Annotated in this window: 18 protein-coding genes; 3 read left to right on the forward strand and 15 right to left on the reverse strand. The window is 41.6% G+C overall.

The genetic code is table 11. From position 1 onward, the window contains the following. The first annotated feature begins 44 nt into the window (after positions 1-44). Positions 45-614 carry a PIN domain-containing protein gene (locus V7K44_RS22720; protein ID WP_334934587.1) on the forward strand — a complete coding sequence of 190 codons (570 nt, stop codon included), beginning with the start codon at positions 45-47 and terminating at the stop codon, positions 612-614. Between the two features lie 223 nt (positions 615-837). Here V7K44_RS22720 and V7K44_RS22725 read toward each other — a convergent pair whose 3' ends face one another. The 14 genes from V7K44_RS22725 to V7K44_RS22790 all read right to left on the reverse strand — a co-directional run bounded on the left by V7K44_RS22725 (position 838) and on the right by V7K44_RS22790 (position 40,344). Then, positions 838-2,025, reverse strand: coding sequence for an MFS transporter (locus V7K44_RS22725; RefSeq protein WP_334934589.1), 1,188 nt, complete (start codon positions 2,023-2,025; stop codon positions 838-840). A 28-nt stretch (positions 2,026-2,053) separates the two neighbouring features. Further along, positions 2,054-3,325, reverse strand: coding sequence for a carbamoylphosphate synthase large subunit (locus V7K44_RS22730; RefSeq protein ID WP_334934591.1), 1,272 nt, complete (start codon positions 3,323-3,325; stop codon positions 2,054-2,056). After that, positions 3,322-3,561: a hypothetical protein gene (locus V7K44_RS22735; protein WP_334934593.1), complete on the reverse strand. Its 240-nt coding sequence runs from the start codon at positions 3,559-3,561 to the stop codon at positions 3,322-3,324. The genes V7K44_RS22730 and V7K44_RS22735 overlap by 4 nt, the downstream gene beginning before the upstream one ends. A 282-nt stretch (positions 3,562-3,843) precedes the next feature. Beyond that, a complete protein-coding gene (locus tag V7K44_RS22740; protein WP_334934595.1) occupies positions 3,844-4,668 on the reverse strand; it encodes an NYN domain-containing protein in 825 nt (274 codons plus the stop codon). Between the two features lie 150 nt (positions 4,669-4,818). Next, complete coding sequence (locus V7K44_RS22745) at positions 4,819-5,352, reverse strand: DOMON-like domain-containing protein (protein ID WP_334934597.1); 534 nt, start codon at positions 5,350-5,352, stop codon at positions 4,819-4,821. Then, complete coding sequence (locus tag V7K44_RS22750) at positions 5,349-6,467, reverse strand: phosphotransferase enzyme family protein (protein ID WP_334934599.1); 1,119 nt, start codon at positions 6,465-6,467, stop codon at positions 5,349-5,351. The genes V7K44_RS22745 and V7K44_RS22750 overlap by 4 nt, the downstream gene beginning before the upstream one ends. Before the next feature lie 211 nt (positions 6,468-6,678). After that, positions 6,679-7,992, reverse strand: coding sequence for a Tudor-knot domain-containing protein (locus tag V7K44_RS22755; protein WP_334934602.1), 1,314 nt, complete (start codon positions 7,990-7,992; stop codon positions 6,679-6,681). A 465-nt stretch (positions 7,993-8,457) separates the two neighbouring features. After that, positions 8,458-8,610: a CHAT domain-containing protein gene (locus tag V7K44_RS22760; protein WP_334934604.1), complete on the reverse strand. Its 153-nt coding sequence runs from the start codon at positions 8,608-8,610 to the stop codon at positions 8,458-8,460. Further along, positions 8,561-8,764 (reverse strand): CHAT domain-containing protein, encoded by a 204-nt coding sequence (locus V7K44_RS22765; protein WP_334934631.1) that lies wholly within the window; start codon positions 8,762-8,764, stop codon positions 8,561-8,563. The genes V7K44_RS22760 and V7K44_RS22765 overlap by 50 nt, the downstream gene beginning before the upstream one ends. Positions 8,765-8,921: 157 nt before the next feature. Next, positions 8,922-10,556, reverse strand: coding sequence for a DUF4268 domain-containing protein (locus V7K44_RS22770; protein ID WP_334934606.1), 1,635 nt, complete (start codon positions 10,554-10,556; stop codon positions 8,922-8,924). Positions 10,557-11,027: 471 nt separating this feature from the next. Continuing rightward, entirely contained in the window at positions 11,028-13,037 is a 2,010-nt protein-coding gene (locus tag V7K44_RS22775; RefSeq protein WP_334934607.1) for an ABC transporter ATP-binding protein/permease, read from the reverse strand. An 84-nt stretch (positions 13,038-13,121) separates the two neighbouring features. After that, positions 13,122-27,245: a non-ribosomal peptide synthase/polyketide synthase gene (locus tag V7K44_RS22780; RefSeq protein ID WP_334934609.1), complete on the reverse strand. Its 14,124-nt coding sequence runs from the start codon at positions 27,243-27,245 to the stop codon at positions 13,122-13,124. After that, positions 27,242-38,680 carry an amino acid adenylation domain-containing protein gene (locus V7K44_RS22785; protein ID WP_334934611.1) on the reverse strand — a complete coding sequence of 3,813 codons (11,439 nt, stop codon included), beginning with the start codon at positions 38,678-38,680 and terminating at the stop codon, positions 27,242-27,244. The genes V7K44_RS22780 and V7K44_RS22785 overlap by 4 nt, the downstream gene beginning before the upstream one ends. 1,337 nt (positions 38,681-40,017) lie before the next feature. Next, on the reverse strand, positions 40,018-40,344 hold the full coding sequence (locus V7K44_RS22790) for a hypothetical protein (RefSeq protein ID WP_334934613.1): 327 nt from the start codon (positions 40,342-40,344) through the stop codon (positions 40,018-40,020). Positions 40,345-40,402: 58 nt separating this feature from the next. Here V7K44_RS22790 and V7K44_RS22795 point away from each other — a divergent pair, with 58 nt between their 5' ends. Continuing rightward, positions 40,403-40,780, forward strand: coding sequence for a hypothetical protein (locus tag V7K44_RS22795; protein ID WP_334934615.1), 378 nt, complete (start codon positions 40,403-40,405; stop codon positions 40,778-40,780). A 125-nt stretch (positions 40,781-40,905) separates the two neighbouring features. Here the strand turns inward: V7K44_RS22795 and V7K44_RS22800 are convergent, their stop codons facing one another. Next, positions 40,906-41,088 carry a hypothetical protein gene (locus tag V7K44_RS22800; RefSeq protein WP_334934617.1) on the reverse strand — a complete coding sequence of 61 codons (183 nt, stop codon included), beginning with the start codon at positions 41,086-41,088 and terminating at the stop codon, positions 40,906-40,908. Positions 41,089-41,128: 40 nt separating this feature from the next. Between V7K44_RS22800 and V7K44_RS22805 the strand changes: the two genes are divergently transcribed. After that, positions 41,129-41,353: a hypothetical protein gene (locus V7K44_RS22805; RefSeq protein ID WP_334934619.1), complete on the forward strand. Its 225-nt coding sequence runs from the start codon at positions 41,129-41,131 to the stop codon at positions 41,351-41,353. Positions 41,354-41,443: the final 90 nt, after the last annotated feature.

The raw sequence follows: 41,443 nt of genomic DNA on the forward strand, positions 1-41,443 counted from the left end.
ACCACTGTTAAGGGTAATAATTTCAAACTAATAGAGCAATTATAGTGTCTAATTTTACAGCTATTTATGATGCATGTGTCTTATATCCAGCACCATTGAGAGATTTTCTTATGCGACTTGCAGTCACCGACCTATTTAGGGCACGGTGGACGGACGCAATTCACTCAGAATGGATTAGAAACGTTTTAAAGAATCGTCCTGATCTCACGCTTGAGAAGCTTACCAGAACTAAAAATCTGATGAATAGCCATGTCCGAGATTGTCTCGTTACAGGTTATGAAACACTGATCGCAGGTTTACAACTTCCAGATCCAAATGATCGCCATGTCCTCGCCGCAGCAATTCGTTGTAATGCAAGTATTATAGTCACTTTTAACCTTAAAGATTTTCCTGATCAAGCTCTTTCACTATATGGTATAGAGTCCCAGCATCCAGATGATTTCATTCTGCATTTGATTGACCTTAACCCAACAGAAATTTGCAAAGTAGTAAAGAGGCACAGAAGTAGTCTTAAGAATCCCCCTCAAACATCTGAAGAGTACTTAGAATCGCTTTTAAGGCAGGGACTACCACAATCAGTTACTGCTCTACAAGATTTTTGCTATGACATTTAATAGAAATCTGCTGAGATTATGAGAAATAAAGTATTTTAAAATACTATTGTTATCTTACTCTTTCAAAAGAGCGTAATTAGCCCCAGACGGTCAAAATTCGTGTGAAGCACTGGCTAGTTCAACCTCTCGTCAAATGGCTATCGCCACATCCAGGTAGGAGCATCTATGAAAGAGCAATAAGTCTAGTATTTGAGCTTTTCTTCGTGCCATTCAGTGCGAAAACTTACTTGCCTGTTACCGAATGTTGCACCAGCCAGAAATGTAAGCCCATCATTAAGAGCGCCAATGGCAGCATCAACATTGGGATGATTTCTAAATTTGTCCAACTTGCAACCCAACCGGCTCCAGTGGGTATAATCGCAGCCCCCAAACTGGCGGCACTAGTGGCAATGCTAACAGCCGCAGGAACATGGGGGTCAGGCAATCGTTGAGGGATTAACCAAATGGTTGCAGGAAAGATGGCTGCCAACCCGAAGCCAATTAACGGCAAGCTAATCAATTGATCTGGCAGTTGCCACCAAGCAAGTAATCCAATCATTACAAGACTGAGCGACATACTGATTGTGCGGACTGCCCCAAGCCATTGCAAGAAATAACCTAAGATGAAACGTCCCAATGTTAATCCCACCCAGTAGGCACTAACGCTGTAACCAGCAATCAGCGTGGGAGTGTGACGAGCGACAGACTGCACAGTGTATGCCCAGTTGCCGATACAGGCTTCAGTGCCAACATAAACCAGCAAAAGTAGCCCAGTTAGTAGTACTATCGGAGTTTGCAGCGCTCTGCCCAGATTTTCTAAGGCAGTTGTCTTTGATGGCAATACCCGTACTGTCATTGGTGTGTAGTTGAAGATGATAACGCCCAGCACGCTCACAATTAATAGACTGACAATCCCGGCTAATACCCCATAAACTTGTCGCCAGTTCATCCCAACTGCTAATAAAGTAGTAGCGATCGCGGGGCCTGAGAGTGCGCCGATACCATAGAAAGCATGGAGCAAACCAATCAAACTGGCACTGCGAGAATCTTGCACAATGTAGGTGTTAATGCCTGCATCAATCAACCCAATGCCCAATCCCAACACCGATCCAGCTGCAACCATGAGAAACCAGGAGGGTGAGGTAGCATAGATTGTCAGTGCCATCGTCAGCGCACCCGCAGCAATCAACAGCATTCGCGCTAACCCCAGCCGACTACTCACCAGACTGCTGGTGAATGCTGCCAGAATGTAGCCGCTAATTTGACTGAGAAACAGCAGGGTGACGGTTGCTGGAGTCAGGTTATAGGTAGACAGAATCGAGGGTAGAAGAACTCCTAATCCTGCTTCAGCGATGCCAATGGCAATAAAGGCATAAAAGGCGATCGCCAAACCTATCCACAGAGGCGGTAAGGTGCGTTGATAGTCTGTCATTGGCTGGAATGTCCCTGGACTGCTAAGTTTAAGGGAGCCATTGTAATCCCTTCTTCTGTAATTTCTGCTCGATATGCTGCATTTCCTGGATAGTTTCTCCAGTCACGATCGCATAAATTTCGGTGTATATTTTTCCGTATTTGACCCTCTCTAAAGCCGACAGCACGATTAGGTCTTTGCGATCTAGTTCTGGTTTTAAGGTGACTAAAATTGAATCTAATGTTCCTTCCATGCGGTAGCTACTAGAATATTTAGCAACTTCCTTTCCCAGTCCCAGTAGGGTGTGACGCTGCAAGCACAACGGAGTCGATCCATTAACTCGGAAATTGGCATCGATTGCATAAAATTCTCCGTCCCGATCTTCCAGTACATCGAACCCAATGACGCCAAAATAACCCTGTTTGTAAGCATACTGACCAATGGCGGCAATCATCTCAAAGAACTTGCTCATGTCAGTGTTGCGGTAGTCAATCAGTCCTCCTAAATAGTTACCTTCTGGAGTGACGAGTTGGCTGGTAGTGCCGATGAGGGTTATCTCTCCGGTTTTGTTGACATAGAACTGTACGCAGTAATTTTGCACCTCATTTTTAACGAACTCCGAGACAATAATCCTATCGAGCAACTTAATATTGAGGTATTTCCTGATTTCCTCAAAGCAGTAGTTCAGATCGCTGAGGCTTTTGATGATATAAGTGCCTTCCCCTGAGAGTCCGTGGGACGTTTTAATTAAGTAGGGAAATTGTGGTAAATGAATGTCTTCTAGATTACAGGTGTGCAAATTGTAACTCTCGTATTTTGGACATTGCACACCCAGTTCGGCTAGGGTTACTTTGCTGAGTAAACGGTAATGAGTGTCTGAATCAATAGCGTGTTTTTTAGGTTTTAGACGATCAAAGGGAAATAGAGTGATGAGTTTGTCAAAGCGTTCGCTGTGGCTGAGATCGTCCAGATAAGTCAAGCGATCCATTATCAACCTATTGGAGTAGCTGAAGCCAAAATGCTCTTGCCAGTATGCAAGCAGCGACTTTGGCGGTGGATTAAGCGCAATTCCTGGAATGCGATCGCCTAATACAGCTAAAATTTTCCAAGGTTCCTTTTGGCAAATCTTGTCAAAGGAGGTTTTGGTGGCTTCACTACTGCCATCTTGAATAAAATATTTTTCCAGGTTGGGATAAGCAGCCCAACTGGCAGTTGCAGGGTAATTTAGGATAAACCCATAAGATGCATCTGTAATATCTTCAGCAAACAGATCGGAAAGAGAACTCCCTTGAAAGTATTGAAAGTTATATTGTGAGTTCATTTAGCCCTCCCAGAAACCGCATCCTCAAACAATTGGACAGATACATCTTCTGTCTGCACTCCTGCCAGCAGAACCCGATCTCGATCGGAGACAATTTCTTTAGTAATTGCAGCTAAGGCTTCAATAAATTTCGGCAAAATGAATCTATCTTTTGGTTGACTTTGTTTGTAAACACGTTCTAATTGTTTTGTTTTACTAGATTTTATACCTTGAAGATTGCCATATTCTTTTTGCATAGCATAAATAAAGCTAATATTTAACGATTTGCTTTTTAGTTATATATCTTACTCTCTTGAATTTTAATTAACTCTATCAAACGAAATAAGTAAATTAGTTTAGTTATTGTCCTAAAATAACATTAGTCCTAAATTATTGTTCATCTGATGAAGTAACAAGCATGAAGATGTATATGTGTAAATATCGCTGTGGTTAAGATATTTAACCACGAACTACGCAAGCTACTCCCAAAATGTCCAATTACAGACTAGCAAATGTTGCTCCCTCCTACTAAATATTGGTCATATTATGTCTTTTCGGATTACATCTGGGCTATAAATATGAGCTATATAAAAGTTTAACTGTTCTAAATTGTTGTGTTGGTATAAGTTATAATCACCATTTATCGTTTGTAAGACAGCAGCATATTTTTTTTCTTTTTCATAAAAAAATACTTCGTAATCTGCTTGTTTTATCTTATTAACTTGTGTCCAAGAATTATCAATAGGTGGAAAACTCGATTGGCTCAAAACAGGTAATTTAACCTGCTTTTGGAAATTATCAGTGAACCATCTCCAAACAGTATGAATTGTCAATACCTGTCTAGAATCAGCAGCATCAACTAGCTCATAATTGGTTTTAGCTTTTGGATACCACAATGATACATACATTCCATCTTGTACCAGAGCATCAATTAGAGGCTTAAAATCTAAATCACTTGTGAGCAAAGTTGCTTCATCCATATTTTTACGAAAAGAATGCGTGAGCATATCTACAGCAATCATAATGTCAACCTGCTTTTGCTCTTGTCCTCTTCGCTTATCTCGGTATCGAGCAGTACCCTCATATACATGAAATCTATCTAGTGATTTTAAGTGATTGAATAACTTAATTTTAGGCTTAATACGATTTTGGTAGTCTGCTTCATTTTCTCCTTGCTTTTGAGCAGGTAGACAATCATAATAGAACACCTTATGATAGTTCCATACTAACTGAAGGTAGTTTATTTCAAGTTGTTTTTTATCAAAAAGATTCTCTGAAAATAATTCTAGTAGTGAATCCAAACAACCGCCATCAATAAATAAATATTTAACATTCTGGGATACAGGGCTATTGTATAGAGGCATATTAGCGTCGAATATTTGCGGAATGAATTGAGATTTTTTGTCAAGATTAAAGGTAGGTATTTGCGTTTTTGCGTGAGATAAAATTCATCCCATCAATTAGCAACGCCAACATATTTAGGATAAATTTGATTTCCAGTTCAAGTCTAAGAATTAAATTATAAAACTGTCTCGCAGATGAAAGTCAGCTTCTTCACCTCTGTGAGTTAAAGCCCAGTAACTCACATTACCATCTATATTTTTGATAACAGTAGTAATGCCAATTTCAATAGCTTGTTCTGCCGAGACGATTTTATCCAAATCGACATCTAACGCAAGTGCTAAACTGTCGGCTTGATTATGAACACTAAACGGTAGCTTTTCAAAAGCTGTTTCCTCTTGCATCCCTTGACGATACCCTTCAAAGCGATAGACATTCCAGTGTCCGGCGGGGGAGAGGTTAAATTCCCAATACCGTGCAGAATCTTTGATGCCAAGAAAGAACTCAAAACAAGTGTCTTTCCACAATTCGTACTTGCGTGATGGTGCATTTGATGGTGGAGTAATTGCAATTTCTTTTAAATCATCTCCAAGGTTGTAGCAGATGGTAAGTTGATTAGCATTTCGAGAGATATTGCCTGTAATTTTCAAATGAGGAAAAGACTCGGTAGAAGGGAAGGGTTGCAGGGAAAATGTCTGGTTGTTCATTTCATATCTTGGATAATTTTGCAAATCTGCGTTTCTTGAGATTCAATACTTTCAGTCAACTTAAACTGGACGATCGCTCTTGCCAAGTTATGTTCTGAGTGCTTAACTTTGAAGTAGACATTCCCTGCTAAATAATCAGCAAAAAATCTCAGTCCTAGTTCAAAAGTAATTAGACGGATGGCATCATATATGTATGCATAATCATTCTCGGTCAGAAATGCCTTAGCCACAGCGAGATAACCCTGGAGGATTTCCTGACACAGATCGGTATCGAAATAAATACTTTCCCAATTTTCGGTTTCTTCGCCAGCAGGATTGCAACCCGATCGCAGACAATCACCAATATCGTAATGTACCAGACCGGGTTTTACGGTGTCTAGGTCGATGACGCTGACGGCTTGCTGGGTAACAATGTCAAACATCACGTTGTTGATTTTTGGATCGCCGTGCATCAGACGCAGGGGTAACTTGCCTTCAGTTTTGGCATTTTCTAGAATATGTGCAAAGGCTTGGCGATCGCTAACAAACTGTAAACAATAATTAACTTCCGAAGATTGAGGCGCACTAGTTTTCGCCAAAACTTCCTCGTAATGCTGGAGATAAAACGGTGTAATATGGAAGCCTTCGAGGGTGTCAGCAAGTTTTTCTGCTGGCAAATCGCTGATCAAATTGTGGAACATCCCCAAGGCATAACCGATTTCTTTGGCGTGTGAGCGATCGCGCATACTATCAAAAGACTGGGAGCCTTGAATAAAGCTGATTGCCCGCCAAAATGATCCGTCTGCATCCTTCCAGTGGTCTTGAGCGTTTTTGGTCAAAAGTACGCGTGGCACTTCCCAGCGACGATTAAGGGGGGTATCTTGCAACCTTTTTTGAACGTGTTCAGTTAAGGTACGCATATTCTGCATAATCAGTTGCGGCTGACGAAACACCTGTGTGTTAATGCGTTGCAGGACAAAATATTGTTCCTTTGAGGAATCTAGAGTTGCTAAAAAGGTGTCATTTATATTACCACTGCCAAATGCTTTAACGCCTCTAACCTTCCCCTGTTGGGCGAATTGGTTAGCGATCGCCACCAGATTTTCTGCACCCTGTGTATTAAATTCTTCTATCATTTGTTTTACCTGTACTACTCCTCACGTACATTGCATGAAAGCAATAGGGGATATCGTAGCGCAAGTGTCAAGATAATTCGTAATTGTATTGCACTTTAAATACATTCCCAGCCTGGAGGCTGGGAACAAGACAACACAATCTTTTGGACTTTTCTTAGTGCCATTCGGTTAAAAGAGAAGGGAAAATTCCATACCTTTAGCCATTCAACAGTTAAGAAATCTCATCGCTATCAACCCACTCGTCATAAGATGAGTCATAACCAACGTAGTGAAGAAAGTATTGTTGTCCTTGGATTTGCTGAATCGTTGCGGAATACCAAGCCTCTTGATCCTCATCCCAACATTTTACCTTTTGACCTACTGCATATCCATTTTCATCAGTAGAGCGAAGATCGCGAGTCCGAATGTCATCTTCGCCTACCCACTCGTCATAAGATGAACCGTAACCAAGGTAATGAACAAAGAACTGGTCATCTTGGATTTTCTCAATAGTTCCCTGATACCAATCCTCGTCATCATTATCCCAGACTTCTACTGTTTTGCTGACTTCATACTGAGTCTTATCTGATTTATCTGATTTAACAGCAGATGAGACATCTTGAATCGGCTTTTGCTCCTCTTGTTTGATTTCTTCTTTGACTAGAGTGTATGCTTGCACAATCAAACTCCGAACGACAGTTTGAATTCCTGTATGCTCGTAGTAATTGGTAGTTTGATCTAGGAATGCTGCAACTAAATCTAAATTATCATCAGCAATCTGAATAAAATTACCCAAATTACTAGAAATTGATTGCGGGGTTACGCCTGTCTTGGATACTAAATTATTCATCCAGTCTTGCACGGAGTTGAAACCCTGATTGATAAAACCAACTTTATCAGAAGGATTACTGCCTGGAAGAAAGTTATTAACGGCTAAGAAAACCGGATTTTGAGTTATTGCACTAGAATCAGTACCACTAATAACTCCGTGAATTTTGCTGAGAAAATCAGGACCTAAAGGGAGAATTCCATCCAGACAAACTAAAGCTACCATCCGCATTAAAGATGCATTTTGATAGTTGTTAGTCAGGGAATTAGCAAACTCTTGGGGATTAGGTTGAGGAATGCCGTTTAGTTTGCAAAAGGCAATGATTTCGACGGCTATTTTCAATACTAAATCAATAGATTGAGTGACATCAGCTTTGGGAGTAATTTTGCCTAAAAAGGAGAGAAAGCCGATTTTTTCACTCACTTTATTTGCTAAAGCCGCCGCTGCCATCGCTGTGTCTGCCTTATCAATTGTTTGATAAAGTTTGATTGCAAACTGGTAGCCTTTTTGAGGATCTTCGTATAAAGTGACAGCGCGATTGCGGATTTTTTGAATTACCTTAGCATCGGTTTCTCCAGTAATGGCGCGGATATTATTGTCAAACCCCGTTAAATTGCTCCATTCACCTGGTGCTACATAATCAAGAGCCTTTAAAACTTTGACAGTAATATTGTCAGTCGGTAACTCGTCAACCAACTGAATAATTGATTTATCCATCAGCCGATCCTCAAAACTCCAGATATTGTTACAACACGGTTCAGAGCAGCCCATATCTAGCGCTGGGCAATTACTAAACCGTATTTATAGAGTTCCCCAACCTGACCAAAAAATAACGATGTTAGTAACAGACGCTACTGTAGCCAAATAATACGGTTGAACAATTTCAGCATCTCAGGTGCTTGCTATTGCGTAACAAAGAAAAATAACGGTTTAACAATTTCATTCATGACTTTTAGAGATACTTAATTTCTAGTCTAATCAACAAATAAAACGATTAAACAATTTCTGGAAAGCTTTATGTGACAACAGTTTGATGGACTATTCAAAATTTTAAACATCCTCTAATTGTATTGCTGGTATGGTAGTGTTCACAAAAATAACTCAGTGGAGATCGCCCTCTATTTCACTTTACCTATAGCTGGTAGCATGGAGCGACCGCCTAACCTCTCAAAGCCAATTCACTTATCCTGGCCTGACAATCACTGGAAGTATAAACGCAGCCCAGTAGTAAGGATGCTGATACTTCTCACCTTTCAGCATCTCTAGTTGCGTCTGGCGCAGTGCCTCACTTCGTCCTTGATTGCCTAACAATCTTTTGTAGTAAGCAACTATCAACCATCAATTCTTTAGTAGCATCATCTGCTACCTTCCATAGGCTGATGACTTGACTTTCAGAACCAGTAATTACTAAAGCGCGATGCAAACCATAAATGCCCTCACCCGTACAAATGTTTACTAAACCAGTATCAAAGGCAGATAGTACGACCAGTTAAACGAAAAAGTTGGAAAATTTTTCAAAGCTATGTTCCGCCAACTTTCTTTTAGCAGTATCCAAAATACTGGTAATACGAAATTTATAATTCCAAAAGTGTAATAATCATGCAGCGTCAGTGATTGCGTCTTTGTAAAAGTTCATTTACATATTTCTAAGCAACAAGTAGTAATTTCAAAACTTCACTAACACTTTTCTCCATTACCTTGTGAAATTTAAGCATTGCTGCCACTGCCCAATCTTGCAATTCTTTGAGTTCTTGTTCAGTATCTGTAATTGCACCAGTGCGATATAGGGCAATACGAGAAGTATTTCGTTTATCCATACGTTCCCATGTCAAGCTTTCTTCCAATGATGTTTCTATTTTGTCTCGGCGAAGATAGAGTGCATCAAATATATTTTTGTTTTGTTGTAGTGTACCTTTATCAATATAAAGTTCAACCCTAAATTTCTTATCGGGAGTAAAAGTAAAGGTTAAATTAGCAACTGGAGACCCTTTCATAGGTACTCCTGCAACCGTAGCTAAGTACCGACCATCTTGAGAAAGCTCTTTTACAGGAAAGTCAGACGATTTACTTAATTCTGCTAAGAGGGTGCTAAAAAAATTAATGTAAGCTTTTTCTTGCTCTTCAATTCCGGTAAAAATAACGCTTTCTTCATTCATATTAATTGTGGCTACACGCCATCCTACATTTAACCACTGTTGAGATTGTGGATGACTAACAGAGTCATTAGCCCACCAGGAACGATGGCGACGTGCAGATGCTGGTAACTGATCACCTATAATTTCTTCAATTTCTTGAAATGTTAGTTGTAATTTGTTTTGTGCAAATGTTTGATTTTGTAGTAACAGCGCTAGTGGAGCATACCGACTTCTATTTAAACTTATAGTTTCATCAGCAGGTAAAATTTCCGAAATAGTAGAGGTTTTATTAGCATTCAAAGCTTCAGATTCATGATCATTTTTCTGTATTACTTCATTTGCCCCTATTTTGAAATAATCAATCACAGCAGATTGATGCCTGGATAACCAGTCTTTACAGAATCTGAGTTGTTCCCTTTGCTGAGAAGAAATTTCTCCACGAAAGTGCGCTAAATCATTTCTCGTTCCTCTTACTGCATTCAGTAATTTACGAATTGCTGTTGGTGCTAGACTAAAAATAGAACTATATTTATTCCAACGGCTGGTATGTAAAAACAGGTCTGTATACTCAGAAAGAGTCAATTTATCAAATGGTTTCTCCTGTTTCTTCTGCGGAAAATATTGATTACAAACATTTTCTATTAAGTCATTATTAATTTTATTATTTTCGGTGCTATTTTTTAAATAATTAGTAACTGCTTGTTTAAATTTATTTTTTAATTCCTTGTTGGAAGGAGTAATTTTTTCTATTGATTGATTTAATCTAGTCTGGTCAATGCCAGATTCATTTGTAAAATCCGCTAAAATATAATCCTTAATAGTATTCTCAATATCTTCAACAAGCATAATATCTTCAGCATATTTACAAAAATATTCAGTTGTGTCATAACTAGTGACAATACCTGCAATATGCCTTTCACTGTCTACAATAAGCACGGCATAGGTGTCAGCGCTAAGTATTTCAAAAGATAATTGTAAAAAACTTGACGGCCAACTGTGGTGACTTACACCATATGTCTCTATATCTTCCCACCCTGTTGCTCCACCAATGGTTGTCAGTAATCCGATCATCACGATGCTGATAAATGGATGAAACACACCCTGTTTCCCTCTTGGGTCTTGCAAATCCTTAAAATTATCTGCCAATCGCTGATGGACTTGTTCTCAATCTGTTGCAGATGCAAGTTGTGAATCTTGTCTATTTTTGCCTTTAATTTCAGATGATGTCCCAAATCCTACAACCATTGGAAATACCTACACGACTGGATTTCCCTAGCATATTATCATGTCATTTTCTTGCGTTTACCCTGCTATTCGGATGATTGTACTAACGGGACTTAGACAAAAATTAAGCCCAAATAAAGCCCAAACTGGCTTTATAGGCAGCAAATACATCACGATTGAAGGTCATTAACAATTTTGTCCATTTGAATTACGTAAAATCCTTTTTTGTGGTTAAGACATTAATAAGAGCAAGACAATATAGCGCTCAATCCTGAGTTGATGTTTGTGGTTACTTCTGCTACTGGATAATGGTTGCAACTTCGCTTTTTGTGGTTTGGGCTGTTTCGGCTTTCTTACCCTTTAATTGGGAGTTATAAAAAGTATGAGTAAGGGCTAACCCATAACCCATTTCAATACTTTAGGGTCTTTGTTGTAGCGATAGATAAAGCCGTTATTAGTAGTGATAAACTCTCCTTTGCTTGCCTTACTTCTAATAGTGCTAAGGGAATAGGATGTTAGTGCATTCATTTCCTTATGGGAAAGCCCTTCGCCTGTACTGTTCTCTAATTTGGTTTGGAATTTATCTTTAAAAAAACTATCTATTTTGAGTGGAGTATTTCCGGTAGTTTTAGTAATGCTTGTATTTTGATTTCGATAATCTTGCACGGTCACAAGTTGCCAACTAGAATCTTGTGAAAGTTCTAAAACCCATTGATGATAATCAAATAGACTTTCCCTATGCCCAACACTAATAAACGTTGTTTTCGTCTCTTGCAACTGTTGATATAGACTTCCTTCATTCTTCAAATCCAAAGCACTAGTTGCTTCATCTAATATAGTAAAGCTGGGACGAGTAACTAGCAGTCGTGCAAAGGCAAGGCGTTGTTGTTCCCCCACTGATAATATGTTTTCCCAAGGAACTTCTGTATCGAAGCCATCAACTCGACTTAGTAAGTTTTGCAGATTAACTTGTTGCAAAAAATTTTTGAGTTCTGCATCGCTTATTTGACGATTTGTATTAGGATAAAGCAACTGTTCACGCAAAGTCCCCAAGATTATATAAGGGCGTTGAGGTAAAAATAAAACTTCTTCTAATGGAGGCCGCACCAGACGACCAGTCCCCGCATTCCACAAACCGGCGATCGCTCTCAAGAGAGAACTTTTACCTCGACCACTGGGCCCAATAATCAGTAAACCTTCTCCTGGTTGAACAGATAGTGATAAATCTTCAACAATTACCTGCTCATAGTTGGGCGTTTGTAAAGTAACATTCTCAAAAGCGAGATGATTTTCTTCTATAGTTTTAATAGTATTAACATTTTCCGGTTGTTTAGTTACTGATTCTAAAGCATCTGAAAACTCAGATAAACGCTCAACATAACTAGAAAATCGCCCGGAAGTTCCAAATTCATTAATTAATTCTGCCAAAGCCATAGCAAAAAGATTACAGGATAAAGCAGCTTGGCTAAGTTCTCCAAAATCTATTTCACCTTTAATGTTTAAAGGACCAAATACTATAAATGGTAATATTTGAATTACAGCTTGATATCCTCTATTAAAAATCTCTTTATTTTTTTCCCAATCAATCTTGCGTTTAGCATTTTTTATTAAATTACTAAATCGGCGGGTAATAATATTTAATTCTTGGTTTTCTCCTTGAAAAAAAGCTACTGATTCAGCATGATTGCGGACATGAGTTAGGCAATAGGTGTAATCAGCTTTCGATTCAAGTTCTTCTTGACTAATCTTATTTAATTCTTGAGTCAAGTAAACGGCAATCAAATTGCCTACGATCGTATAAGCAACTAAAATCATTGCAACTTGAGGAGAGATTGACCAAAGAATTATTAAAAATACCGTCATTTCCAGTACTTTCTCTAATAAAGTAGCTGAAAAACTGAGAGCATTACTAGCAATGGGTTCGATTTCTTGAGATAAACGTTGATCTGGATTATCAATATCAGATTTAAAGTTTATTTTGTAATAGGCTCGATTACTTAAATATTTTGATAATATATGGTTATTTAGCCATTGGTACCAATCGAGAGCAATTTTTTTTCTAACAGATTTAGTAAAACCTACAAAGAGCGTTGCTAATACGAGAACTACACCATAAAGTAATAAGGCATCAAAAAACTTAGGAAGATCCTTCTCTTTAATCATGAGATCTAGTAAATAGCGCTGAATGAAGCTATTAAATACATTTACTCCTACAAGTGTAATTATTAATGAGATTAGGAGAATGAGCATTCCCCATACGCGAATCACATCTGAAAACGCTCTTTCTCCTGCTTTTGTTGGGTACCAGTAAGGCCCTGTGACCGCTTTGACATTTTTCCAAAATTTAGTAAAAGCTGAATAAGTATTGTTTAAAGATTGGTTTTGAACTACTTGAGTTGCCATATTATAGAAATAAACTGAAGATTTTACCTAATAAGTAAGATGAAAGTAGTGTTAGACTCGCCTCAACTATTATCAATAAGTATTTCATAAATTGGTAAAGAAAGCTTGGAGTAATTTATTGTCTACTTCCGGCCAGCGAATATCGGTATTTACAAGTCCATTGAGGGTATTTTGGCAATCGAATTTTAAGCTAGATGTTGCATTGGACTCTGAAGATGTATTGTCTCCAGCCAGCGATACAACTGAATACAAAGCGTTATCAGTAGAAATTTGGGTACTGCGAAGTAGTTCAGCTTGCCAATCTTCATAGGAAAGCTGTTGCAGTGGGTAGCCCAAAGAGCGGATGCAGTTAATAAATTGACTCCAAGGAGCAGAATCGGAATTAATTAGATGAAAGGCTTTACCCAAAGATTCTGGCTGCTGCGACAGGTGGATTAAAGCTTTGGTGAGATAGTCTACAGGTGTAATTTCTACCATGCTGTTCATCTCTGGCGCACTTTTTAGTTGAATGCAGCTTTTGATGAATCTGTAAAACATATCATTTGAATTCCAAACGCCGGTTTGACTGTGCCATGTTATTCTACCAAGCCTGTAGATACTGCAAGGCAAACCGCGATCGCGTGCCATCATTACCATCTTTTCTGCAACCCATTTACTTTGGGCATAGCCTCCAGGAAGTCCTTGACAGGATTCCAGAGGATCATTTTCTTGAACAACCTCTAATTTGAAATACTCATCTGAGGCGAAAACGCTAACAGTAGAAATGAAATGCACAGGCTTGATTTTGATTTGACTAGCTAATTTCAAGACTTCCTCAGTTCCCCGAATATTTGCTGCTTTTAACAAAGCGTATGGATAAACATGATTCACCAAAGCGCCATTATGGTAAATCAAGTCAATTTTCCTAGCCATGAGGTGAAACTGCTCATCTGAAAGACCAAGAAGCGGTTGAGATAAATCTCCTAATACTGGAATAATCCGCGAGTTAAAAGATGCCTCCCAAAGTAAATAAGATTTCAAGGTTTCTTGGAGCCGTTGTTTACCTGCGGTAAAATTGGCAGCACGCACCAGACAATAGATATCTGCTTGAGTTTGTTGTAATAATTCAGCCAGCAAAAAAGCACCGACAAAGCCTGTTGCACCTGTTAGGAAAATAGCCGAAGGTTCACTTACAGGTTGATAAACTAGGTTACTAGGGTTAATTGTCTGGTCTAGGACAACTTCAGCTTGTAAGTCTACGGTAGTAATTTTATTTGCAGTCACAGTAGAGTCTGCCCCAGAGGTAAACTCAATAGTCTGAGCAAGTTCAGCGACAGTTGGGGCAGTAAATAAGTGGCGCAACGGTAAGTTAATCTGGAAAGTCTCATTTACCTGGGACATCACCCGAATTGTGGAGAGTGAATGACCTCCTAACTCAAAGAAATTATCCAGAACACCCACCTGCTTTAGATGCAGTACATTAGCCCAAATATCTGCCAATACCTTCTCTACAGAGGTACGTGGTGCCACAAAACTCACTGCCTGGGTATTATGGGAATCAGGAATAGGTAAGGCTTTGCGGTCTACCTTGCCATTGGGAGTTAAAGGTAAAAACTCTAACCTGACAAAAGCAGAGGGCACCATGTATTGTGGTAATTTTTCTTTCAAGAAAATACGTAACTCATTGATGGTTGGTGTTTGCTCCAACTGCGGCACAAAATAAGCTATTAAGCGTTTCTCTCCTGGAATATCTTCTCTCGCCACTACCGCATTTTCTCTAACTCCTGGATGCTGACTCAGTATTGCCTCAATTTCCCCTAACTCAATTCGGAAACCTCGGATTTTTATCTGATTGTCGATGCGCCCCAGGTATTCTATGTTTCCATCTGGTAGATAACGCGCTAAGTCACCAGTTTTGTATAATTTACTGCCTCCTACCTTCTCCCAAGGGGAGATGCTAAAAGCGATCTGCCTCACTTCGGCTACGCTCAGTGACCACCTGCCTTCTGCCTTCTCAAAAGGGTTGGGGATGAATTTCTCTTGTGTTAATTCTGGTCGGTTGAGATAACCGCGTGCTAATCCTGCACCACCGATGTGTAACTCTCCTGGTACACCAATAGGTACTGGTTGTAAATACTTATCTAAAATGTAAATATGGGTGTTGTCAATTGGGCGACCAATGCTTGGTGATATCTGCTCTTGATCCTTAGCAACTACCAGCCCAGAAGTTGTAACAACAGTATTCTCTGTTGGCCCATAATTATTCACTACTTGGAAGGGAACTGACGCTGGTGGATACTGATTAAGCTTATCCCCTCCAGTCAGGATGTAACGCAAAGCTAAACTTTCCGTAGTCCATTCTAAAGACAATAACTCCTGTGTTACTGGTGTTGGCACAAAACTGATAGTAATCTTCTGTGATATCAACCAATCTCGTAGATTTACTGGCGAAGCAAGAATGTCAGATTTGACTAAGTAGATACTTGCTCCTGCTGTTAGGTAAGGCCATAATTCCCATGCCGCCGCGTCAAATCCTGTTCCTGCCAGTTGGGTGGCTTTGTCTAAGGTCGTGATTTTAAAAGTACGCTGATGCCACAACACTAAATTTAACAATCCCTGATGGGCAATCAGTACTCCCTTTGGTGTTCCTGTAGAACCAGAGGTATAAATCACATAAGCCAAGTTAGTTGCTTGTACTTTAGTAATTAGATTATCCTGATTCAACTGAGAAATAAAATGCCAATCAGTATCTAAACAAACAACCTGTGCCTGATGCTTTTGGAATTTCTCAACTAATTGCTGTTGGGTTAGCAGCACGGAAGCTTGAGCATTTTCAAGCATAAAGCTCAGACGGTCTTGGGGATACGCTGGGTCAAGTGGCACGTAAGCCGCACCTGCCTTGAGAATACCAAGTAATCCCACCACCATTTCTAAGGAGCGTTCCACACATATCGCTACAAGCGTGTCGGGTCTCACACCCAAAGACTGCAAGTAATGAGCCAACTGGTTAGCACGACAATTCAACTCGTGGTACGTCAATTGTTGATTCTCAAACACCACTGCCACTGCATCGGGTGTACGCTCCACCTGCTCCTCAAATAACTGATGGATACATTTATCTATTGGATAATCTACTTGAGTATCATTCCACTTAACTAATAACTGTTGCTGCTCAAAAGCTGTTAACATTGGCAATTGCGAAATCCGCTCGCTGGGATTCGCGACAATTCCCTCAAGTAGAGTCACAAAATGACCAGTCATCCGCTCAATGGTGCAGCTATCAAACAAATTAGTGTTGTATTCCCATACTCCCACTAGTCCAGTGAGAGTGTTTTCCATTGATAAGGTAAGATCAAACTTTGCCGTGGAACTTTCTATTGGTAAGGAACTAACAGTTAACCCAGTCAACTCTATTTCAGATATGGGAGTATTCTGAAGAACAAACATTACCTGAAACAGTGGTGTATGACTCATATCTCGTTCTGGCTGCAATGCTTCCACCAACATTTCAAATGGCAAATCTTGATGAGCATAAGCTGACAGTGCCATTTCTCTCAAGCGCGGGAGTAATTCGTTAAAGCTGGGATTTTCAGATAAATCAGTCCGCATCACTAAAGTATTGACAAAAAAGCCAATTAACCCTTCTAGCTCGGTGCGATCGCGGTTAGCAATTGGTGTCCCCACCAAAATATCTTCTTGTCCTGTGTAGCGGTAAAGTAGGGTATTATATGCCGCTAACAAAGTCATAAACAAAGTCACCCCTTGCTCTTGACTCAGTTTTGTCAGTTGTTGAGTTAACTCAGCAGACAGGGCAAACTCCAGATTTGCGCCATTGAAAGTCTGCACAGCAGGTCTGGGTCGGTCTGTAGGTAATGGTAAGAATGTAGGTGCTGAAGCCAATTGTTCTTGCCAGTAACTCAATTGGCTGTTCAGTACCGAGCCTTGCAACCATTGCTTTTGCCAAATAGCGAAATCTGCATACTGGATTGGTAGTGGTAACAAGGGTGACGGTTGATCTTGAGAATAAGCATTGTACAGCGCTTGTAACTCGTGGACAAACACACCTATTGACCAGCCATCACTGACAATGTGGTGCATACACACTAATAACCAGTGTTCTGTCTCTGACAGCACCAGTAATGTCGCTCTGAATAGGGTTTCCTCAGCCAAGTTAAAAGGTTGAATTGCTTGTTGTTGAACTAGCTGCACAGCAACTAGTTCAATTTCGGTTGTCGATAAATGCTGTAAGTCAACTACTGAAAATGTCCAATTTGGTTGTGTTTGAATGATTTGAGCAGCTTGTCCATCAATGGTAACAAAGTTAGTGCGTAATGCTTCGTGGCGATGAATAATTTCAATTAAGCTTTGTTCTAAGGCTGTAACTTCAAGAGTTCCCACTAAACGCAACCCGATGGGGATGTTGTATGAGGCACTGTTCGGCTCCAACTGGTCTAAAAACCACAAACGCTGTTGAGCATAAGACAGTGGTATCTCTGCATTTTCTGCTCTTGACAATATGGGTGGTGCTGAAAGTTCTAAGTCTTGTTGCTGTAACCTTTGGATGTTTAACGCTAATTGGGCAATTGTTGGTGCAGCAAATAAGCTTCGCAAGGGGATTTCTACTTGGAAGTTAGTGCGGATGCGGGAAATGAGTTGCGTTGCTAGTAGTGAGTGTCCTCCTAGTTCAAAAAAGTTATCATGTCTGCCTACAAGCTCTACTTTCAGGACTTGTGTCCAAATCAGTGACAGAATTTCTTCGATGGGGCTGCGTGGGGCGACATATTTTTCTGATAATTCACTACTTGTCTCTGGTGCTGGTAGGGCGCGACGGTCTATTTTACCGTTGGGAGTAAGGGGTAGGGACTCCAGTATGACGAAGGCGCTTGGTATCATGTATTCTGATAGCTTTTCTTTCAGGAAGCTACGCAGAACGCTGATTTTGGGTGTCATCTGTGACTGCGGTACGATATAGGCTACTAGGCGCTTATCACCAGGATTATCTTCGCGGGCAATGACGCAACATACTTGCACATCTTCATGTTGGCTCAGTACTACTTCAATTTCTCCTAATTCGATGCGGAATCCCCGGATTTTTACTTGGTTATCGATGCGTACTAGGTATTCGATATTACCATCTGGCAGATAACGGGCTAAGTCCCCAGTTTTGTAGAGACGTTCTCCCCCCTTGCTCCTCTGCTCCCCGGCTCCTCTCCTTCCACCGAAGGGGTTTGGGATGAATTTTTCTTGTGTTAACTCTCTTGCGTTGAAGTAGCCTTGTGCTAATCCTACACCGCCGATATATAACTCTCCTGGTACGCCTACAGGTACTGGTTGTAAGTTTTGGTCGAATATGTAGATTTGTGTATTGGAAATTGGGCGACCGATAGGGATAGTTGTGGCTGTGGTTGGTAAGTCCTTTACTAAATACCAAGAAGAAAAGGTGGTATTTTCTGTTGGCCCATAGACATGAAGCAATTGCTGTGGAGCGCCTTTTTCGAGTACTTCTTGCACCCATCTGGGGTCAACCGCTTCACCACCAAATAGTAGATATCTTAAAGAACTAAACGCTTGCGGTACAAAATTGGCTAACTGATTGAATAAAGCTGTGGTTAAGAATAAGACACTAACCTCGTGGAAGCGCATATTTGCAGCAAATTCTTTCGGGGTGAGCAATACAGATTTATTGATGATGACTAGCTTGGCTCCGTGAAGCAATGCTCCCCAAATTTCAAAGGTTGCAGCATCAAAGGCAATATTTGCCGCTTGAGCAACGCGATCGCTAGGAGATAATTGTACATAATTAGTGTTGAAGACTAGTCGATTTACAGCCTGATGGGTTACTGCTACTCCCTTGGGTGTTCCTGTAGAACCAGAGGTGTAAATCACATAACATAGGTTTTCAGGACTGACTGTACTATTGAGATTATCTTGATTTGCGAGGGATATGCTCTGCCAGTTGCTGTCTAAGGAGACGAGACGCACCTGATGTTGCACAAGAGATTCTACTAATTTTTCTTGAGTCAACAGCAATGAAACTTGAGCGTTTTCTAGCATAAAATTTAGACGCTCTTGGGGATACTCTGGGTCGAGAGGTACATAAACTCCACCCGCTTTGAGAATCCCAAGTATTCCTACAAGCATTTCTAAAGAACGCTCCACACAAATACCCACCAGAGTATCTGGTTTTACGCCCAAAGACTGCAAGTAATGGGCTAACTGGTTAGCACGACAATTTAACTCGTGGTATGTCAGTTGTTGATTCTCAAACGCCACCGCCACTGCATCCGGTGTACGCTCAACCTGCTCTTCAAACAATTGATGGATACATTTATCCTGGGGATAATCTACCCATGTATCATTCCACTCAACCAATAACTGCCGTTGCTCAGATTCTGTTAATATTGGCAATTTGGAAATCTGCTCTTGAGGATTCGCCACAATTGCCTCAAGCATTGTCACAAAATGACCTGTCATTCGCTCAATAGTGCTGCTATTAAACAAGTCAGTGTTATACTCCCACCATCCCACTAGTCCAGTAGCGGTATTCTCCATTATTAAGGTCAAATCAAACTTTGCCGTAGAACTTTCTATTGGCAATGAACTGACAGTTAACCCAGTTAACTCTATTTCAGACATGGGAGTATTCTGGAGGACAAACATCACCTGGAACAGTGGTGTATGGCTCATGTCTCGTTCTGGCTGCAATGCTTCCACCAGCATTTCAAAGGGCAAATCTTGATGAGCATAAGCTGACAGTGCCATTTCCCGAACATGAGTGAGTAGTTCGTTAAAGGTGCGATCGCCCAAAACTTCAGTCCGCATCACCAAAGTGTTGACAAAAAAGCCAATTAGACCTTCTAGCTCGGTGCGATCGCGGTTAGCAATTGGCGAACCCACCAAAATATCTGTTTGTCCCGTGTAGCGGTAAAGCAGCGTATTGTATGCCGCCAACAGAGTCATAAATAAAGTTACACCTTGCTCTTGGCTGAATTTTGTCAGCTTACTAGTTAGTTCGCCAGTCAGGGCAAACTCTTGATATGCCCCGTTGTATGTCTGCACAGCAGGTCTTGGTCTGTCTGTGGGTAAGGATAATAAAACTGGTGCGTCTTTTAGTTGCTGTTCCCAGTAACTCAATTGGTTTTGCAGTACTTCCCCTTGCAACCAGTTTCGCTGCCACAGTGCAAAATCTGCATACTGAATTGGTAATGGTGTTAATGGGGACGACTCACCTTGAGAATAAGCATTGTACAATGCTGCTAACTCCTGAACAAACACACCTATTGACCAGCCATCAGAGACAACGTGGTGCATACATACACTTAACCGCTGTTCAGTAGGAGATAGCACCAGTAATGTCGCTCTGATTAAGGCATCATTAGCTAAATCAAAAGGCTCAATTGCTTGTTGTTGAACTAATTTCTGTGCAGTAATTTCTTTTTCTGTTATGGGCAAATGCTGTAAGTCAACAATTGAGATTATTCTCTGTTCCCTATTTTCCGAACCTGATTCCCTAATAAATTGAGTTGCTTGTCCGTTAACAGTCACAAAGTTAGTGCGTAATGCTTCGTGGCGATGAATAATTTCAATTAAGCTTTGTTCTAAGGCTACAACATTGACACTTCCGACTAAGCGCAAACCCATAGGTATGTTGTAGAAGGAACTGTTCGGCTCAAACTGGTCTAAAAACCACAATCGCTGTTGAGCGTAAGACAGACTCAGTTGACTATCTTCTGCCCGTTTTAAGATAGGTGGTGCAGTTAGTTCTAAGTTCTGTTGCTGTAACTGCTCAATCAAATCTGCCAATTCTGTTACTGTAGCTCTGGCAAAAAATTCACGTAATGGTAATTCGACTTTGAAAATGTTGCGAATACGTGAAACTAATTGCGTTGCTAACAGCGAGTGTCCTCCCAGTTCAAAGAAATTATCATAAATTCCCACTTGCTCTACTTTCAGAACTTGCGCCCAAGTTTGGGCTAACAGTTCTTCATTTGGTGTACGTGGGGCAATATATTTGTCCCAGTTGCTATATAAATCTGGTACTCTCAATGCGCGGCGGTCTACTTTGCCATTTGGAGTTAACGGTAGTGACTCCAAGATGACAAACGCATTCGGGATCGCGTACTCTGGCAGCTTTGCTTTCACAAATTGCCGCAGTTCGCCAATTGTTGGTATTGAGTCTTGATGCGCTACTACGTATGCAACTAAACGCTTATCTCCTGGGGAATCTTCGCGGAGGATGACGCAACAGGATTGCACTTGACTATGTTGACTCAGGACTGCTTCAATTTCACCTAATTCAATTCGGAAGCCCCGAAGTTTGACTTGATTATCAATGCGTCCTAAGTATTCGATGTTGCCATCTGGTAGATAACGTACTTTATCCCCAGTTTTATATAATTTTGACTTTCGACTCTTAAGTTTTGATTTATCAAACGGATTGGGGATGAATTTTTCTTGCGTTAATTCGCTGCGGTTGAGGTAGCCTCGCGCTAATCCTACACCGCCAATGTGTAGTTCTCCTGGCACACCAATCGGTACTGGTTGTAAATGAGAATCTAAGATATAGATTTGTGTGTTGGCTATAGGTCGCCCAATAGGTACTGTCCTGAGATTGCTATCTAGTTGGCATTGCCAGTAGGTAACATCTATTGCCGCTTCTGTTGGCCCGTAGAGATTGTGCAATTCACACTTCAAGCGCTCGAAAAAGCGTTCCTGGAGTTCTTTGGGCAGAGCTTCGCCACTACAGATAACTCGTTTCAAACTATGGCAATTTTTTACACTTTGTTCCTCCAGAAAAGCCTGGAGCATGGAAGGTACAAAATGCAGTGTCGTTACCTGCTGTTGTTCGATGAGGTTGACCAAGTAAACACTATCTTTATGTCCGCCTGGTTTAGCTAAAACTAAACGCGCTCCCGTGAATAATGGCCAGAAGAACTCCCAAACGGAAACGTCGAAGCTAAAAGGAGTTTTCTGCAAAACACAATCTAGGGCTGTTAATTGATAAGCTTGTTGCATCCACAGCAAACGATTACAAATTCCCAGGTGGGCGTTCATTGCTCCTTTGGGCTTTCCTGTTGAACCGCTCGTGTAAATTACATAAGCTAAGTTGGTTGCTTTTACCGAGGCGATACCTACGGTAAGCTGCGCTAACGCATCATCCTGACTGAACCCAGAAATAGAATGCCAGTGAGTATCTAAGCATACAACCTGCGCTTGATGTTGAGGCAACTTTTCCAGTAGTCGCTGTTGGGTCAGCAGCACTGGAACAGCCGCATCTTCTAACATGAAGCTTAAACGTTCAATAGGATACTCAGGGTCAAGCGGCACGTAAGCCCCTCCTGCTTTGAGAATGCCCAATAATCCCACCACCATCTCTAAGGAACGTTCTACACAAATACCAACCAGCACATCGGGTTTTACTCCCAAAGTTTGTAAATAGTTTGCCAATTGGTTAGCGCGATAATTCAATTCGTGATAGGTAAGTCGTTCATTTTCAAACACCACCGCTACAGCATTCGGTGTACGCTCTACCTGCTCCTCAAATAACTGATGGATACATTTATCAAAGGGATAGTCTACTGCTGTATCATTCCAGTCAACTAATAATTGCTGTTTCTCTGTGGCTGCGAGCAAGGGCAATTGTGAAATCCGCTCATTAGGATTAGCCACAATACCTTCTACCAGGCTTACAAAATGACCCATCATCCGTTCGATAGTGCTGCTATCAAACAAGTCAGTATTGTATTCCCACCACCCTACTAGTCCATCAGCAGTGTTCTCCATGACTAAAGTCATGTCAAACTTGGCAGTAGAACTTTCTACTGGCAATAGACTCACACTTAACCCAGTCAACTCAAATTCAGACACGGGGGCGTTCTGGAGAACGAACATTACTTGAAACAGTGGTGTATGACTCATGTCTCGTTCTGGCTGCAATGCTTCCACCAACATTTCAAAGGGCAAATCTTGATGAGTGTATGCAGACAGTGCCGTTTCCCGGATGCGCGGCAGTAATTCGTTAAAGGTGCGATCGCCTGATATCTCAGTCCGCATCACTAAGGTATTGACAAAAAAGCCAATTAGACCTTCTAGCTCAGTGCGATCGCGGTTAGCAATTGGTGTCCCCACCAAAATATCTGTTTGTCCCGTATAGCGGTAAAGTAATATATTGTATGCCGCTAACAAAGTCATAAACAAAGTCACCCCTTGCTCCTGACTCAGTTTTGTTAGTTGTTGAGTGAGTTCAACAGACAAGGCAAACTCCATATTTGCGCCATTAAAAGTCTGCACAGCAGGTCTAGGTCTGTCTGTGGGTAGTGGCAAAAATGTAGATGCATTTGCCAATTGTTCTTCCCAGTAACTCAATTGGCTGTTCAGTACCGAGCCTTGCAACCATTGTCTTTGCCAAATAGCAAAATCTGCATACTGAATCGGCAGTGGTAATAAGGGTGAGGGTTGACCTTGAAAATAGGCATTGTACAGCGCTATTAATTCTTCGACAAACACACCCATTGACCAGCCATCAGAGACAACGTGGTGCATACACACTAGTAACCAGTGTTCCGTCTCCGACAATAGTACTAATGTCGCTCTAATTAATGCTTCCTCAGCCAAGTCAAAAGGTTGAATCCCCTGTTGTTGCACTAATTTCTGTGCAGCAGTTTTTTGTTCTGTTATCGATAAATGCTGCAAGTCAACAACTGGAACTGTCCAATTTGGTTGTGTTTGAATGATTTGAGCAGCTTGTCCATCAACTGTAATGAAATTAGTGCGTAATGCTTCGTGGCGATGAATAATTTCTAGTAAGCTTTGTTGTAGCGCGGCAACATTAAGAATTCCGGCTAAACGCAACCCGAAGTGGATGTTGTATAAAGCACTGTTCGGCTCCAACTGGTCTAAAAACCACAACCGTTGTTGCGCGAATGACAGTGGTATTTCTGCATTCTCTGCCCTTGGAAATATGGGTGGTGTTGATAGTTCTATATTTTGTTGCTGTAATTGCTGAATCGATGATGCTAATTCAGCAACAGTTGGTGTGGCAAATAAGCTCCGCAATGGTAGTTCTACTTTCAAGCTGGTACGCACACGGGAAATGAGTTGCGTTGCTAGTAGAGAATGTCCCCCTAGTTCAAAGAAATTATCATGTCTGCCTACAAGCTCTACTTTCAGGACTTGTTGCCAAATCAGCGCCAGTATTTCTTCAATTGGGGTGCGTGGAGCTACATATTTCTCTAATAATTCACTACTTGGCTCTGGTGCAGGTAGGGCGCGACGGTCTACTTTGCCATTGGGGGTTAGGGGTAAAGACTCCAAGATGACTATTGCCGAAGGAACCATGTATTCTGGTAGCTTCGACTTGAGGAATTGCCGCAGAACGCTTACTGTGGGTGTACTTCGACTTCGCTCAGTACAAGTCTGCTCTGGTTGGGGAACGATGTAAGCAACTAGACGTTTATCGCCAGGAGTATCTTCGCGGGCGATCGCACAAGATGCTTGTATATGCTTATATTGGCTCAGTACTGCTTCTATTTCTCCCAATTCAATGCGAAATCCCCGTATTTTTACTTGTCTATCGATACGTCCCAAGTATTCGATATTGCCATCTGGCAGATAACGTGCTAAATCCCCTGTTTTGTAGAGACGTTCTCCCCCCCTGCTCCTCTGCTCCTCTGCTCCCCTGCTTCTACCGAAGGGGTTGGGGATAAATTTTTCTTCTGTTAACTCTGGTCGATTCAAGTAGCCTCGCGCTAAGGAAACACCACCGATGTGCAGTTCCCCTGGTGTACCCAAAGGTACAGGCTGTAAATACTTATCCAGGATGTAGATTTGCGTGTTGGCAATGGGACGGCCAATCGGAGGAAGTAGCGACCAAGTGTCCACCGAATTAGTCAGAGTAAAAGTGACGATCACATGGCTCTCCGATGGCCCATAATGATTGTGCAGAGTACAGTCACTTAGCTGACTTAGCCATTTAGAAATGGCGGGAGTAATCTGTAACTGTTCCCCAGCAGTAATGATTTCCCTCAAATTACTAGTCACTAATTCACTACTAACAGCTACCTCCGCTAGTTGCTGTAAAGCAACAAAAGGAACAAACAGTCTTTCAATAGCTTGTTCTTGGAGTAAACCTAATAAAGCCAAGGGTTCCCGGCGTAATTCCTCTCCAATCAACAACAATGTGCCACCAGAACACCAAGTAGAAAACATTTCTTGAAAGGAGACATCAAAGCTGACAGGAGCAAATTGTAGGGTTTTTACTCCACTAGGAGAAATTGGCGAATTTTGCAGTTGCCATAATATAAGATTGCAAAGAGCAAGCTGATTCATGGCTACACCCTTTGGTTGACCCGTAGAACCAGAGGTGTAAATTACGTAACCCAAGTTATTTTCTTGCACGCCAGGGATGAGATTATCCTGATTTAACTGGGAAATAAGTTGCCAGTCGGTGTCTAAGTAGATGACACGCGCCTGATGCTCAGGTAATTTCTCAACCAATTGTTGTTGGGTAAGTAGCACTGACACAGCCGCATCTTCTAACATGAAGCGCAAACGGTCTTGGGGATACGCTGAGTCAAGTGGTACATAAGCGCCACCTGCTTTGAGAATTCCTAGTATTCCTATTAACATTTCTAGGGAGCGTTCTACACATATCCCCACTAGCACATCTGGTTTTACACCCAAGGACTGCAAATAATGCGCCAACTGGTTAGCACGACAATTTAACTCATGATATGTCAGTTGTTGATTTTCAAAGACCACCGCCACAGCATTGGGTGTAAGTTCTACCTGCGCCTCAAATAACTTATAAATACATTTATCTTGCGGGTAATCTACCTGGGTATCATTCCAGTCAACTAATAGCTGTTGCTGCTCAGATTTTGTTAGTATTGGCAACTGGGAAATTTGTTGCTGAGGATTAGTAGCGATCGCCTCAAGCATTGTTCTAAAATGGCCAAGCATCCGGCTAATCGTTCCATCTTCAAATCGACTAGCATCATACATCACCCTCAGCGACAATTGCTCACCAGGGGAAACTAAAACCGTCAGTGGATAATTTGTTTGTTCAATCCACCTAAAATTTGAGAGGGAAAAATCTTTATTGCCTTGTAGAACATCAGCATCAACAGGATAATTCTCAAAAACAACAATACTCTCAAACAAAGATGTACCCCTGGGAACATCACTCAGCCCCTGAATCTCTACCAATGAGCTATAAGAAAATTGCTCAGACTCAATCTGTTGTGCCTGTAAATCTTTTAACAAACCCAGCAATTCAGTCTGCTCGGAGATTTGTACCCGCACTGGCAGAGTATTGATAAATAACCCCACTATCGACTCTACACCAGCAAGTTCAGGCGGGCGACCAGACACAGTTGCACCAAAAACCACATCTGTTTCTTGGCTATAGCGAGACAGTAACAATCCCCAAGTCGCCTGCACCAAATTACTCATCGTCAATTGATGCTGTCTGACAAAAGACACCACTGCTGCTGTCGCTGGCACAGTTAATTCAATTTGTTGTTCACCATAGCCAGAATGCTGCTCTCGCATTGACAATGGTTTATCCACTGTCAAAGGAGTTGGTGTATTAAAACCTCGGAGTTTTTGTCGCCAAAATTCTGCTGCTAAATCTCGATTTTGTTGCTGTAACCAAGCAATATAGTTGCGGTAGCCCAAAGTTGGAGTATGAGATAATCTTTCACCGTGAGAAATAGCTTGATAAAACTCCAACAGGTCTTTGAAAACCAAAGGTGACGACCAGCCATCAAGTAATAAATGATGATGACACCAAATAAACTGATAAGTATTCCCATCCAACTGGATTAGATGTAGGCGCATCAATGGCGCTTGCGATATTTGGAACCCCTGTTGTCGCTCAGAATCTAGAAAAATTTCTAATTGCTGTTGTTGCTCTTGCGTAGATAAATCTCGCCAGTTGTATGTTTCGACCGTCACATTCACCTGTCGATACACCACTTGAACTGGCTGGTTTAAAGACTCCCACAGGAACGCTGTGCGGAAGATAGTATGCCGAGCTACCACTTGCTGCCAAGCTTTCTCGAAGGTTTTTACATCTAGGTTTCCCGTCAAAATGCAAGTTATCTGCTCAAAATATACACCTGAATCTGGGGCATACAAACTTTCAAACAGCATCCCCTCTTGCATGGGAGATAAGGGATAAATATCTTCAATATTTTGCCGATTAGTTTTGCTAAGTTCTAATTTCATAGATTTTGTAATATTTGATCCAGTTCTAGTTGGTTAAGGTTGATTAATGAGAAATCTGTAGGCGTATAACCTGCATTTTCCGGTGATAAACAATGAGTAATTAGTTCTTGTAAGGTTGCTACAAATTCTTGGGCAAGATTCTCAATCGTTTCGTGCTGATGGATATTGCTGCTATATGTCCAATCTATTTGCAGTTGTTCGTTAGCAATGATGGCATTAATGTCTAGCAAATAATGGCGCTGACCTTGTAAACTCTGGCTATTTCCGCTAGGCTCATCAGTCAGTTGCATCAGAGAGGATGTATTCACAACTTGAGCAAATTGTCCCAAATAATTGAAGCTAATTTCTGCTTGGGCAATTTTCTCTAGTTGGGCGCTAATTTCTGCATCAAGATTCAGATAACGCAATAAGCCATAGCCAATGCCTTTGTTAGGAATTGCACGTAATTGTTCCTTAACGGATTTTAAAGTAGTACCCAGATCGTCTTTGATTCCCAGTTCTACAACTACTGGGAAAATCGTTGTAAACCAACCAACAGTGCGTGATAAATCTACACCATCAATGATCTCTTCCCGCCCATGACCTTCTAAGTTGAATAATACTGACTCAGAGTTAGTCCATCTGCTCAATACCAGCGCAAGGGCAGTTAACAAGACATCGTTAATTTGTGTTTTGTAAGCTTTTGGGACATCTTGTAGGAGTGCTTGGGTTTCTGCATCGGCTAATGTCACTGAGATTGTCTTAGCCGATGCAGTAGTATTTACTCCTTGTGCATAGTCTACTGGGAGGAAATCAACTGCATCGTAAGATGCACTCAACCAATAATCTAGTTCTGATTTCAAAACTTCTGATTGAGCATATTCTGTCAGCTGTTGCGCCCAATTTTTGAAGGATGTAGTTTTGGCAGGTAGTTGAATAACTTCGCCTTGACTGAGTTGCTGATAAGCTGTCTGCAAATCTTCTAACAATATCCGCCAGGAAACACCGTCTACTACTAGGTGGTGAATTATTATTAATAATCGCGCTTTTTTGTCAATACCCAGCCAGAAAAATGCTACTTGTACGAGATTTTCTGACAGATTTAAACTCGCTTGTAATTCGTTGGCTGTGGTTTCAATGGTAGTTTTTATCTCAGTTTCTGAAACTGCCGATAGGTCAAAACGAGGGATAGTAATGCTATCTGTTGGGTCAGCATTAATTTGCTGCCATGTTATGTCTGTTTGGGTGAATCTTAGCCTTAAAGCATCGTGATGTTTTAGTAGTTGCTGCCATACTTGCTCTAATCTTTCTAGGTTGAGATTGGATAGTACTGTAAGGAGAAATGATTGGTTGAAGTGGTGTTTTTCTGGTAATTTCTGCTCAAAAAACCAATTTTGAATTGGTGTTAGGGGTAATTTCCCTGTGACTAATCCTTGTTCAATTGAGAGTGCTTTTGTTGTGCCTGCGACTGTGGCTAATTGAGCGATCGTTTGATTAGCAAATAGTTGTTTAACTGTTAGTTCTATTCCAGCTAGTTTTGCTCTAGTAATAATTTGAATGCTGAGGATGGAATCTCCACCTAGTTCAAAGAAGTTATCGTGTATGCCTATTTGCTCTACTCTTAATACTTGCGCCCAAATTTCGGTTAATTTTTCTTCAATGGGGGTGCGCGGTTGCACTATATCGATTTCTATTCCTGTGCGTGCTTCTGGTTCTGGTAGGGCGCGACGGTCTATTTTGCCGTTGGGTGTTAGGGGTAAAGATTCTAAGGTGACGAAGGCACTTGGTACCATGTATTCTGGCAGTTTTCCTTTGAGAAAGCTACGCAGTTCGCTAACTGTGGGTGTTATCTGTGGCTGGGGTACTATGTAAGCGACTAGGCGTTTACTTGGACTTACCCCGGCTGCGCTCGGTACGAGTCGCTCAGTACAAGTATTTCCGGGAATGTCTTCGCGGGCTATGACACATGATGCTTGCACATGGGGATGTTGTTTCAGTGCTGCTTCGATTTCTCCCAACTCAATGCGGAAACCCCGGATTTTTACTTGATTATCGATGCGACCCAGGTATTCGATATTACGATTTGGTAGATAACGCGCTAAATCCCCCGTTTTATATAATTTACTGCCTTCTGCCTTCTCAAAGGGGTTGGGAATGAATTTTTCTTGTGTTAATTCTGGGCGGTTGAGGTATCCTCTTGCTAATCCTGCACCACCAATGTGCAGTTCTCCTGGTACACCCACAGGTACTGGTTGTAAGTTTTGGTCGAGTATGTAGATTTGCGTGTTGGAAATTGGACGACCAATAGGGACAATTTGTGGATGAATTTCACGCTGACAATTCCAGAAAGTTGCATCAATACAAGCCTCTGTTGGGCCGTAGAGATTATGTAAATTTACATCTAGCTTACTTAACAAGCCTTCTTGCAGAGTAACGGGTAAGACTTCACCACCACAGAACACGTGCTTAAGGGAGTGACAAGTTTCAATTCCTCCCTGTTCTAAAAGCATTTGCAGTAAAGATGGAACAAGTTGAATAGTAGTTACCTGCTGCTGGGCAATTAATTTTAAGAGATAAGCACTGTCAGTATGACCTCCTGGTTCAGCTATTAACAACTGTCCACCTGCTAACAATGGAGCGTAGAATTCCCAAACTGAGGCATCAAAGCCAAAGGGAGTTTTTTGCAGTACTTTGTCTTTTTCAGTCAAGGGGAATGTTGCTTGCATCCAGAACATGTGGTTGCAAAGGTTACTGTGAGATAGTATTACCCCCTTGGGTTGACCAGTAGAGCCAGAAGTATAAATAACATAAGCTATGTTACTAGCTTGCACCTCAGCAATTGGATTCTCCTGGCTAAACTTAGCGATCGCAATCCAGTCTTGATCTAAGTGAACTACACGCGCCTGATGTTGAGGAAGAGACTCAACTAGATGCTGTTGGGTAAGTAGCACGGAAACTTGAGCGTCTGCAAGCATGAACGAGAGACGGTCTTGGGGATACTCAGGGTCAAGTGGCACGTAAGCGCCACCCGCCTTGAGAATACCAAGTAATCCCACCACCATTTCTAAGGAGCGTTCTACACATATCCCAACCAGCATATCCGCTCCTACACCCAAAGACTGCAAGTAATGGGCTAATTGGTTAGCATGACAATTCAACTCGTGGTATGTCAGTTGTTGATTCTCAAACACCACTGCGACTCCATCGGGTGTACGCTTAACCTGCTCCTCAAACAACTGATGTACACATTTATCTTGGGGATAATCTACTTGAGTATCATTCCACTCAACTAATAACTGCTGTTGCTCAGATGCTGTGAGTATTGGTAATTGAGAAATGCGATCGCTGGGATTCGCCACAATTGCTTCAACTAAAGTCACAAAATGACCAGTCATCCGCTCAATGGTGCTGCTATCAAACAAGTCAGTATTGTATTCCCACACCCCCACTAATCCAGTACTTGTACTGAGCGTAGTCGTTCGCGCAGCGTCTCGTAGAGAAGTAGTAGTGTTTTCCATTAATAAAGTTAAATCAAACTTTGCTGTGGAAGTTTCTATTGGCAATTCACTGGCAGTTAACCCAGTCAACTCTATTTCAGATATGGAAGCATTCTGAAGAACAAACATCACCTGGAACAGTGGCGTATGACTCATGTCTCGTTCTGGCTGTAATGCTTCCACCAACATTTCAAAGGGCAAATCTTGATGAGCATAAGCTGACAGTGCCATTTCCCGAACATGAGTGAGTAGTTCGTTAAAGGTGCGATCGCCCAAAACTTCAGTCCGCATTACTAAAGTATTGACAAAAAAGCCAATTAACCCTTCTATTTCGGTGCGATCGCGGTTAGCAATTGGTGTCCCCACCAAAATATTTGTTTGTCCCGTGTAGCGGGAAAGCAGGGTATTATATGCCGACAACAACGTCATAAACAAAGTTACCCCTTGCTGTTGACTCAGTTGTTCCAACTTTTGGGTCAACTCAATAGAGAGTGTAAACTCCAGATGTGCGCCATTGAAAGTCTGCACAGCAGGTCTGGGTCTATCTGTGGGTAATGGCAAGAATGTGGGTGCATTTGCCAACTGTTTTTCCCAGTAACTCAATTGCTTGTTCAGTACTTCCTCTTGCAACCATTGTCTTTGCCATAAGGCGAAATCTGCGTACTGAATTGGTAGTGATAACAGGGGTGACGATTGACCCTGAGAATAGGCATTGTACAGTGCTTGTAACTCCTGGACAAACACACCTATTGACCAGCCATCAGAGACAATGTGGTGCATACACACTAATAACCACTGTTCTGTTGCAGACAGCATTACTAATGTTGCTCTGATTAATGCATCATGAGCTAAGTCGAAAGGTTGAATTGCTTGTTGTTGCACTAATTTCTGTGCAGCAATTTCTTGTTCTCTCCAGGGTAAATGCTGCAAGTCAACAACTGTAACCGTCCGATTTGTTGGTGTTTGAATTATTTGTGAAGGCTTTCCATCAACAGTAACCAAGTTGGTACGTAAGGCTTCATGGCGATCGATAATTTCTTGTAAGCTTTGTTCTAAAGCAACAACATTAAGAGTTCCCACTAAACGCAGCCCGAAGGGAATGTTGTATGAAGCACTGTCCGGCTCAAACTGGTCTAAAAACCACAAACGCTGTTGAGCGAACGATAGTGGTAATTCGGTATTCCCTATCCTGGGTAATATGGGCGGTGCAACAAGTTCTAAATCTTGTTTCTGTAACTGCTGAATCGATGGTGCTAACTCGGCAATTGTGGGTGCAGCAAATAACGAACGTAATGGTAGTTCTACTTTCAAGCTGGTACGCACACGGGAGATGAGTTGCGTTGCTAGTAGTGAGTGTCCTCCTAGCTCAAAGAAGTTATCATGTCTACCTACAAGCTCTACTTTTAGGACTTGTTGCCAAATCAGTGCCAGTACTTCTTCAATCGGGGTGCGAGGCGCGACATATTTCTCTAATAATTCGCTACTCGGCTCTGGTGCAGGTAGCGCGCGACGGTCTATTTTGCCGTTGGGGGTAAGGGGTAGGGACTCCAAGATGACTATTGCGCTTGGTACCATGTAGTCTGGTAACTTTTTCTTGAGGTCGCTACGTAGTTCGCTAATTGTGAGTGTTACTTGTGGCTGGGCTACGATGTAGGCAACTAGGCGCTTGTCACTCCTGATATCTTCACGGGCTACAACACATGATGCTTGTACATTGGGATGTTGGCTTAGTACTGCTTCAATTTCTCCCAACTCAATGCGGAATCCCCGGATTTTCACTTGATTATCGATGCGCCCCAGGTATTCTATTTTGCCATCTGGTAAATAACGAGCCAAGTCTCCTGTTTTGTACAACCGTTCTCTCTCCCTGCTCCCTGCTCCCTGCCCCTGGTCACTGAGCGTAGCCGAAGTGCTGCCTCCACTGAAGGGGTTGGGGATAAATTTTTCTTGTGTTAACTCTGGACGGTTGAAGTAGCCTCTTGCTAATCCTGCACCACCGATATGTAACTCTCCTGGTACACCCACAGGTACTGGTTGTAAGTTTTGGTCAAGTATGTAGATTTGCGTGTTATCAATTGGACGGCCAATAGAAATCAAGCTCTCATTGGATTCGAGTTGAGATACCGATGACCAAATAGTAGCTTCTGTTGGCCCATAAAGGTTCCACAAAGAGGCGCTTTTGGCAAGTAATTGATTAACTAGATCCCAAGGTAAAGCTTCGCCGCCGCAAAGTATTTTTAGATCGCTAAATTGGTAGTTGGAGTCTAAAAGCAATCTCCAAGTAGCTGGAGTTGCTTGCATAATTGTTGCCTTAGACTTAACTAGCAAGTCAAATAACTCTCTTCCATCAAGGGTCACGTCACGACTGGCTATGACCAAACACGCACCTACAGTTATGGGCAGAAAAATTTCTAAAGCAGCAATATCAAAGGCAATAGTAGTGATTGCAAGCAGTGTATCTTGTTTTGTGATTCCTGGACGCTGCTGCATGGCAGATAGAAAATTGCTCACAGATTTATGTGAAATCTGCACGCCTTTGGGCTGACCAGTAGAACCAGAAGTATAAATCACATAAGCTAAGTTACTAGCTTGGACATCAGCGATACCTACGGTAAGCTGCGCTAACGCATTTTCTTGGTTCAACTGAGAAATCAACTGCCAGTCAGTATCCAAGTTTACAAGCTGCGCCTGACACTCAGGTAATTTCTCAACTAAATGGTGTTGACTCAGCAGCACTGAGACTTGAGCATCTTCCAAGATAAAGCGCAAACGCTCTTGAGGATATTCTGGGTCAAGTGGTACGTAAGTCCCACCTGCCTTGAGAATGCCCAATAGTCCTACGACCATCTCTAAAGAGCGCTCCACACAAATGCCCACCAGCACATCTGGTTTGACACCCAAAGACCGCAAATAATGCGCCAATTGGTTGGCACGACAATTCAACTCGTGATACGTCAATTGTTGATTTTCAAATACTACCGCCACAGCATCTGGGGTACTCAAAGACTGTTCTTCAAACAACTGATGAATACATTTATCTTGGGGATAATCTACTTGAGTATCATTCCACTCCACTAATAACTGTTGCTGCTCAGATGCTGTGAGCATTGGCAATTGGGAAATCCGCTCGCTGGGATTTGCCACAATTGCCTCAAGCAGTGTCAGAAAATGACCACTTATGCGCTCAATGGTGCTGCTATCAAACAAGTCAGTGTTATACTCCCACCACCCAAAGAGTCCATTGGGAGTGTTTTCCATTGTTAAAGTTAAATCAAACTTTGCCGTAGTAATTCCTATTGGCAATCCACTGACACTTAACCCAGTCAACTCTATTTCAGACATGGGAGCGTTCAGGAGAACGAACATCACTTGGAACAATGGTGTATGGCTGAGATCCCGTTCTGGCTGCAATGCTTCCACCAACATTTCAAAGGGCAAATCTTGATGAGCGTATGCGGATAATGCCATTTCTCTCAGGCGCGGGAGTAATTCGTTAAAACTGGGGTTCCCTGCTAAATCAGTCCGCATCACCAAAGTATTGACAAAAAAGCCAATTAGACCTTCTAGCTCGGTGCGATCGCGGTTAGCAATTGGTGTCCCCACCAAAATATCTTCTTGTCCTGTGTAGCGGTAAAGCAGGGTATTATAAGCCGCTAACAAAGTCATAAACAAAGTTACCCCTTGCTGTTGACTGAGCTGCAACAACTTTTGAGTTAACTCAACAGACAGAGTAAATACATGATATGAGCCATTGAAAGTCTGCACAGCAGGTCTGGGTCTATCTGTCGGTAGTGGCAAGAATGTGGGTGCATTTGCCAATTGTTGTTGCCAGTAACTCAAGTGGTTTTGTAGTACTTCCCCTTGCAACCATTGTCTTTGCCAAATAGAGAAATCTGCATACTGAATTGGTAGTGGCAACAGGGGTGACGGTTGACCCTGAGAATAAGCATTGTATAGTGTTTGTAACTCCTGGACAAACACACCGATTGACCAGCCATCACTAACAACATGGTGCATACACACTAATAACCACTGTTCTGTAGGAGACAGCATCACTAATGTCGCTCTCATTAGTGGATCGTGAGCTAAGTCAAAAGGCTCAATTGCTCGTTGTTCCAGTAATTTCTGTGCAGCCGTTTTTTGTTCTGTTACTTCTGCTGAGGCAGAGGCTGCGCTCAGTGCAAGTGTGGGTAAATGCTGCAAGTCAATTACTGTTACTGTCCAATTCGTTTGAGTTTGAATTATTTGTGTTGGCTTTCCATCAACAGTAACAAAGTTGGTGCGTAAGGCTTCGTGGCGATCGATAATTTCTTTTAAACTTTGTTCTAAGGCTGCAAGATTAAGAGTTCCTACTAGACGCAAACCAATGACGATACTATATAAAGCACTGTTCGACTCTAACTGATCTAAAAACCACAAACGCTGTTGAGCATAAGACAGTGGTATTTCTGCATTCTCTACCCGCCTTAAGATGGGTGGTGCTGACAGTTCTATATCTTGCTGCTGTAACTGCTGAATCGATGGTGCTAACTCGGCAATTGTTGGTGCAGCAAATAAGCTTCGCAATGGTATTTCTACTTTCAATCTGCTACGTACACGAGAGATGAATTGCGTTGCTAGTAGGGAGTGTCCTCCTAGTTCAAAGAAGTCGTCATGTCTGCCTACAAGCTCTACTCTCAGGATTTGTTGCCAAATTGATGCCAGGATTTCTTCAATGGGGGTGCGCGGAGCTACATATTTCTCTAATAATTCACTACTTGGCTTTGGTGCTGGTAGGGCGCGACGATCTATTTTGCCGTTGGGGGTTAGGGGTAAAGATTCTAAGATAACGAAGGCACTTGGTACCATGTATTCTGGTAGCTTTTCTTTGAGGAAGCTACGCAAATCGCTAATTCTAGGTGTCACCTGTGGCTGCGGTACGATATAGGCTACTAGGCGCTTATCACCCCTGATATCTTCACGGGCTATGACACATGATGCTTGTACATGGGGATGTTGGCTCAGTGCTGCTTCGATTTCTCCCAACTCAATGCGGAATCCCCGGATTTTTACTTGGTTATCGATACGCCCCAGGTATTCGATATTACCATCTGGTAGATAACGCGCTAAATCCCCTGTTTTATATAAAAGTGCTGAGTGCTGAGTGCTGTTAGCGGTAGCGGGGCGTTTAGCCCGTGCTGAGTGCTGAATTGCCCCCCTGCCCCCCTGCTCCCCTGCTCCCTGCCCCTGGTCACTGAGCGTAGCCGTTGGCGCAGCCTCTCGGAGAGAAGTGCTGCCTCCATTGAAGGGATTAGGAATGAATTTTTCTTGTGTTAACTCTGGTCGGTTCAAGTAGCCTCTTGCTAATCCTGCACCACCTATGTGCAGTTCTCCTAACACACCTACAGGTACTGGTTGTAAGTTTTGATCGAGTATGTATATCTGGGTATTAGAAATTGGACGACCGATGGAAATTTTTTGGTCTTGAGTAGTGCATTTAGCGATCGCTGCACAAACACTCGCTTCTGTCGGCCCATAGGCGTTGAAAAAGTGTCTTCCTGTAGACCATTGTCGCATCAGTTCAATAGGACAAGCTTCTCCAGCGATAATGATTGTTTGTAATGTTGGCAGTTCTTCTTGTGGCAGGACTGCCAGTGCTGATGGTGGTAGGGTGACATGGGTAATGCGATCGTTCTTTAATCGGTCAATTAAAGACATACCCGGCATGAGAGAGTCTTTTGTTCCTAAGTAAAGTGTTGCCCCCGATCCAAAAGCCATCAATATTTCTGATATGCAAGCATCAAAACTGAAGGAGGCAAACTGGAGAACTCGACTATCACAATCCAAGCCAAAAGTTTGAATTTGAGCTTGAGCTAGATTGCACAATCCACTATGCTCAACCATTACCCCTTTGGGTTTGCCTGTGGAGCCGGATGTGTAAATTACATTCGCTAGATGAGTAGGCGTTACTACCTTAATAAGGTTATTCTGTTTGTTTTGCAGAATTTCTGACCAGACTTCATCTAAACAAATCAGTTTTGCTTGATACGCAGATAGTCGATCGCAAAGTCGCTGTTGACTCAGTAATATTGAAACTTGAGCGTCTTCAAGCATGAAGGTTAATCGCTCTTGGGGATATTCTGGGTCAAGTGGTACGTAAGCCCCACCTGCCTTGAGAATACCAAGTAATCCTATTACCATCTCTAAAGAACGCTCTACACATATTCCCACCAGCACATCTGGTTTTACACCTAAAGAACGTAAATAATGCGCTAACCCATTTGCACGACAATTTAACTCGTGGTACGTCAATTGTTGATTCTCAAACACCACTGCTACTGCATTTGGTGTACGCTCTACCTGCTCTTCAAACAACTGATGGATACATTTATCCTGGGGATAATCTACTTGAGTATCATTCCACTCAATTAATAACTGCTGTTCCTCAGATTGTGTCAACAAAGGTATTTGGTCAATTCGTTGCTGGGGATTTGCCACAATTGCTTCGAGCAAAGTTACAAAATGCCCCATCATCCGCTCAATGGTGCTGTCATCAAATAAGTCTGTGTTGTAATTCCATGTACCTTTGAGCGAGCCTGGCTCCTCAAGAATGGTTAAGCTTAAATCAAAGGCAGCTCCTTTAGACTCTGGAATTATTGATTCCAAAATCAAACCATCGATATCTATATCTATATTTTGGTGGGAGTGATGCCAGACTAAAGCTACCTGATAGAGCGGCGAAAAACTGGGGTTGCAGACAGGTTGCAGTCGCTCCACCAGCAGGGAAAAGGGATAATCTTGATGGTCTAGGGCATCTAACACACAAGAGCGCGATCGCCTCAGCAACTCTTGAAAAGTCGGTTTTCCTGAAAGGTCTCCTCGCAAGACAACAGGATTAGTAAAGTAACCCACAATATTTTCAAACTCTGAACGGCTCCGATTCACCATTGGAGAGCCAATTAAAATATCTTCTCGATCGGTATAACGTAGTAATAGTATTTGTAATGCTGTTAATAAAAGTATATAAAGAGAAGCACCTTCTCTGTTTGCCAATTCTGCGAGCTTTTGCCGCAGTTCTTCTTCAACAGTAAAAAAGCGGGAAGCACCATTAAAGGTTTGGCTTTGAGGCCTTGGTCGGTCTGTTGGCAAATTTAGCAGTGGCAACTCCCCAGATAGTTGTTGCTGCCAGTAAGTCCGCAAACTTTCTCCCTGCGAACTAGCGAGCATTTGCTCTGACCACTTGATGTAATCTTGATACTGATAGTTTTGTGCTGATAGTTGGGCTGCTTCACCTTTTGCGTAGGCGTAGCCCGTCGTAGACATCGCTTTATAAAAGGCTCTCAGTTCATCGGTCATGATTTCTAAAGACCGGAAATCCCCTACTATCTGATGTAGCGTGACTAAAAAAATATGTTCTTTGGTTGCTAATTTATCAGTTTTAATATGGTTAATTAATAAGTCAAAGCGCAATATCGGGCCCTGTTCTAAGTTAAAGGGGCGATCGCTTCTTTCTGAAAGCCATTTATTTACATCATCTTGGCCAAGATCGAAAGTTTCTTGGATGCTAAAATCAACTTGCTGGTTTTCATGAACTGTTTGCACAGATTCCCCATCAATGGTCGCAAAGGTAGTCCTCAAACCTGGATGCCTTTCAAATAGGGCTTGTGCTGCTTGCTTCAGGGCTGGAATATCCAAATTTGTGACTAATTTTGCTGCATAAGTGGCGTTATAAGCGCTATTGCTAGGTGCTAATTGATATAAAGACCAGAGTGCCTGTTGACCGTGGGAGAGGGGATAAGTTGCAGCCTGATTACTACTCTGGGATAAAATTCGGATAATTTCTGGTTTATATTGTTCAATTTCCCCCAATAACTCAGAGGTTAGTGACTTTTTAGGCGATCGGTAGCGCAGTTTTCCTCTATCAATCCAGAGTTCAACATTATTTGCTGAAAGGTATTCTAAAAGCTCTGTTAAATTCATAGTTTACTATCCTTTAATGAATGCTTTTTTTACAGAAAACAAAGTAATAATTTTTCTCTAACCCTGTTACTTTTAATAGCCTCACTAAGCGTGGTTGTTTACAAATTAGATAATAATTGTTTTCGAGCAAATATTCGTGTTAGTACAACATAAATGACTGAACTCATCTTTGAACTTTTTATCTGTATCTCTATTACTACGCAATTGTCTATGATTAAACTTTAATTAATGGTATTTAATTAATCGCATTCTTCTGTTTCATTGGGTTAACTCTTTTTGCTGATTTAAATTTTTTAAGTACCTGGTATCTTATCTAACTGCATTAGCCCGCCCTACTTAAAGTAGATTTTTTAAGAATTACAATTATTTAGTTATATTTTTCGGAAAGTACAGCTATATATCAAAGATTTTTACTCAACTATTTCAACTATTTTTTGGGTTTCCACTTTTTGAACATCACTAATTGTTTCTATGCTAAATAGACTTTTTAGCTCCTCTGTAATGGATAAATCTTGAATTACTGAAGAACTATTACGAATTGCTTTTTGCTCCGTTCTGCATAAATGTCCTTGAAAATCGCTTCAATTTTATATTGGGCTACAATATTTATTGACAATTGTTATTAGACTAGCAGGGATTTCTACGCTCCAAAGGGTTTCACCAGGCTGTGATAGTAGCTGCAACTGTGGCATAACTACCCTCCTGATGTGATTAAGATTATGCCAGAAATACCATCTAACCCAGCCAGTTTTTACGGTTTCATCTATTGAACTTACCTCAAATTCTTACAGTATTAGTTAAGGAATCAAGTGAATATTGACGGCAATCCCTGATATTTAGTAGTACAGAAACTTACTTACCTGATGAGCTTTAGAAGTGAAGTAAAAGTTTACCTTTAAATAACCAGAGGTAAGCTTATTTAAAGGTAAACTTTTACTTTAATCTATAAATCATCTCAGATTTGCCAATAAAATGCAATACCACTTAAGAAAATTAAGCAGACAGTTAAGACAGTTAAGACAGTTAAACAAATAATAAAGATATTTAAAATAGTTAGTGAATATTGAACAAAAATTCAGAAGTCAGAATCACTCTTCGTGAGGGATTCTGACCCACCGCTGATTGAAGACCACCAAATATACGATTTCGTGGGGGTCTAAACCCGTTTATTCATCCGCCACTCGTACAGAATTCATACCTGTTTTCTGGCTCCTAGATTCTGTTTTGATAATTATTCTTTGGAAGTCTCCTGAAGCCAAACTTTCGCCCGACAAACACGTTTCCTTTGTGAGAGAGAGCTAGACTAGCCCTTTCAAGGTGCGACCAAACGAAAATCATCACTTGCCTGCCAGAGCAGACTTTGATGTTGCCGGATAATAAAGTAGCCTTGGTAAGCAGCAACACCGAATAAAAACTTGAGTGTACAAAAATTTCGGTCTGCTTTTCCATTCATCATCTTCTTCAACGGTTGGTAGTACCTCATTAAATAAAGAACGCTCTTGAGCATGACCGTCAACACATAGAAATACATCTACTACCAGCATCAAACTTGGGTCAAGTACGACCAAGGATTGTCCTGGTAATGGGGCGCTACTGATTTCACGTAATGCGATCGCGGCGACCGAACATTGCCGCGATGCCTGCGGCGGGCTACACCTACGCATTACCATCAATAATTTTTATTCGATAACCTGGTAGCAAATCAGGCATTGTGGCATTGAGGTGTCGAATGGTAGCTTCCATTTGACCTGCAACCTCGTTCTCTACAACTCAGAAATAGGGCAATCACTTACAGATTTAGAACTACTACTGATCATCACCGCAGCATACAGAGACGGAAGGTATTTTGATTGCCTAAGAGATATTGAAGCACATCCATACTTGTTAAATGCCGCTTCTTCTTTAAGAGGCGATCTTTGTCGCATTGGATTAGCTGCATATATGCAAACGCGGCAAATTCATCAAGCTTTTGAAATGGTAGAAAAGTGTTTAGCAATTGAGGGCCTTTTGCCAGACCTGTTACTTAAAAAAGCTTCACTTTTGGGTTTACAGGCAAGGTATGAAGATGCCGCTAAGATTTTGTTATCTCGATTACCTTGAGATGACAGTTCTAGCACTTGCTTGGAAAATAAAGCCTTAAGTTCATCTAAGTGATGGAGTAGCGATCGTGCAGCTTTGAATTCTGTTTCAGCCCCATTGTTGAGTAAATTAACAATTTGCTTTGCCTATTGGATATCGTCGAGAATTGTGCAATTTTGGCTATCTAAAAGTGCTGTTGCATTGCTAACATCGCCTCTGAGGATATCCGTTAAACTTGCTTGCAGTTCTTTTGCCTTTTGTTCTCCCAGCAGATCCAAAAGACGTAGACGAACAGGTAAGTCTGCAATTTGTTTTAATAACTCTGGCATCTGCTTTTGTACTGCACTAAACCACCTCGACCTTAAGAAGTTGTGGGAATACTTAGCGTACTACCTTTACCTGCCACGCATCAAAAATCAACAAGTGCTATTAGAAGCGATCGCAGAAGGAGTTGCAGCATTACTGTGGAATGAAAACTTTGCTTATGCCACAGGCTGGGATGAATCCAAAGGACGTTATCTTGGTTTGAAAGCAGCTGAACACATTACCGTAACCCTTAGCAGTCAAAATCTGATAGTTAAGCCAGAAGTATAGCAATCCGGAATCATTCATGAGAAAATACTGAGAGAACTTAAAAGTAACGTTTGGAACTAAGGTGCAGGCGTGGTGATGTGGATGCAATTA

The sequence above is a fragment of the Nostoc sp. genome, from assembly GCF_036917235.1.
Taxonomy (GTDB): Bacteria; Cyanobacteriota; Cyanobacteriia; order Cyanobacteriales; family Nostocaceae; genus Nostoc.

Coding starts and splice junctions, on each gene's coding strand:
- V7K44_RS22725 (WP_334934589.1), bottom strand. CDS start 2,025: ATGACAGACTATCAACGCACCTTACCGCCTCTGTGGATAGGTTTGGCG.
- V7K44_RS22730 (WP_334934591.1), bottom strand. CDS start 3,325: ATGAACTCACAATATAACTTTCAATACTTTCAAGGGAGTTCTCTTTCC.
- V7K44_RS22735 (WP_334934593.1), bottom strand. CDS start 3,561: ATGCAAAAAGAATATGGCAATCTTCAAGGTATAAAATCTAGTAAAACA.
- V7K44_RS22740 (WP_334934595.1), bottom strand. CDS start 4,668: ATGCCTCTATACAATAGCCCTGTATCCCAGAATGTTAAATATTTATTT.
- V7K44_RS22745 (WP_334934597.1), bottom strand. CDS start 5,352: ATGAACAACCAGACATTTTCCCTGCAACCCTTCCCTTCTACCGAGTCT.
- V7K44_RS22750 (WP_334934599.1), bottom strand. CDS start 6,467: ATGATAGAAGAATTTAATACACAGGGTGCAGAAAATCTGGTGGCGATC.
- V7K44_RS22755 (WP_334934602.1), bottom strand. CDS start 7,992: ATGGATAAATCAATTATTCAGTTGGTTGACGAGTTACCGACTGACAAT.
- V7K44_RS22775 (WP_334934607.1), bottom strand. CDS start 13,037: ATGGCAACTCAAGTAGTTCAAAACCAATCTTTAAACAATACTTATTCA.
- V7K44_RS22780 (WP_334934609.1), bottom strand. CDS start 27,245: ATGAAATTAGAACTTAGCAAAACTAATCGGCAAAATATTGAAGATATT.
- V7K44_RS22785 (WP_334934611.1), bottom strand. CDS start 38,680: ATGAATTTAACAGAGCTTTTAGAATACCTTTCAGCAAATAATGTTGAA.
- V7K44_RS22790 (WP_334934613.1), bottom strand. CDS start 40,344: ATGCGTAGGTGTAGCCCGCCGCAGGCATCGCGGCAATGTTCGGTCGCC.
- V7K44_RS22800 (WP_334934617.1), bottom strand. CDS start 41,088: ATGCCAGAGTTATTAAAACAAATTGCAGACTTACCTGTTCGTCTACGT.